The organism is Leifsonia sp. TF02-11 (genome assembly GCF_017565305.1).
GTDB lineage: Bacteria > Actinomycetota > Actinomycetes > Actinomycetales > Microbacteriaceae > Leifsonia.
In genome coordinates this window covers 57672-111714 of record NZ_JAGEKP010000008.1, presented here as the reverse complement: position 1 = coordinate 111714, position 54043 = coordinate 57672, and the positions used below count along the sequence as shown (strand labels likewise).

The following is a 54043-nucleotide window of genomic DNA, read 5'->3' as shown; positions in this document are numbered from 1 at the left end:
GGCGGAGGACGCCCGCGCCCGTTCGGCCGCGCTCGCGGACACCGTACCGAGGCTGCTGGGCGCAGGGCCGCTCACAGTGCACGACCTCGGCAGCGGCACGGGTTCGATGATGCGCTGGCTCGCGCCGCGCCTCCCCGGGCCGCAGACCTGGGTGCTGCACGACTGGAACGCGAACCTCACCGCGCGCGCGTCGGAAGAGCAGCGCCCGCGCGACCGTTCGGGTCGGCCGGTCGCGCTCCGCTCACGCATCGGCGAGCTCGACCGGCTCGACGCCGGAGCGCTGCACGGGGCGTCGCTCGTGACCGCCTCCGCGCTGCTGGACGTGCTGACGGCGGCCGAGGCGCACGCGATCGTCGACGCATGCCTGGTGGCGAGGGCGCCCGTCCTCCTCTCGCTCAGCGTGACGGGCGACGTCGCGCTCACGCCGTGGGATCCGCGCGACATCCGATTCGCGCGCGCGTTCAACGCACACCAGCGCCGGGAGATCGCCGGCCGCCGGCTCCTCGGCCGCTACGGCGCCACCCTGGTCGGCGGGCTGTTCGGGATGGCCGGCTGGCACGTCCGCACAGCGCTCACGACCTGGCGGCTCGACCGGCGGCAGCCGCTCCTGCTGCAGGAGTGGTTCGACGGCTGGACCGGCGCAGCGCTCGAGCAGGACCCCCGACTGCTCCGCGAAGCGGCAGGCTACCGCGAGCTGCGCTGGGCGCAGCGGTCGCGCGGGGAGCTCGCGGCCACCGTCTACCACCTCGATCTCTTGGCGTGGCCGCGATGACTCTGCACGCGGTCGAGAGCCCTCATGCCACCGAGAGCACCACCGGGCCGGCGGTCCGCCTCCGCCGGCTGGTCGCCTCCCGTCGGGCACGCGTCGTCGCACGAACCATCGTGGGCGTCGCCGTGCTCGTCGCGATCGTCGCGCGGGTCGGCGCCGGACCGTTCCTGCACGGCCTCCTCAGTCTCGACGCCTCGGCCGTGGCCGCGTCGCTGGCGCTCTTCGCCGTCGCGACCGCGGCGGCCGCGTGGCGCTGGACGCTCATCGCCCGGCGGCTCGGCGCCTCCCTGCGCTGGAGCACCGCCGTCGCGATGTACTACCGATCCCAGCTGGTCAACACGGTGCTGCCGGGCGGCGTGATCGGCGACGTGCAGCGAGCGGTCGACCACGGCCACGCGTCCTCTCGAGCCGGGGGCGCGGGGGTCGGCGCTGCGGCCCGCGCCGTCGCGATCGAGCGCATCCTGGGTCAGAGCGTCCAGGTCGTGCTCTCGGTCGCCGTTCTCGCGGTGGTCGGCGGCGAGTACGAGGGTGTGCTGCTCCCCACGGCCGGGATCGCACTCGTCGCGGTCGCGGTCGCCTGCGTCGCCGTGGCGCTCGGCAGCAGGAGGGTCCGCGGCCTCCTCCGTCGGGAGGTCGGCGAACTCCGCGCCGGGCTCGGCTCGCTGCGGGTCGGCGTGCAGGCCGTCGTCGCCTCCGTCGTCGTCTTCGGCTGCCACCTCGCGATCTTCGCTATCGCGGCGATCGCCGTCGGAGCGTCCGTGCCGCCCGGCCGCCTGCTCGCTCTCGCGATGGTCGTTCTGCTCGCCGCCTCCCTCCCTGTCAACGTCGGCGGCTGGGGACCGCGCGAGGGCGTCGCCGGCTGGGCGTTCGCGGTCGCCGGGCTCGGGATGGCGACGGGAGTGTCGGCCGCCGCGCTCTACGGAATCCTCGCCTTCGTCGCCGTCCTGCCCGGCGCGATCGTCGCACTTCCGTCTTCCGTCGTCCGGAGGAGACTGCGGTCATGAACGGCCTGCCGTACGTCACCCTCAGCTGCTGCGTCTCCCTCGACGGCTACCTCGACACCGCGCGGCCTCCCAAGCTCGCGCTGTCGAACGACGCGGACTTCGACCGGGTGGACGAAGTGCGCGCCCAGAACGACGTCATCCTGGTCGGCGCGCGGACCGTGCGGCGCGACGATCCGCGCCTCCTGGTCCGCAGCAGCGAACGGCAGGATCGGCGGGAGGCCGCAGGGAGGTCGCGCACACCGTGGAAGGCGACCGTCACCGTGTCGGGCGACCTGGACCCCTCGGCTCGGTTCTTCACCCTGGGCGACACCACGAAGCTCGTCTACACCCCGCGCTGTGCGGCAGACGGCCTCCGTCGGCGGGTCGGCGACCGGGCGACCGTCGTCGGGCTCGACGACGATGTCCGGATGGCCGACCTCCTCGCCGACCTCGGCTCCCGCGGCGTCGAGCGGCTCATGGTGGAGGGCGGCGGAACGACGCTCACCGAGTTCCTCGCCGCCGACCTCGTGGACGAGCTGCAGGTCGCGATCGCACCGTTCTTCGTCGGCGACCCGGCGGCGCCCCGGTTCGTCGGCCCTGCGGACTTCCCCTGGACCAGCGACCGGAGGGCCCGGCTCGCGGAGGCGCGACCGGTCGGGGACGTCGTGTTGCTGCGCTACGCGCTCTCCGAGCGGTTCGGCGAAGCGCGATGATCCGCCGGACGGGTTCCCGACCCCGCAGCAGCCCGACGCGGCGTGCAGGCTCGCGGGTGTGGTCGGCCGTTGTGACGGTGCTCAGCGCCGTGACGGTGTTCGTCGCCGCCGTCGCGCCGGGGGTGATCGACTCGGGCTCGCCGCTCGCTCTCGCCCGCCTGCCGATCGAGTGCCTGCTCGCACTGGTGGCGCTGATCCTGCTGCCGTGGCGGTGGGCGCGCCGCGCCGTGGCGATCCTCGCGGCCGTGCTCCTCGTGGCGGCGGCGATCCTCGCCACGCTCGACCGCGTCTTCCTCACGACCGTGGGGAGGCCGTTCGACGTCGTCGCCGGCTGGTCCGAGCTCGGGGACGGCTACGGCGTCGTGAGCGACTCCGCCGGCTCGCTCGGGGCGCTGGTCCTCCTCGTCCTCGTCGGCCTCCTGGTGGTCGCCGCGGTCGTCGCGATCGCGGCGTCCCTGCTGCACCTGGCCCGGGTGCTCGGCCGACGCCGGCGCGCCAGTCTGATCGGGGCGTCCGCGCTCACCGCCGGCTGGCTGGTGCTCGCGCTGGTGGGCGCGCAGCTCGTCGCGGGCGAGCCGGTCGCCGCGGCGGACTCGGTCGGCGCGGCGGCCTCCACCGTCCACCAGGTGGAGGTCGCCGCCCGCGACCGGGCCGTCTTCGACCGGTCGGCCGCGAGCGACCCGTACTCACGGCTGCCCGCCTCCGACCTCCTCACCGGTCTGAAGGGCAAGGACGTCATGGTGGTGTTCGTCGAGAGCTACGGGCAGGTCGCGGTGCAAGACACCTCGTTCGCTCCGGGGGTGGACGCCGTCCTCCGCCGTGGCGACACGGAGCTGGCCGCACACGGGTACGCGGAGCGCAGCGCCTTCCTGACCTCGTCGACGTTCGGCGGGATCAGCTGGCTCGCACACTCGACGCTGCAGACCGGGCTCTGGATCGACTCGCAGCAGAAGTACGACCAGGTCACGACCACCACGCGCTTCACGCTCAGCGACGCCTTCCGCAAGGCCGGCTGGCAGACGCTCAGCGACGTGCCGTCTGACACCCGGCCGTGGCCGATCGGGAGCTCGTTCTATCACTTCGGAAAGCAGCTGAACGCGCAGAACGTCGGCTACCGCGGCCCCACCTTCAGCTATGCCCGGGTACCCGACCAGTACACCTGGGCCTACCTCCAGAAGCACGAGCTCGGGGTGGCGCACACCCCGCTGATGGCCGAGATCGACCTCGTGTCGTCGCACACCCCGTGGACGCCGTTGCCGCGCCTGGTTCCGTGGGACGCCGTCGGCGACGGCTCCGTCTACGACCCGCAGCCCGCGGAGGGCCTCCCGCCGAGCGTGGTCTGGCAGAGCCCGCAGCACGTGCAGCAGCTGTACGGGCAGTCGATCGAGTACACGATGGGCGCGCTGTTCTCGTTCCTGACCACGTTCGACGACCCCAACCTTGTGCTCGTCGTGCTGGGGGATCACCAGCCGGCCACCGTCGTCAGCGGCATCGGTGCGAACCACCAAGTGCCGATCAGCATCATCTCGAAGGACCGGGCGGTGATCGACCGGATCGGCTCCTGGAACTGGCAGCCGGGGATGCTGCCGTCGCCGAGCGCGCCGGTGTGGAGGATGGACGCCTTCCGCGACCGGTTCCTGGCCGCGTACGGGCCGTGACCGCGGCCAGGCTCTGACGCGCCTACGGGTCTGCGGGGAACGACCCGCGAGCGACGAGCACCACCGCCAGGCCGGCGAGCACGAGCAGCGCGCCGGCGAACGGCAGCCAGCCGAGCCCCGGTCCGGCGAGTACGGCGGCACCCACGGCGGCGCCCGCGCCGATGCCGATGTTCGCCGTGGAGTTGATGAGCGCGCCGATCACCTCCGGTGTCGCCCCGCGCGTGCGGATCGCGGCCGTCTGGAACACCGACGCCACCCCGCCGAAGCCCGCGCCCCACAGCACGGCGGCGGCCAGGACGCCGGCGAGAGCGGGGAAAGCCAGACCCACCCCGACCAGTCCGAGCGTCACTGCGGTGAGCAGGATCAGCACGGTCGCGCGCGGCCGGCGATCGAGGGTGGCGGCGGCGAACCAGGTGCCGACCAGGCCGACCGCGCCCATCCCGAGCAGCACAGGCCCGATGGCCGCGGGCGCGAGGCCCGTCGCCAGCAGCAGCACCGACACGAAGGTGTAGACGGTGAACTGCCCGAGATACACCACGGCGTTGGCGGTCGACACGACGGCCAGCCGGGTGCGGCGCGCACCGACGCCCTCCCCTTTGTGCGCGGATCCGCCTCCCGGAACCGGGGGCAGCAGCACGGCGACGATCACGACGGCGAGCGCACACACCCCGGCGAGCACACCGAACGCGGCACGCCAGCCGAGGGCGGTGCCCAGCGAAGTCGAGACGGGCACGCCCAGCACGAACCCCGCCGAGGCGCCCGCCGTGACCAGCGCCAGCGCTCGACCCGTGAACGCCGTCGTCACGAGCCGGGAGGCGTAGCCGATGCTGACGGAGAAGAAGAGGGCGTGGGCGATCCCGCCGAACGCCCGGCCGGCCGCCAGCAGGGCGAAGTTCGGTGCGACGGCGACGACGGCGTTGCCCACCGTGTACGCGACGAGCGTGGCGACCAGCAGGCCCTTGCGCGAGAACCGCGCCGTCGAGAGTGTCAGCGGGACGGCCAGCACCGCGACCATGAACGCGTACACCGTGACGAGCAGGCCGGCGATCGAGTCGGACACGTGCATGTCATCGCCGATGGCCGGCAACAGACCGACCGGCAGCATCTCGGTCGTCACCGCGAGGAAGGTCGCCAGCGTCAGCGCGACCAGTCCGCCCGCGGCATCGCGAACCGTACCGGGGGTCCAGGCCGACGCAGAACGCATGGTTGCGATGCTAGACGCGATTGAACCCATCCCCGACTTCGTACGTGTTCCCGATGAGGCCTTCACTTGGGAGGCCCGGACCGGAAGCAGGAAACACCATGACCGAAAGCCGACAGGGTCCCCTGTGGCTCCTGCGCATCCTCAGCGCGATCGTGCTCGCCGTCACCGGCGGCATCCACCTGTTCCTCATCTTTGATGGCGTGGGCGGCCTGCTCGGCACGCTGTTCGTCCTGAACGGCATCGCGGGAATCGTGCTGGCGGTCGGGATGCTGGTGCTGCGCGGCACATGGCTGCGCGTTGCAACGATCCTCTCCTTGCTGTTCCTGATCGCAAGCCTGGCGGCGCTGCTCCTCGCCCTCACGGTCGGCCTGTTCGGCATCACAGAGGTGTGGAGCTTCACCCTCGTGCCCGAGACGGTCGTGATCGAGGCGATCGGGATCGTGGTGCTCGCGGTCACGTCGGGGGTTGCGATGCGGCGGGGGGAGCGGGTCAGCTTCGGCGGCGATGGGAGATGAAGTCCGAAAGGCGGAGTCGCCTGTCGTACTGGATGACCCCCCGCTGGAATGCGAAGACGGCGAGTCGGAGGATTATTGTTCCGACGATGAAGAGACCGCCAGCAATGGCGATTCCCGCCCAGGGAGTGAGGGCTCCCGTCGCGTTGAGAATCAACGCGGTCATCGGAGCTGTGAAGGGGAAGTAGCTGAGCACGAGGACGACCGGGCTGCCCGGGTCGAGGAGGATCGTCGTGATGAAGTAGATCGGGGCGATGGTGACGATCACGACTGCACTGAAGAACGGCGCCGCGTCCTTGGCAGATGGCATCGCCGCACCGGTCAACACGAGTAGTGCGGTCAGCGTCAGCAATCCCCCGAGGAGCAGGAGAAGTCCGACAGCGAGTCTGAGCGGATCGAAAGCGATCGCTCCGATGCCGAGCTCGTCGAGGGGGAGAGACGGTGATGCGATCAGGTAAATCGTGACACTCGCGACGATGAAGATGCCGATCTGGACCACGCCCACCAGAGCCAGCGCAAGGATCTTGCCGTGAATGAGCGCCCGGGCGGGCATGGACACCAGAAGCATCTCGCTGACGCGGTTCTCTCGTTCTTCGACGGTCGAGCTCAGCATCTGATTGCCCAGGAGTGCGACGGTGACCAAGAGCAGAAGGGCGAGGAGGCCCGGCAAGATCATCCCCCCGACTCCTCCGGCCGGATTGCCGTCAGTATAGGTCTGCACTGTCGTGCGAAGGTCTGCACGAACGAGAGCGACCGCGCGATCCGAGTCCAATGTGAGGTCGACGCTGGCTGAGAAGAGGCGCTGGGCGAGTTGCGAATAGACCGAGTTGGCCATGAGACCGCGGTCTGCGGCGATGATCGTCACCGCTTCGGTCGTGGGGTCGGACGGATAATCGAGGAAGGCCGCAAGCTGACCAGATCTCACACGGTCAGCCGCGTCCGCGCGCGCTGGCCTGCCTCCGAGTTCTGCCGCAGCCGACTCGGAGACGATGCCAGAGGAGTCGCTGTACTCGAATTCGATCGGCTCCGTCGCCGCAGGCCCATTCGAACCTGCCCACGACATGACGAGGATCACCGCCGCCATGACCGCGGGAAGAAGCAACGCGGCAATCCAGAACTGTGGCCGACGTACGGTGCGTGTGAACTCGAAACGCGCGACGACCCGGACATGGTCAACCCTCATGTGTAGCCGCCCCCCGAGAGATCGTCGATGACGACGCAATCACCGAACTGCGTACGAAAGCTCCGGACTGCGACTCGCATACCACTCCTGAAATTGTGCGTTTTATGTGGCTACAGATACTACTCGGTGTTTACATCGGGACACCCACAGACCGAGGACTACGATGGCCCGACATGGACGACCTCACGCTGACCCGGCCCGGTGCGACCCTCGCCTATGACAGCTCGGGCGACGGGCCGATCGTGGTGCAGGCGCACGGGTTGACCTCGAGCCGTGACGCGGAGCTGGAGCTGCTCGACGTTCGGGCGCTGGCGGACGAGGGGCACCGGCTGGTTCGTTACGACGCGGCGGGGCACGGGCGGTCCCCCGGTTCCGACGACCCGGAGCGCTATCGGTGGACAGTGCTCGCCGACGACCTGATCGCGTTGCTCGACGAGGTCGGCGCTGAGCAACCCGTCGATGCCATCGGTATCTCGATGGGAACGGGAACCATCCTGACGGCGGCTGTGCGGCATCCCGAACGCTTCCGTCGGCTCGTGCTCGGGCTCCCGCCGACGGCGTGGGACACCCGCCCGGCGCAGGCCGCCCTCTACCGGCAGATGGCGGACATCATCGAGACACGCGGGTGGGAGGGTCTGGCGGAGCTGCTGGCCGCCGGACCCGTGACGCTGCCGCCGGTGATGGCCGAGCGGGAGCTGACGCCGCGATTCGAGCTGCGGCCGGAGACTGCACCGACAGTGCTGCGCGGTGCCGCGCTCTCCGACCTCCCGACGCCGGACGAGCTCGTGACGCTCCGGATGCCGGTGCTGCTGCTGCCGTGGGCCGGCGACCCCGGCCACCCGCTGTCGACGGCCGAACGGCTGCACGAGCTGCTGCCCGACTCGGAACTGTTCGTCGCCGAGAACGCCGCCGACGCCGACACCTGGCCGCGGCGGATCGCCGCGTTCCTCCGCTGACGGGCCGATGAGGCCGATGGCCGTCCCCCGCTACGTCCGATTCCGCTCGCCCACTCCGAACGCTCGCGGCGTCCAGGTCGGCGTCTTCGCCCTGGCCAACGGGCTCGAGCACGTCGGCGCGTTCACACCGGAGGAGAGCGAACGGTGGAGGCGCGCCAATGCCTGGTTCGAGGCCGCCTATCCGGAGCCCACGTCGACCGAACCGCGTGTGTACGATCGCACGGCGAACCCGGGGGCGGTGGCCTGGTTCAGACGCACGGCCGTCGAACTGATCGAGATGACGACGCTCTACGCAGAACTGCTGGACGCCCATCGGGTGCCGTGGGAACGGGTCGAGACGGACGACCCGGGGCGCGTGATCTACGAGGACGCCGTCCAGGTGATCGCGGTACCGCACTCCGACCGTGCAGGCGCCGCAGCGTCTCACCGCTGAGGAAGCCGGATCCCGAGATTCCTGCCGTAGGGCTGTAGCCCCAGGCTCTCGGCGAGAGCGACCGAGGCCGCATTGTCCTCGCGGCAGCGCCAGCGGGCGATCCCGGCCTCCCGCAGCGCCGCGTTCAGGGCGACGGACGCCACGACCCGGCCGAGGCCGAGACCGCGGACTTCCGGAGCGACCAGGAGGCCGACATCCGTGTGGCCGCCGACCCACGCGCTCAGTGAGGACACGGCGACGAGAGTCTTTCCGTGCCAGAGCCCGAAGCGGACGATGTCGGGCTCGACGACGCCGGACTCCTCGACCTCCTCCGGGTCGACGCGCTCGACCATCCGCAGCACCTCGGCGTAATCGGGACGGGCCTCCTCGATGGTCGGCGCGACCCTCCCGCTCCCCAGATAGTGGGCGGCTGGGCCGAGAACCGTCGGAGAGGCATCGCCGAGCGCCTCCCGCCAGGCACCGGCGTGCAACGCGACGTCGAAGGAGATCTCCTCGACCTCCGGGCGTCGCCGGCTGGGCGCACGCACACGAACCGTTCCACCGAGACTCAGGACGTAGATCCCTGCTCCCGCGTCGTCGACGTAGGTCGTGTGTAGGCCGGGCCGTCGCAGGTCACGCGTCTCGACGCCGAAGACGCCCGCCCAGTACTCGTCGGCACGATCGGTCGGAGAGGTCACCCGGCCTCAGGAGTCCATCCCGACCGGAGGTTCGCCAACGAACTGGTGGGCCTCGGCGGCGAGTTCCGGCCAGTCCTCGGCGTCGGAGACGGCGATCCAGTCGCCCTTCGGCTCGGCCCGGCCGGCGGCGACGGCCGACGCCACACCCCGGCCGACGAGGTCGACGGCGCGCGCCCGCGGCAGGTCGGCGACGAGGGCGTCGCCGTCGAGGTACGCGAAGAGCCGCCCGCGCACGTGGAGGCCGGTGGCGGTCAGCGAGACGTCCAGGTCGGGATCGTTGAGCAGTTGGGTGGAGAGCAGGTCGAAGGCGACGTCGGGACGGTCGGTCATGGCGATCCTCACAATCGGGTCAGGCTCCTATCGAACCGGAATCGCCGCCGCACCGCTAGGTGCGATCCGTTCGTGGTGACGGCGTGTCGATTTCGGACGGGTCGGCACGTCGTAGGGGTGAACAGCTGCCGACCGGCGGCACCAGGCAAGGAGGACGACGATGACGAAATACGTTCTGCTGTACCAGGGAGGTACGGCACCCCAGAGCCCCGAAGAGGGCGAACAACTGACGAAGGCGTGGGTGGAGTGGTTCGGCAGAGCCGGTGACGCCATCCTCGACCGGGGCAACGCCTTCGGCGCATCGACCGCCGAAGGGGCCGACCTGCCCGCGAGCGGGGTCAACGGCTACTCGGTCGTCGAAGCGGACTCGGCCGCCGCGGTGGACGGGCTGCTTGTCGGGCATCCGCACCTGGCCTCCGGCGGACGGATCGAGATCCACGAGACCATCCAGATGTGAGCCGGCGGCGCGCGAGCCGGCGCGTGCTGTCGCCGCCGGCTCGCCGCGTAGTGTGGCTTCAGCCGAGGAGGTGCCCCATGCGGAAGATCGTGGTCTACGAGTTGCTCTCCCTCGACGGGGTGGCCGAGGATCCCGACGCGTTCATCGTCGACTGGGATGACGCGATGGACGCCGAGCTCGGCGCCGTGATCGCGCCGCAGGACGCCGTGATCCTGGGCCGCCGCAGTTACGACGAGTGGTCGCGGTTCTGGCCGACGAGCACGATCGAGCCGTTCGCGACGTTCATCAACGGGGTCGCGAAGCACGTCGTCACCTCGTCGCCCCTCGACGGGAACTGGGCCAACGCCTCGGCCGTCACGGGCGACCCCGTCGAGTTCGCCCGTCGGCTGAAGGCGGGCGAAGGCGGCGACATCGGCGTGCACGCCAGCATCTCGGTCGCGCGCGCCCTGCTGGCGGGCGGAGTGGTGGACGAGCTGCGTCTCGTGATCGCGCCCCGGATCGCCGGCTCCGGGCGCCGGCTGCTCGACGGCCTCCCGCCGATGCGGCTCACGACCGTCCGCAACCTCACCTCCGCGACCGGCCACCTCCTGGTCGACTACCGCGTCGAGCACTGAGGGGCGGCCGAGAGGATACGAGATCACCAGGCGCGGGAGAGCTGCGCGTGCATCGCGTCGACCATTGTCTCGACCGCGGGGCGCTCGAAGGTCTCTGTCATCAGCCTGAACCTGTTGAGGAGCAGTTCGGAATCCTCGGCTCTGCCGTCGCTGTGTCGCCCGACTTCTTCGACGTCCAGGAGCCCGAACCATTCGAGGGTCTTCCGTGCCTTCGAGAACGGATCGCGGTGGATGCCGTAGTGCTGCAGCCTGACGTCGCCGGGGACGGCGACGTACCGGCCGTCGATCAGGGCACCCTTCGCACACGCGATCATCAGCAGGAGGGCGATCTCGGAATCCTCCAGGACATGCACCCATCCCTGCTCGATGAAGCCGGACGGGAGGCTGAACGTGTCTCGGCCCCGTACCGGCACCCGGTACTCCTCCGACTCACCCACCGCCTCCGTTCCGCACTCGTTGAGGAGGACGAAATCATCGACCCGGTTTCTGCCGAGGTGTCCGCTCCCTCTGTCGACGAGGCCGGCTTCCTCCAGCCTCTCGAGAGCGCTCCAGACGCTGCGGGCGCGCTTGTCGCGTGCGGTCGAATAGCCATCGCGCCCCTTGGTGTCGATCGCCTCCGAGACGATCAGATCGGCCCACCCCGGTTCGCCTGCCGCGCCTTTGACGGTGAATCCCCAACGGTGCAGACGAGCGGGCTGTCCTTCCTTGCGGTTGGCTTGCACGCGCGCGAGCAGCATGAGGTGGAACCGCAGCGCCGCACCGCGACTCGTCCCGAGCCGGGTCGCCGGTGGCCGTTGCTCGCGGGGTGGAGCCTTGCGGTCGGAGGAATCGGCATCGGCGGGCTTCGCTCGGAAGGCGTATCCGTACCGCAGGACGAGTCCACCCGACGGAACCGTTCCGTCCAGTGCGTCGCGCGCGGCACGGACCTGCGCCGCGATTCCGGGTCGGCTGAGCCGAGCTGCGCGAGCCTCGAGCACCTGGCGCTCTTTGGCGGTGGGAGCACGCCCGGAGTTCGCTGCGACGGCCATCCGACCACCCTGTCTCTACGTTCTGAACTGAACGCCTTAACCGGCCAGCTACCTTCCTATCGGTTTCATATCGAGGATCGTATCTGGCCGGTTAAGGCGTCCGATCACTCTACTGGATTACTCCCGGCGGATGTGGATTACTTGTCGACACGAAGCCGCGGATTCGGCGGCTGAACGCAGACAACCCGGAGGTGAACGACCATGGCTGAGCCGGACGACGAGGCGGCGCAGGGCCGACAGCCCGGGATGTGGGCGGCCTTCTCGACCGTGGCCCGCGCAGGAACACGAGAAACCGCCCGGTTCATCGCGATCATCGCCGTGTACGGCGTGATGCTCGCGCTCGTCTCGTTCGCCGTCGGAAGCGCCGGCACGCTGGCCTCGGTCATCGCCGCGATCGCCGGCCGCCGCTAGGCGGCGAGGTGGAACGTGCTCGCGAAGCGCGCCAGGAGGTCGTCGGGCCCGCGGAGCACCTCCACGACACCCGTCTCGATGGCGCGCTCCGGGGCGAGCTCGCCCGAGATGAGCCGGTGGAGGCCGGGGCCGCTCGCGAACGCGAAGTCGACGGGCCCCTCCCCGCGCGTCACCGACAGGGTCTGGCCGTCCACCCGGATGAACAGGCCGCCCTCGCCGAAGCGCGCTCCGTACGCCGTCGAGGGCAACGTGGCGGCGACCTGCGGCTGGAACGCGGTGCGCAGCGAGATCGCCATCGAATCCGCTGTGACGATCTGCTCCTCCCGCGGATCCTCCATCGCCTTGAACCCCCAGGCGCCGAGCGCGAGCACGATCGGTTCGAGCTCCCGGCCGTAGGGCGTCAGCTCGTAGAGGATGATGCGGGAGCGCGGCGCCCGGCGGATGATGCCGGCCGCCTGCAGCTCCTTGAGCCGCGCCGCCAGGATGTTGCTCGGGATGCGGGGCAGTCCCGCGGCGAGCTCTCCGTAGCGGCGCGGCCCGACGAGCAGGTCTCGGACGATGAGCAGGGCCCAGCGCTCCCCCACCAGCTCCAGGCCGCGCGTGATCCCGTCGTATTGACCGTAGTCGCGCGCGACCATCGGCCTCAGGCCTGCTGCTTCATGTAGGCCTCAGGGCCCTGCTGCGCGGCGACCGGGTCCATCCAGCCGAACTCGAGGATGTTGCCGTCGGGGTCGGCCAGCTGGCGCTGGTACATGAAACCGTAGTCGGCGGCCGGGCGCTCCTCGACGCCGCCCGCGGCGACACCGGCGGCGACCGTCTTGTCGACGACCTCGCGGCTGTCGAGCATGATCGAGGTCGACGCCGACACGGTCTTGGAGGGTTCGCCGACCGGGCGGTCGGAGAACGTCGAGAAGAACTCGCGCGTGACGATCATGAAGTAGTTGTGGTCTTCGTCGACGACGACGCAGGCGGCGTTGTGGTCGGTGAAGAGCGGGTTGATGGTGAAGCCGACGGCCGTGTAGAACGCCTTGGCGCGCTCCAGGTCGGTCACCGGCAGGTTGACGAACATCATCGCGGTCATCGTGGTCTCCCTTGTCGTGGATCGCTGTTGATGGGACCCATACTTGCAAAAAACAAGTGGATCGTCAATACCCGGATTCGCGACGATGCCACGCCCTATTCGGTCAGCCGCCGCACGGTCAGCGCCTGCTCGGCGAACCCCACGGCGCCGTCGCGGTCGTGCAGCACCGAGTGGGTGATGCCGAGGCCGGTCGTGCCGAAGACGACCTCCGTGTCGAGCCCGAGCCAGCCCCCGCTCGGCGCCCGGTGCAGGTGGATGGTGAGGTCGACGTTCGGGAACATCCACCGGGTCGGGTGCTCGCGCACGGCGACGCCGTTCGCGGTGTCGACCAGGGTGATCCAGGCGGCGACCGGGTCGACCTCCTCGCCGTCGACGAGGGCGCAGTGCGTCGACAGCCACGCGATCCCCCGTCCGGCCTGCGGCGGCTGCACGGCACGCGAGTCGAGGGAGGCGACGTAGCCGCCGATCCAGTCGTCCGACATCGACCACGGCTCGGCGGTCTCCGGCGACGGCAGCGCGGCGGGCGCACCGCCGGCGACCTCCGCGGTGTCGAAAGCGGAGAGCAGCCAGGCACGGGCCCGCACCGCCGTGCGCCCGTGGATGACGACCGTCGCCTCGACCAGCTCGATGGTGCGGCCCGGCCGGATGGTCTGCACGGCGACCTGCACCTCGTCGAGGGCGAGGAAGCCGAGGATGTCGAAACTGATCCGCGCGAGCTGGAGCGCCGGGCCGCCCGAGCTCGCCGCGAAGCGCAGGATCTCGTGCGTGATCAGCCCGCCCAGCGGGCTGAAGTGCATCTCGTCGTCGGCCCACGCGCCGCCCGCGTGCCGGGTCGGCGCGTACCTCCCGTCGCCGAGGGGGACGAAGTAGGCATCGGGGGTCGTGTCAGCATCCACGACTCCAACCTAGGCGCAGTGAAGCGGAGGGGGAGAGACTGGGGGAATGAACAGAGAGAAGCGGCAGCGGGAGGCGGACGCCGAGGCGCGCGCGCAGGCGGCGGAGGCGATGGAGGCAACGGAGACGGACGACGATTTCGTCGACGCGGACGAGACGCAGGAGTCGGAGGAGGAGCCGAGGTAGGCGGGGCCGCCGACCCACTCACAACCGCGGGTCGACCGGCTCGGACTCCATCGCGAGCACCGCGAAGACCGCCTCGTGCACCCGCCACAGCGGCTCGCGCTCCACGAACCGGTGCAGCGACTCGAGGCCGAGGGCGTACTCGCGCAGCGCCATCGACCGCTTGTGGCCGACGTTGCGGTCGCGCAGCCGCTCCAGGTTCGACTCTTCGGTGTACTCCGGTCCGTAGATGATGCGCAGGTACTCGCGTCCGCGCACCTTGATGCCCGGCTGAGCCAGCCCGCGCTCGTTCCGCACGAGTCCGGCGGCCGGCTTGACGACCATCCCCTCGCCGCCGGCGTCGGTGAGCGCCGACCACCAGGCGACCGCGGCGTCGACCGAGGCGGGCTCGTCCAGGTCGATGGCGATGCGCCGCGTCTCGCGGACCAGCTCCGGGTCGGCCTCCACCAGTCGGTCGGCGAGCGCGAGGTGCCACGCATGCTCGCGCTCGGCGTAGACGGCGCCCTCGCCCGCGAGCACCTGGAACGGCGCGAGCTGCACGCCGTCGATGCCGTCCGTGCGCCGCACATACCGGCCGTACGCTTCGGTGTACAGGGTGGCATCGGCCTCCCGCCGACGGGTTCGGTCGAGGATCGACGCGACGTCGAGTCCGCGCGCGGCCGCCTGCTCCAGCGTCGCCAACGCGGCGGGAAGCGCCGAGGAGGCGGCGGCACCGACGGCGGCGTACTGCTCGCGGATGAGCGCTCCGGCTTTCAGCGACCAGGGCAGGATCTCGCCGTCGAACAGCAGCCAGTCGGTCTCCAGCTCGTCCCACAGCTCGGCGCGGGAGACCGCATCGTGCAGGCGCGACAGAAAGAGGGCCTCGTCGGCGGCGCTGGGGAAGAACCGGCGCCCGGTGCGGGTGTGGACGAGTCCGGGCCAGTCGGGCGCCGCGCCGAAGCGGCCCCCGTCGCGCGTCACGAGTGTGACGGCGCGCGAGCCCATGTGCTTCTCCTCGGCGAGGAGGCTCGTCACTCCGCTCTTCCGGTAGGCGGCGAACGCTTCGTCGGGGTGCTCCAGCAGCCCGGGCCGGGAGGAGGGCGCGGGAGGCGACATCGTCGGCGGCAGGTAGAGCAGCCGGCGGGGATCCACTGCCCACCTGCTCATCGTCTCCAGCGCCCCGAGGGCGAACTCCGGGCGCAGCCGGATCTTTCCCGCGGTGCGCGTCTCCACGATCGGCGTGTCCAGGACGTCGTCGATCCGGAGGACGTCGTCCTCGCGCTCGGCTGACGTGTCGACGGCGAGCGCGAACGGTCGCGCCGGCTCGCTCCAGACCTGCTCGGCCGGCACGGAGACGAGCTCGTTCTCCGGGTACCGCAGCGCGGTCAGCGCGCCGCCGAAGACGCACCCGGTGTCCAGGCACAGGGTGTTGTTCACCCACTCGGCGCGCGGGACCGGCGTGTGCCCGTAGAGGACGGTCGCCGCCCCGCGGTAGTCGCGCGCCCAGTCGAGGCGCACCGGGAGGCCGTACTCGTCCTTCTCTCCGGTGACGTCTCCGTAGAGTGCGAACGCGCGCACCCGGCCCGACGCACGCCCGTGGTACTGCTCGGGGAGACCGGCGTGCGCGACGACGAGCCTGCCGTCGTCGAACACGAAGTGCGCGACCAGCTCGCGGCAGAACCGCTGCACCTCGTCGCGGAACTCCGGCGTCTCCGCCGCCAGCTGCGCGAGCGACACCTCCAGGCCGTGCGCCACCGTGACCTTGTCGCCGTGCAGCGCACGCGCGAGCTTGTCTTCATGGTTGCCGGCGACCGCGACGGCGTGACCGGCGCCGACCATCCCCATCACCAGTCGCAGGACACCAGGGGTGTCGGGCCCGCGGTCCACCAGGTCGCCCAGGAAGAGCGCGCGGCGGCCCTCCGGGTGCACCGCGTCGATCGGCCTGCCCTGGGCGTCGCACAGCAGGTCGTAGCCCAGCCTGCCGAGCAGCGCCTCCAGCTCGGACCGGCAGCCGTGCACGTCGCCGATGACGTCGAACGGCCCGCGGTCGTCGGTGCGGTCGTTGAGCAGGCGGGTGCGGACGATGGTGGCCGCGTCGATCTCGGCCTGGTCGCGGAGGATGTGCACCGTCCGGAAGCCCTCGCGGCGCAGCCCCGCCAGTCCCCTGCGCAGTTGCGTGGACTGCCGGCGGATGACCTCCGCTCCGAAGCCGCGGTCGTCGCGCGCCTCGGTGCGCTCGATGGCGACGCGTTCCGGCACATCGAGGACGATCGCGACGGGCAGCACGTCGTGCTCCTTGGCCAGCGCGACCATCGATTTGCGGGCCGCTGGCTGCACGTTCGTCGCGTCGATGACGGTGAGCAGGCCGTTCCGGAGCCGGATGCCTGCGACGTAGCGCAGGGCGTCGAAGGCGTCGCTCGTGGCGCTCTGGCTGTTCTCGTCGTTGGAGACCAGGCCGCGGAAGGCGTCGCTCGACAGCGTCTCCCACGGGCCGAACTTCTCGCGCGCGAACGTGGACTTGCCCGAGCCGCTGACGCCGACGAGCACGACGAGCGAGGCGGCGGGGACGGCGAGCTCGGTCATGCGGCGACCTCCCTGCGGAACAGTGCGAGCTGGGTCGGCGGCCCCAGCACGGGATCGGGCTCCCCGACCGCGCGGAACTCCACCCGGTAGCCGTAGCGGTCGGCGACCGCGCCCGCCCACGCGGCGAGCTCCGCCCGCGTCCACTCGAAGCGGTGGTCGGGATGGCGGAACGCTCCGGCCGCCAGCGCCGGATACCGGGAGTTGTACTCGGCGTTCGGCGTGGTGAGGACGACGGCCGCCGGCTTCGCCAGACCGAACACCGACCGTGCGACAGCGTCCAGGCGCTCCGGCTCGATGTGCTCGACGACCTCCATCAGCACGATCGCGTCGAGTCCGGCGATGCGGTCGTCCTGATACGTGACGGACGAGGGATGCAGGGTGATGCGCTCGCGCTGGGCGTCGCTGCGCTCAGCGAGGTCGAGCCTCCTGGCCGCGGTCTCGAGGGCGGCCGGCGAGACGTCGGTCCCGATGATCCTGGTGTACCGCGGGTCGACCGCGAGACGGGAGAGGAGGGCGCCGGGACCGCACCCCACATCCGCGACCGAGCGCGCACCGACGTCCTCGAGTGCGGCGAGGACGGCGTCGGCGCGCAGCCGGTTGAGCGGACGCGCGGCTTCCTCGACAGTGCCGACCTCCCCCTCCACGCCCGGCTCGGCGCCTGACCCCGCCGCCGTGTCCTGGTCGAGCTCGGCCAGTCGCTCGGTCGCGGCAGCGACATACTCGCGCTGGTGCACGAGGTACCTCCGCGAGATCAGCTCGCGCTCGGGATGCTGCGGCAGCCAGCCCTCGCCCGCGCGCAGGAGCTTGTCCACCTCGGCATCGGCCACCCAGTAGTGCTTGGCGTCGTCGAGCACCGGGAGGAGGACGTAGAGCTGTCGCAGCGCCTCGCCGAGTCGCAGCGAACCGTGCAGGGTGATCGACGCGTACGGCGACGGTCCCCACTCGGGGAACCGCTCGTCGAGGAGCCCCGTCGACTCCTCCAGCTGCCAGCCGAGCGGCTCGAAGAGGCGGCGAGGGAGGTCGGCACCACCGCGCAACGGCACGGCGTGGAGCCCGATCCGCAGATCGAGCGGCGAGGCCGCGAGCTCCGGCCGCGCGTCGCTGCGGCCGGTCATCGCGGTCCGGAAGACCGAGCCGAGGGCGACCGCGAGCATCGACCCGGATGCGTACGGCCGATCGTTGACGTAGTGCCCGAGCGTCGCCGCGTCCCCGCGGAACCGCGTGCTGCGAACCAGCCCGATCGGGTCCACCTCCAGCAGCAGGGCGGCCGTGCAGCTGTGCTCGTCGAGCTCCGGATAGAACACGTGCGCCTGCCCGACGGCGAGGTCGAAGTCATGGACGCGGTCGGGGTGCTTGTGCAGGAGGTACCCGAGGTCGGCCGGGTCGGCACCGCGGTAGGACACGGTCAACAGCATGCGGAGTCCCCCTCCCCTCGTCGTCCGGAACGCGCCGTCCGGCCCCTCGTCGTCCGGCCCCTCGTCGTCCGGACACCGGCGAGCTGGACTGACTCGACGATCGGACGGCGGGAGCAGCCTAGCCCACCTTCGCCTCCACCACTCGACGGACCCCACCACGCGCGATACCCGTCCCGAACGCTCCCTTTACGAGACCCGAACATTCGGGAGCGACGCTGAGGGAGGCCGGAACGACTCCGGCACCCACCTCAGAACGGGAGAATCATGCCAGCACGCATCACCGGCCTCGTCGTCGCCGCTGCCGCCGGAATCACCGGACTCGCCCTGATCGGCACGCCCGCCTTCGCGGACACCACGTCGACGCCGACACCGAACCCGAGCGCGAAGGCGCACGCGCCCCGAACACTCGCGGAGATCCAGGCGGCCGGCGCGAAGGCGACCGGCGACCGCGAGACGAAGCTCAGTGCCGCGATCACGAAGGTGACCGCCGACACATCGCTCACCTCCGGCGACCGCTCCACCATCCTCGGCACGCTCAACGCCGACCTCGCAGCGATGAAGGCGTCGGCCTCCGCCATCGCCGGCGACACCACCACGACGCAGGCCGAGGCCGACCTGAAAGCGGTCTACTCGAAGTACCGCGTCTATGCCGTCGCCCTCCCCCAGGCCAGGCTCGCCTCCGAGGCCGACCGCTTGACCGGGACCACCCTCCCGAAGCTTACGAAGGAGCAGTCGACGCTGGCAGGCCTGCTCTCCGGCACCGACAAGGCGAAGTCGACCGCCGCGCTGCAGGCCGACCTGAGCGACCTGAGCACGCAGATCGCGACGGCCTCCCACGACGCGACCGGGCAGGCGTCGGCGGCCCTCGCGGTCACGCCCGCCGCCTACGATTCGAACCACTCCGCCCTGTCGTCCGTGAAGTCGTCGCTGCAGTCGGCGCGGGCGGCCGCCAAGAAGGCAGAGGCGGACGCGAAGGCGATCCGGCAGGCGTTGAAGTAGCGGGGCGGGGTCGCGGCGGACCCCGGCCTGGAGACGGCGGCAGCGGGGCACTAGGGGACGCCCGCTGCCGCCGCCGCGGAACACGGTAAGGTCGCCGAACTCAGCAAGGGCTAAGAATCCGGGGCGGAGCCGGCCGGGACCAGATACCGGCACGGAACCGACACCTTCCAGCCGATCGTCTCGCGGAGGTTCACGAACGCGAGCTCGTCATCGCGCCGGCACTGCACTCCGGCCGCGGCGAGCTGAGGGGTCCATGCGGGACCGTCCGACCGCCGCGTCCACTGCGGGCCGGCCTGCGCGAGCACCAGGACGAGCGAGAGCGCAGCGACGGCTCCCGCCGTCCACCGGAGCGCGGGGTGCTCCCGCCGCCGCGCCAGCGCGATCGACACCGCGACGAGCGGCACGAGCGCGAGCAGCATCGACGGGATCACACCGTACCGGGTCAGCCACGCGTCGCGCAGCCGGCCGGGAGCGAGCGCCGCGTAGTCGTAGAAGCCGTTGGGGTTCGCCTCCACGCCCGCGGCGAAGATCAGCGCGGCTCCGCTCAGCGCCGCCACGACGAGCAGCCGCTGCGCGCGCGATCCCCGCACGCCCGCGTACACCGCTGCGACCAGGAGGACGGCCAGCACGGTCAGGCCCACCAGCGGCCCGCTCGCGGCGAGCACGGCACCGAGCTGCGCCTGGGGCACGGCCAGCGGCATGACCGCGTTGATCAGGAACCCGTACCCCAACGACAGCGGGTCGACACCGGGGTTCGTGTTGTGGGCGCGCGGCCACCCGAGCGTCACCGCGACCTGGACGAGGATGCCAGCGACGAGCCCCGCCCTGGCGACCCAGACGAGCCGGTCGCGCCGGTGGAGCAGGAGGAGCGGCGTCAGGAACACCGCCTGGATCTCCGTCATCGCGCCGAAGAACCCCACGATCGACAGCGCGACCGCTGTGCGCAGACGGCGAGGTCGCGACAGCACGATCCAGAACAGCGCCCAGAGGAACAGCGAATGGAGGTTCGCCAGGTTCCCCAGCACTTCACGCGGCGCGAGCGGGGCGAGGACGGTGAGGGCCGCGACCGCGACCCTGGCCGGCAGCCACGGCACGAGGTCGCGCGCGCAGACGAACACGACGACGGCAAGCCCTCCAGCGATCGCGCACGCCGCGGCGGTCGTCGCCAGCGCCCACGAGCCCACCGGAAGCAGCACGACCAGCGCGGCGACCAGGCGGGGAACGGTGTGCAGGTAGCCCGCGTACGGCTGAACGATCACGGCCGGCCCGCCGATGGCCGCGGCGGAGACGAACGTCCTGCCGTCCTCCGCCCAGAAGGTGTCGCGGGCGATCTCCGGCAGCCGCAGCCACGCGATCACGGCGCAGCCCGAGCCGAGCAGCAGGAGCAGCAGACCCGGATGTCGGGCCAGCGTCTCCGGGAGGAGGTGCCGCCGGGAGCCACGGACGACCGGTGTCGCGGTGACCTCGCTCGACTCCATTCCCGGCCTTTCTCTCCCCTCCATTCAAGCTCGCACGCACTGAACGTCTGCTATGGGTATCCGATCCATCCGCCGGGGCTGCGCGCCTTCGTCGATGGAGGTTCACAGGAAGGTGTCCACGTGGCCCGCCGGCTGCGGCGTCGTAGAGTCGGGTGGTGGCCACCACCGAATCCTCGTCCCGTCCTGTCGTCCTCGTCACCGGAGCCTCGCGCGGCATCGGTCGCGCCATCGCAGAAGAGCTCGGCCGCACCCACCATGTTCTGGTCGGCGGCCGCGATGCCGAGGCGGTCGCCGACGTCGTCGCGGCCCTGCCCTCCGCCGAGCCGTTCGTCGGCGACCTGACCGGCGAGAAGCTCCCTCCGCTGCCCGACCGCCTCGACGCCGTCGTGTTGTCCGCCGGTGTGGAGGACGGCGGCACGATCGCCGACACCGACGACGCCACCTGGCGCCGCGTCTTCGAGGTGAACGTCTTCTCGATCGCCGCGCTGCTGCGCAAGGCGCTTCCCGCCCTGCGGTCGGCGGAGGGGCTCGTGGTCGCCATCAACAGCGGGTCCGGGCTGACCAGCGGAGCGGGAGGCGGCGTCTACTCCGGCTCGAAGTTCGCGCTGCGCGCGCTCACCGACGCACTGCGCGAGGAGGAGCGGCCGAACGGCGTCCGCGTCACCAGCATCCACCCGGGCCGGGTCGACACCGACATGCAGCGGGCGCTCGTCGCGCGGGAGGGCCACGACTACGACGCGGCGTACACGATCAGCCCCGAGATGGTCGCGGCGACCGTGCGGGTCGCCGTGGACCTCCCTCCCACCGGCACCGTCGAGTCGCTCACCGTGCGCCCGATGCGGCGCCGCTGAGGGCGTCGAGCGACGGGATATTCGTCACGAATGTCGACATTCGTGGCACGAATGTCGGGATTCGTGACGAATCTGCGAGCTGCGGGCTACCGCAGCATCCCCCGCTCCCGCGCCGCGTTCACGGCCGCGGTGCGCGAGGCCACCCCGAGCTTGGTGAACACGTGCACCAGGTGCGACTTCACGGTCGCGTCGGCGATGTGCAGGCGGCGGGCGATCTCGGCGTTTCCCGCTCCCTGCGCCACCAGCTCGAGCACTTCGAGCTCACGGGACGACAGGGTGATCTGCGGCGAGCGCATCCGGGCCATCAGGCGGCTCGCGATCACGGGCGCGAGCGCGCTCTCGCCGGCGGCGGCGGCCCGCACGGCGGCGACGAGCTCGTCCGGCGGCGCGTCTTTGAGCAGGTAGCCGCTCGCGCCGGCCTCGATGGCCGAGAGGATGTCGGTGTCGGTGTCGTAGTTGGTGAGCACCAGCACGTGCGGCGGCGACGTCAGCGCGCGGATGCGGCGGGTGGCCTCAACGCCGCGCGGGCCGTCGGCGAACTGGAGGTCCATCAGCACCAGGTCGGGGGTGGACGCATCCGCGAGCGACACCGCCTCGTCCGCGGTGGACGCCTCGCCGACGACCTCGAGGTCGTCCTCGCCGTCGAGGAGGGCGCGGATGCCGGCCCGGACCACCGGGTGGTCGTCGGCGATGACGATGCGGATCACGTCGCGTCCTTCCTGAGGGTGACCGTCACGGAGGTTCCCTGGCCCGGCGCGCTCTCGACCGAGAGGTCGCCGCCGAGCTGGGCCACCCGCTCGGCGATGGCACGCAGGCCGAACGAGTCGTTGCCGCCGGCGCCGGCGCCGACGGTGGCCGGGTCGAATCCCACGCCGTCGTCGGCGATCCGCAGCACCGTCTCGTCGCCGCCCGAACGCAGCAGGATGCGCGCGTGCGTCGCCCCGGAGTGCGTCCGCACGTTCGCCATCGCGCCCTGCGCGATCCGCAGGAACGCCGTCTGCACGTCCATCGGCAGGTCGATCGCCGCGGGCGTCTCGACGTCCACCCGCAACGACCCGGGAACGGCCTGCGCGGCTCCGAGACGCTGGAGGGCCTCCCCGAGTCCGCCGTCGAGCGACGGCGGCGTCAGCTCGCGGATGATGTGCCTGGTCTCGGCGAGACTGTCGGCCGCCGTCGTCCTCGCCAGGCGGATCTGCTCGATCCCAGGTCCGTCCGGTGCGGCCCGCTCGGCGGCGTGCAAAAGCATCTGGATGCTCGAGAGGCCCTGCGCGACGGTGTCGTGGATGTCGCGGGCGAGGCGACCGCGCTCCGCCAGCGCGCCCTGCTCCCGCTCGGTCGCGGCGAGCCGGTCGCGCGTCGCCATCAGCTCGGTGAGCAGCGCCTCCCGCTCCACGGCCTCCCGGGCCAGCGCCCGATAGCCGAGGCCGAGCAAGATGGCCACCCCCGCGCCGATCAGCGGGCCGATCACGACCCCGGCCGAGAAGCCCTGGTGGAGGCTCAGCGCCACGATCGCCACCGCGGTCAGCGCCACGACGGCGACGGAGCCGACCCAGCGCGGCAGCAGGTGCAGGCACAGGAAGAACAGCGGGAAGGCGAGGTAGGCCGCCTCGGGGACCACGATGACCAGCCCCACCCAGACCAGGCCCAGCGCGCTGATCCAGACGATGCCCGCACGCCCCCTGCTCTGCGGCGGGACCACCCGGATCAGCGGACTCGTGAGGTATACGAGCGCGAACAGCACGGCGAGGACCAGCCCGGCGACCGCTGCCTGAGGGGCCAGCGCGGGCAGCCTGACCAGAACGAGCACGAGCAGGCCCGCGATGAGGACGTGCAGCCCGACTCGCAGTCCGACGAAGACCGGGGTGAGAGCGCTGTGGGACATGACGCCCCCAGCCTACGGACCGGCAGCGCCCGCGGCATCAATGGAAAGTCGGAGACGAGGTTGAACCGTGCTGACGATGTGACCGCAGCGCGCCGCGACGAGGCTGGAAGAACGAAAGGCGGAACCGTTCCGCCCTCGGAAAGGACTCCTCGTGTTCGTCGCCTGGCGAGACCTGCGCCACGCTCGCGGCCGGTTCCTCCTCATCGGGACCGTCGTCGCGCTCATCACCGTCCTGGTCGGTTTCCTGGCCGGCCTGACCGGCGGCCTCGCCGCCCAGAACATCTCCGCCGTCCTCGGACTCCCCGGCGACCACCTCGTGCTCGAGAAACCGGCCGATGGGACCGCGAGCTTCAGCGAGTCGTCGCTGTCCCCCGAGACGGTCGAGCACTGGCGGAAGGCCGAGAGGGTCGACACCGTCGTCCCCGTCGGGATCGCGCAGACCCGCGCGCAGTCGGGCTCGACCTCCTCCGGGGTCGCGCTGTTCGGCCTCCCCGACACCGGCGCGCCGACGGCGACCGACCTCACCGCCCTCGCGCCGAGCACCGACGACACCGTCGGCCTCTCCGCCGGCGCCGCGAAGGAACTGCACGCGGCCACCGGCGACACGGTCACGATCCTGGGCACCGATTACCGTGTGGCCTCCGTCGGCGGCGACGCCTGGTACAGCCACACCCCGGTGGTCGCGCTGACCCCCGCCGCCTGGGCGCAGGCCGACAGGCGGATGGGCGGCAACGGCCAGGCCACCGTGCTCGCCGTGACCGGCAGCCCGAACTGGGACGCCGTCGCGTCGGCGACGGGCACGACCGCCCAGCCGACCCTGCTGAGCCTGACCGCGCTGGAGGCCTTCAAGAGCGAGATCGGCTCCCTCGGCCTCATGGTCGCGATGCTGTTCGGGATCTCCGCCCTCGTCGTCGGCGCCTTCTTCACCGTCTGGACGATGCAGCGCTCCGCCGACATCGCTGTGCTGAAAGCCCTGGGCGCCACCCAGCGCTCGCTCGTGCTGGACGCCCTCGGCCAGGCGCTCGTCGTGCTCGTGGGCGGCATCGGCATCGGGATGCTCGCCGTCCTGGGCCTCGGCGCCCTCGCCGGAAACGCCCTGCCGTTCCTCGTGGCGCCGATCACGACCCTCGTCCCCGCGGCGGCCATGACCGTCCTCGGGCTCGCGGGCGCCGCCGTCGCCCTCCGCACCGTCACCCATGCCGACCCTCTCACCGCACTCGGGAGCAACCGATGATCACCCTCGACGACGTCACCCTGACCTTTCCCGACGGCGCCGGCCGCATCACCGCGGTCGACAGCGTCACCCTGCACGGCCGGCCCGGTGTGGTCACCGGCATCACCGGGCCGTCCGGCTCCGGCAAGTCGAGCATCCTCGCCCTCGCCGCGACCCTGATCCGCCCCGACAGCGGGCAGGTGCTGATCGACGGGGAGGACGCGAGCGGACTGTCCGCAGAGCAGGCCACCCGGCTGCGCCGCGAGAAGATCGGCATCGTCTTCCAGCAGTCCAACCTGCTGCCGTCGCTGACCGCGCGCGAGCAGCTGCAGGTCATGGGCGAGCTCGGCGGGAGCCACAAGAAGGCGGCCAGGACCGCGGTCCGCGGCCGGGTGGACGAGCTGCTCGACGCGGTGGGGCTCGCCGAGCACGCCGACAAGCGGCCGGCCCAGCTCTCCGGAGGCCAGCGCCAGCGGGTCGCGATCGCCCGGGCGCTCGTGCGGCAGCCCTCCGTGCTGCTGGTCGACGAGCCCACCAGCGCGCTCGACCAGGAGCGCGGTGCGGCGATCATGGACCTCATCGCGCGACTCACCCACGCCCAGGAGACCGCCACCCTGCTCGTCACCCACGACCTCGTCCACTCGCCGACCCTCGACGAGATCGTCACCGTCGTGGACGGCCGGATCGCGAGCGGCAGTCGCGTCGGGCTGTAGGCGCGAGGGGTGTGGGCGCGCCGGGCCTGTGGGTCAGGCGCCCGCCGCCGGTTCGCCCTCCACGCTCTTCAGCGCCTCCTCGACGGCCTTCTTGACGCGCGCGTCCTCGCGCTCGGCGCTCGCCCGCCGGCGACGACGGAGCACCAGCACGGTCGCGACGACCGCGGCCGCGACCACGAGCAGGAGCACCAGCAGCGACCACGGCACGGCCAGGGCGCCGGCCTCGGCCGCGACGCCGTCGACGCCCGGCGTCGATCCGGTGACGGCGGGCAGCTTCGGGCTCAGCACGGCCGTCGCCGTCAGCCAGAAGGCGGGGACGACGCCGCGGACCGGCACGGACACGCTCCACGACTCGCCCGGCAGCAGCTCGGGGACAGCGGTGACCTTCCCCGCATCCACGGGGAACCAGTCGAACGGGCCGCTGAGCGCCACCGTCTGGCCGGCCGACAGCCGCACGTTCCCGGTGTTGTGCACGGTGTAGGTGACGGTGGCGTCCCCCGCGCCGAAGGGGTTGGCGGTCCCGATGTAGTCCACGCGCATCTTCTCGACCGCGACAGCGGGGGCAAGCTTGCCGTCCACGCGGAGGTGCATCCGGATCCCCAGGCGGCGATCGACGCTGATGCCGTTCTCCTGGGCGGCCTGCGGCAGGGAGGTCAGGATGCCGCCCGCGTAGTCGCCGGGTGTCGCGTCCTTCGGGACGGTGACGGTGAAAGGCACCTCCACCGTGCCGCCGGGGGCGATGGTCACCGTGTGGTCGCGCAGCGCCGTCCACGCGCCGACGGCCTCCGCCTTCGCCTCCCGCTTCGCCACGTCGAGCTGACCGCTGCTCGTGGTGAAGCCGTCCGCCGCGTAGACGTCGAGCGTGATCGCCGTGGCCGCGTGGTTGCCCACGACGATCGCGTCGGTGATCGTGCCGCCCGGCGCGATCCGGTAGCCGAAGTTCTGACGGTCGGCGCCGTTCTGGTTGGCGGCGGTGCGCACGCCCCAGGTGACGTCGCCATCGCCCGCGGCGAGCGCAGGGGACGCGGAGCCGCCGACGGCGACGACCGCGGCGACGAGGAGGGCAGCGAGGAGCCCGGCGGCTCTGCGGGCGAGCGGGGCGGCGGAGGGGAGGGTCGCGGTGCGCATCGTTCTTCCTGGTGAGTTCGTGGGGTCCGGGCGGGCGGCGGGCGCCCGCCCGGACCGGTGGTGCGGTCGGCTAGCTGAGCGCGGTGAGCGTCAGGGTCGCCGTGTAGGTGCCGTTGGCGACGTCGACGGGGATGTCGAGCTCGAGGGCGGCGCCGAGCTTGGCTGAGCCCTTCGAGTGACCGCCGTCGGCGTGACCGAGCGTGGACGACGTCGAGAGACCGTTGCCGCCCGAGAACCCGGACTGCACGCGGTCACCGGCCTTGGCGTCGCCGCCGGCCTGGGTGACCGCCGGCGTCCAGCCGAGGTACTTGCCGGAGAACTTCTTGTCGCCGGCGGCGAAGTCGCTCACCTGAGCCGAGATCGACCACTGCGGTCCGGCGGCGCGGGTGTCTGTGACGCGGATCGGGTTGATCGAGCCGACGGCGGCGTAGTGGTCGCCGGCCTCCACGGCCTTGCCGAGGTCGACGAGACCGTTGGTGCCGTCGACGTTCCAGACGAACTCGCCGGGGGCGGCCTCCGGGACGGTGACCTGCAGCTGCTGCGCGTCGGTGTCCGGCTTCGCCTCGCGGGTCAGGGTGACCTGGTCGACGATGCTGTTGACGGGCTTGTCCGAGCCGTTGGCCTGGCTGCGGAGCGTCTTGACCGTGATGGCGTTCGAGGTGATGTCGATCGCGCTGTAGTTGCGGACCTTCTCCTGGTTCTGGACCGAGAGCCACCAGAAGCCCTTGTTCTGCAGGTCGTAGTACTTCGAGCCGGACGCCGAGTTGGCCGTCACGTAGAGCACCCCGCCCGGGCCGGCGACCACCGAGTCGGCTCCGGCCGCCTCGGCCGCGTTCGCCTTCTCACCGTTGCGGATGAGGTAGCTGCGGGCGTAGCTGTGGTCGTGACCCTGCAGCACCAGGTCGATGCCGAGGTCGGAGATGGCCGTCGGAAGCACGTTGCGGCGGTCGAGGATGTCGCTGTCCGTGGCGTGCGGACCGGACGAGTAGATCGAGTGGTGGAAGGCGAGGACCTTCCACTTCGCCTTCGAGCCCTGCTCTGCGACGATCTTCTTCATCCACGCGATGTGCGAGGCGTCGCGGCTGTTCGAGTTGATGTCGAGGAACAGCACGTCCTTGTAGATGAACCAGTAGTCGCCGCCCGAGCCGGAGCCGGTGTTCGCGCCTGCGGTGCGGTCGACGTTCGGCGTGTTGAAGTGCTGCTCGTACGCCTTCGACCCGACGTCGTGGTTGCCGTTGGTGGCGACGAACGGGATCTGGCGCAGCTTGTCGGACTGCAGGAACGCCTCGTACTGAGTCTCGTTGGCCGCGGTCTCGACCTGGTCTCCCGCCGAGAACAGCATCTCGGTGTCGGGGTAGGCCGTGGTGGCGACGTTGAGGGTGTCGACCCAGCCGGCCGCGTCGTTCGGCACGTTGCCGGACGAACCGATCTGCGGGTCGCCGAAGAACAGGAAGTTGAAGTCCCCCGTGAACTTCTGGGTGCGGAACGAGTAGGTCGCCGACCAGTCGCCCTCGGTGCCGACGCGGTACACGTAGGCCGTGTTCTCCTTGAGGCCGGTGACCGTCGCGAAACGGTTGAACTCGCCGCTGGTGGTCGGGCCTCCCGTGGCGGGGATGCTCTTGGAGACCTGCGGGAACGCGCCCCCGACGACGTCGGACGCGTAGGCGACCTGGACGACCTGCGGCACGTCGGCCGCGGAGTACCAGGAGAAGTTGCGCTGCGACTGGTCGGAGCCGACGTGCAGCACGATGTCGGTCTGGTTGGCGGAGGCCGCGAAAGCGGCCGGGGCGGCGAGGGCGCCGCCTCCGAGCATCACTCCGATGCACACCGCTGCTGCGGCGAGGCGTGTTGTGGTGCGGCGTGTTGTGCTTCGGCGATGGCGGGACGCGCTGGCGCGCCGGAGGTCGTCACTCGACATGGAGGTCCGATGCCTTTCTGGTGATCTGGTGAGGTGTCCGCGGAGCGCGGCTGGATCCACGCTCTCGGGCGAGTGTGAATCCTGAGTGAACTCTCAGAGTTCTAGCGATGGACTCGGCGGGAAAGTCACCCCCATTCGAGGCCCAGTATTCTGCCGACGAACCAGTACAGGGCGATGACGGTGACCGCCGCGGCCACCGCGATCCCGACCCAGAGCGCGGCGCGCGGGGTGCGCTTGCGCAGCAGCAGGAGCAGCGGGAAGACCACGGCGATGATCCCGAGCTGCACGGCCTCGATACCGACATTGAAGACCAGGAGCGACCACAGCAGCGTCCACGACCACGGCTCGTCGATGCCGAGCGCGCTCGCGAAGCCGAGACCGTGGATGAGGCCGAAGAGGAAGACCACCGCGAGGCGCAGCCAGTCCGCACGCCCGAGACCGAGCGGCCCCGCCGGCGTGGGGACGAGCTCGGGTGCGAGCTCAGCGGACGGCAGCAGGATGCGTCGCCGCACGGTCCACAGGTACCAGGCCGCCACGACCGCGATCGAGAGGGCGATGACCGGCTCGACGACGGCAGCAGGTACGGTGACGAGCCCGAGCGCGGCCAGCAGGAAGGTGATCGAGTGCGCCACCGTGAACGTCGTCGCGGCGAGCACCACGTCGCGGAGGCGGCGCGACCCGACGATCAGCGCGAGCAGGAACAGGATGTGGTCGATGCCGCTCAGCAGGTGCTCGGCGCCGAGCAGGAAGAACTCCCCGAACCGCTCCCCCGCGGTCTGCTCGGTGGTGAACGACAGGTGCTGCGCGTCGAGAGCCGCGCTGCCGTCCTTGCCGTCGATCGCATAGGTGACGATCGTCTTGGTGTCCTTGACGTAGCCCTCGCCGTCGGGGAACAGCCCGCTCCGCAGCTCGTGACCGGAACCTCCCGCGCAGGTGTGGTCGAGCACGAGGGTGGCGTAGGGCACACCGTCGCGCTCGTGCACGGTGATGTCGCCGACCCGGGTCGGGCGGCAGGCGGCGCCGCCGGTGCTCACGGTGAAGCGGTCGGTGACGTAGGAGGTGACGGAGTCGGCGTGGTCGTTCATCGCTGTCGCCTCCTCGCCGGTCTGGAAGAGCTCCGTCCCCTGGTCGAAGAGCGCCCGGTCCTTCTCGCTCTCCGCCGCCGAGACGACGAGCAGGTCGTACTCGAGGTCGAGGGAGGTGCGGACCACGCCGTCGGCTCGTCCGGTCACGTCGACGTACGCCACGGACGAGAAGCCGTGAGCCCCCGCCGTTGCGGCGGGAAGGAGCACGGCGACGGCCGCGAGCGCGGCGGCGGCGAGACCCACGATGCGGGGTCTGCGGCCCGTTCGGCGGCGCGCTCGGCGGTCGATCTGGAGGTCGGGCTGTCGGCGAGGGAGGGTCTGGATCACGGCCACAACGTTTCGGAGCCGGGTGAACGGTTCGGGGCCGGGACGGGAACGCGGGGGAACGCGGGCCTCCCGGACGACCCCCGGCCGTCACGAGTGTTTCCCTCCCGTTCACCGGCGCACGGGTCCGCCGTCATCGTCCGGCTCGCCCTCTCGGGGAGCGTGGGGGCGTGCCCCGCCTCCGACCCCTGACGCCGATCGCCGGCGCGCTGTGCGTTTCCGTCGCCGTCGTCCTCTCCGGCTGCGCAGCCATCGCGCCCCAGCCCGTGACAACGGGTACGCCCGGCGTGCACCCCCTCGGGAGCGGCTTTCTCGGCGGTGTCACCACGCCGACACCGGAGGCGACCATCGAGCCGGAACGGGGATCGTGGGACGGCGTCGAGCCTCCCGCCGGCTACACCGTGGTCGTCGTCAGCGCGGCCGACGACCGCGCGACCTCGACGCTGGTCTCCGGCGTCACCCGCTGGGCGCAGCAGCGCGGCGTGACGATCACCGCGCTCACTGCTCGTGGCGACGACGAGGTCGAGGACCAGCTGCTCCGCGCGATCGAGGCGTCACCGGACCTGGTGATCGGCGCCGGCCCCGACGTGGTCGACGTGTTCTCGCTGACCACCGCGCAGCACCTGCACCAGCAGTTCCTCGTCGTCGGCGCGGAACTCCCGGAGCCGACCGCGAACGTCACGTCGGTGATCTGGGCCGGGGCCAGCTTCCGCGGCACCGGCATCAGCGAGGACGGCGACGTCGACCCCTCAGCCGTAACCGCACGCCGCGCGTCCGACGCGATCTCGGCGGGCGTCGCGAGCGTGCTGCACGGGTTGACGGGGATCGTGCTGCACCTGAAGTGACCCGCGCTCCCGCGCGGGCCGTCAGGCCGTGGCGGCCGCCCACTCCCCCGCGAGCAGCGACCACACCTGCTTGTCGTGGAACACGCCGGCGACCGGCCACGCCTCCCTGAGCACGCCGTCGAGCGACATCCCGAGACGCCGGGCGACGGCGGAGCTGCGTTCGTTGTCGCTGCGGCACCTCCACTCGGCGCGGTGCATGCCGCGCTCGTCGAACGCGTACGCGAGCAGCTCCCGCACGGCGGAGGTGATGTGGCCGCGACCCTCCGCACCCGGCTCGAGCCAGCAGCCGACCTCGAACGAACCCGTCGCCGGCGAGAAGTCGACGAACATCGCGCCCCCGACCAGCACCTCGCCGACCCAGATCCCGTAGATGCCCGCGCCCTCGCGCGCCGCACGTTCGGCGTAGCGGCCCAGCGTCGCCCGCGCGCCGTCGACGTCGGTGGTGACGAACGACGGCCCCACCCACGGCCGGATGTGCTCGCGCGCCCGATCGAGGTGCGCGGCGAACTCCTCGGCCCGCCACGGCTCGAGGGGGCGGAGGGTGGCACCGGTGGCCAGAGTGGTCGCGAACATGGGCTCACCCTACCGGCGCCGCGTCAGGTCTCCCACGGCACGGGCGTCACGGTGCCTTCGGCCCAATCGCGGCGCAGTATCGCGTACGACACCGCGTCCAGCGGAGGCTGCCCGGCGACAGGCCAGCCCTCGCGATAGTGCGCCTCCTTGACGTAGCCGGCGGCCTCGAACACGCGCCGCATCGCGGCGTTGTCGATGCGGGTGTTGCCCTCGATCCGGTTCAGCTCGGGATGCGCGCGGAAGACCGTCGCGGTGGCGAGCCGAAGGGCTGCCCCGCCGAGGCCGCGCCCGCGATGGGCTTCCGCGATCCGCAGATCGATCAGCGGGGTGCCGTCGGTGATCTCCTCGAAGACGATGAGCCCCACGCGGCCGCCCTGGAACGACGCATCCTCGATCCAGTAGGCCTCATTCGCCGGCCCGCTGAAGTCGCCCCGCTCGACGCGCCGTGAGACGTCGTCGCGGGTGGGGTGCACCGAGCTGTGGAACGGGAACCGGTTGCTCGACAGGAACGCGATGAGCTCGGCGGCGTCCGCCTCCGGGTCGACGCGCGAGAGGGTGATGGTCATGCGCTGCCCCCTCCCGGGCGAGAGCGGCGCCGCTGCCAGGTGGCCCTCACCGCCGGCGCGCGAGCTTCCGTGCGACCACGATGCGCAACGCCGTGTCCGGCACCTTGCGCCAGCGTCGGTCCCGCCGGCCGCGGAGGTCGCTCTCCGCCTCCTCCACGACGGTTGCGCCGGGCATCGCCGCCCTCCGACGGAGCGGACTCAGGTCCACGAGCTCGGCAGCACGATTCGCCTTGTGACCGCGGCGGCGGTTGCGCGGAATGGATGTGCGTGCGCCGTGCGGCGCTTCGCCGTACTCGTTCCGCCGCTCGCGCTCGTAGTCCAGCGACTTCTTCTGCTGCGGCGACTGCCTCGTGTGAGCCATGACCCCTCCTCTCCGATGCCGAACAGAGCAGGATATGAGTCCACGCGATGGATGCGCAAGGGGATGCGGCTGCCGGACCTCACCTCAGCGCGCGGAGATCGAACCTCCACGCGTTCACCCGGATCGGTACGCCCTTCGGGTACTCGAAATCCTCGACGCCCGTGTCGACGAACCCTGCGGAGCGCGCGAGCGCGTTCGATGGGGCGTTGTCGGTTCGCGGGAACGCGAACACCGTGTCGCGATCGCCGCGCATCGCGGCGTGCTCGAGCAGCAGCCGCACAGCGCGTCCGGCGTAGCCGCGCCGCTGGTACGGAACGAAGACGAACCAGCCGCACTCGTACACCGGCCTCCCACCGTGTTCGGTCTCCCAATACGCCGCCGTGCCCACGGGCTCGTCCGCCGCGTCAGCCCACACCGTGAACGGCGACACCGTGCCGTCGGCCTGGCCACGCAGCAGGCGCTCGTGGCGCCGGCGCACGGTGTCCTCGTCCAGAGGTCCGCCCAGGAGCGCGGTCATCTCCGGCGCGTTGTTGCGCAGCTCGACGGCCAGGTCGTCGTCTGTCCATGGTCGGAGCCGGATGTCGTCCATGCGGCGACCATACGCGCGAGGGCCGACACAGCCGACGGCGATCCCGACGAAACGCACGTAATACTCCTCGCTCTCCCCGCCGACCCTCGCTATGTTCAAATCGGAGTCACTTCCGGTTCCCCCTGAATACCCAGCAAAGGATCAGCATGTCTGAAGCAGCACCGCCCGCCACCGTGTCGGCCGCGCCCGTCGCGCCCGCCTCTCCCGCGGTGGCCGCCCGTCTCGCCGCCGAGGTTGCCGGGACGTTCATCCTGGTCTTCGGCGTCATCGGCACGGCGCTCTTCGCGGCCGGGTTCGACGGCGGCACCGCAGGGCTGAACGTCGGCTTCCTCGGCGTCGCGCTCGCCCTCGGCCTGAGCGTGCTGGTGTCCGCCTACGCCTTCGGACCGGTCTCGGGCGGCCACTTCAACCCGGCCGTGACCATCGGGCTGGCGATCGCCGGCCGGTTCGCCTGGAAGGACGTCGCCGGCTACATCGTCGCGCAGATCGTCGGCGGCATCATCGCCTCGTCCCTCCTCGTCGCGATCGCGGCGGGCGGCCCGGACGGGTTCCTCGCCAACGCGCAGAAGGGCGGCTTCGCGTCGACCGGCTGGGGCGAGCTCTCCCCCGGCGGCTTCGGCCTGGTCTCCTCGCTGGTGGTCGAGATCATCGCGACCGCGGTCTTCGTCTGGGTCATCCTCGGCGTCACGAGCAGCCGCGCGGCGGACGGCTTCGCCCCGCTCGCCATCGGCCTCACGCTGACCCTGATCGCCCTGGTCGCCATCCCGATCTCGAACGGCTCGTTCAACCCGGCCCGCTCGATCGCGACCGCGATCTACGGCGGCCCGACGGCGCTCGCCCAGCTCTGGCTGTCGATCGTCGCCCCGATCGTGGGCGCGGCGATCGCCGGCATCACCTTCAAGCCGCTGTTCGACAAGGTGCGCCGCGCGAGCTGATCGACGCGTGACGACAGGAGGCCGGTCCCGGATGGCGGGGCCGGCCTCCCGACGTGCCGGCCTCTTGTCGTGCCGGCCTACCCCGCCGGCCTGCTGAACAGGTTCACCAGGTTCCCGTCCGGGTCGCGGAACAGCGTCGACCGGTTGCCCCAGGGCATCGTCGTCGGCGCCAGCACGACATCACCGAGCTGTGCCTCCAGGCGCGCGAACTCGGCGTCGACGTCCGCGACGACGAACTCGAGGATGACCGACGCGTTGCTGCCGGGCCGGGGAGCGTCCCCGCCGAGCATCGCCACGGTGGCAATGCTGCCGATGGCGAGGGCACCGGCCTGCGTGCGGAACTCGGCGAACACCGGCGCGGGCCGGATGGCCGGAACGTTCAGGACGAGCTCGTAGAAGGCGACCAGCCCCTCGAGGTCGTCGGTGATGATGCGGACGGATGCGAAGTCCATGGGTGATCCTCTCTGCCGAGGCCGTTCGACCCCGTCCCTCCAGACTCCGGCGGCAGGGCGACACCGTCCTGTCGGTGTTTCGGCGGCTCGCGCCGGTCAGGCCCGCTCATCGTCGAGCCGGAGACTGCGGACCTCCCCGTAGGCGATGTCGAGCTCCGCGATGCCGAGCGCGCGACGCGGCGGGCGCTCAGCGGTGGCCTCCACCGAGGCGATCCGGTCGCCGCGGAAGGCACGGACCCCGTCACGCAGCCGGCACCACGCGATCAGGTACCAGTCGCGCCCCTTGCCCACGTACCCCAGCGGCTCCACCTCGCGCTCCGTCTCGGCGCCCGCGCGGTCGCGGTAGGCGATCCGCAGTACCCGCCCCGAGCGCAGCGCGCCGTCGAGGCCGGCGACGACCTCCGGCGCCCGGCCGTCGTCGAGGAGGTGGATACGGGCCGCCAGCTCCGCCGTCTCCCGGAGGTTCCGCTCGTCCATCACGGCGACCACTTTGCGCAGCGCGGCGGCGGCGGAGGTCGCGAACGGGCTCGACGCCAGCATCCCGAGCGCCGTGGTGACGGCGAGCGCCTCGTCGACGGTGAACCCGAGCGGGGCCAAGGTGTGCGCGCGGTCGATCGTGTACCCGCCCGTCCTGCCGGGCTCCGCCCAGATCGGCACGCCGGCCTGCTGCAGGGCGGACAGGTCCCGCTCGATCGTCCGCGAGCTGACCTCGAAGCGCTCGGCGAGCCAGCGCGCGCTGCGCGGCCGCGGGGCGACGGCGCGGAGCTCCTCGACCAGGGCGTAGAGGCGATCCGTGCGGTTCACGCCTCGACTCTAGACGGCACCCCGGCCCCCGCCTGCGTCGTTCAGCCCAGCGACACCGCCGTCCACGACACCGGCGGCAGCTCGATGCTCAGAAGCCCGTCGGCGATCGACACCGCGGCCGCACGCGGCGCGACCCGCTCGGGGTCCTCGAGGGTGTTCTTCGCGGTCACGTCGTCGTCGGCGAGGGTGTGCGACTCGAGGACGCCCACCTCGCCGAGGGCGCTGATGTCGGCGGTCACCGTGACGGAGTCGGTGGTGCTCCTGTTCACCAGGAACAGGGCCGTCCGCCCGGACTCCGCGTCGCTCGTGGCGACCGCGTCGACCAGTGGCACCTCACCGTAGACGGCGGTGGAGTGGGTCGGGCTCTCGATCGGGATCCGGAGCGCCTCGCCGCGCGCGAGCCGCGAGGTGATCGAGAACGGGAAGAACGTCGTCTGCCGCCAGGCGGGGCCGCCCGGCTCTGTCATGATCGGCGCGATCACGTTCACCAGCTGCGCCAGCGACGCACTGGTCACCCGGTCGGCGTGCTTGAGCAGCGAGATCAGGAGGCTGCCGAACACCACGGCGTCGGCGACCGAGTAGACGTCCTCCAGGAGGCGCGGGGCGACCGGCCAGTTGTCGATGCCCGTGATCTTCTCGACGCCCTGCCAGCGGTCGAGGTACCAGACGTTCCACTCGTCGAACGACAGCTCGATCGTCTTGTCGCTCCCGAGGACCGCCTTCACATGGTCCGCCGTCGCGACCACCGACTCGATGAAGTGGTCCATGTCGGTGGAGGACGCCAGGAAGCTGTCCAGGTCGCCGTCGCGCTCCTGGTAGTAGGCGTGCAGCGAGATGTAGTCGACGTCGTCGTACGTGTGGGTGAGCACGACCCGCTCCCACTCGCCGAAGGTGGGCATCGCGGCACCGGACGAGCCGCAGACCACCAGCTCGATCGACGGGTCGAGCTGGCGCATCCCCTTCGCGGTCTGCGATGCGAGCTTGCCGTAGTCGTCGGCCGAGCGGTGGCCCAGCTGCCACGTGCCGTCCATCTCGTTGCCGAGGCACCACATCCGCACGTCGAAGGGCTCCGTGCGGCCGTTCGCGATGCGGAGGTCGCTGAGGGTGCTCCCGCCCGGCACGTTGGCGTACTCGAGCAGGTCGATCGCTTCGAGCGTGCCGCGCGTCCCGAGGTTGACGGCCATCATCAGATCGCTGCCGACCTTGTCGAGCCAGGAGGCGAACTCGTGGAGACCGACCTCGTTGGTCTCGGTCGAGTGCCAGGCCAGGTCGAGGCGGCGCGGGCGGTCTGCGCGCGGGCCGACGCTGTCCTCCCAGCGGAACCCGGAGACGAAGTTGCCTCCCGGGTAGCGGATGGTGGACACCCCCAGCTCCTTCACGAGCTCGATGACGTCGCGGCGGAAGCCTTCCTCGTCGGCCTCCGGGTGGCCGGGCTCATAGATGCCGTCGTAGACGTGGCGGCCGAGGTGCTCGACGAAGCCGCCGAAGAGGCGACGCCGAACAGCGCCGATCGCGGTACGCGGGTCGATGGTGAGGTGTGCGCTGGTCATGGGGCTTCCGTTGCTCTCCAACGTTGTAGGTAAACGTTGTAGAGAATAACGGGCGGTTCAGATCCCGTCAAGGCCGACACCGGTTCAGGCGGGGGTTCGTGCGGCGCCCGCCGTCGCGGACTCCCGCTCGACGATGCGGTAGTCGGCGAGCATCAACCGGGGCGGCCCCGCGGTCTCCGGCGCGGTGATCCGCTCCAGCAGGCGCCCCACCGCCGCGCGTGCGATCCAGGCGCGCCCGGGATCGACGCTCGTCAGCGACGGGACGGAGTACTCGGCCTCGTCGACGTCGTCGAAGCCGATCACGGCAACGTCGTCCGGCACCCGGAGGCCGGCCTCGTCGAGAGCGCGCATCGCCCCGAACGCGAGGGCGTCGTTGAACGCGAACACCGCGTCGAACGCGACGCCGGACCCGATGAGGACCCGCACACTGGCTGCACCGTTGAACCGGTGCCAGGGATCGGCGTAGGTGACGAGCTCGGGGACCGCCGGGATCCCCGCCTCCTCGAGCGCCTCACGGTGGCCGCGCAGCCGGAGCCCCGCGGAGCCGACGACCTCGTCGCGGTGGGCGCCCACGACCGCGATGCGACGCCGGCCGGACGCCAGCAGGTACGCGGTCGCCGCCTTGGCGGCTTCAACGTTCCGCATGGTCACGTGGTCCACGTTCTCGTCGAAGACCCGCTCGCCCAGCAGCACGAGCGGGTACGGCACGTCGAGTCGCGAGGCGTCCTCCTGCCCCATGCCGCGGACGCTGAAGATCAGGCCGTCGGTGAGCTTGCGCCGCGGGCTCTGCAACAGCTCCAGCTCCCGCTCCCGCTCACCCCCGGTCTGCTCGACGAGCACCGCGAACCCGGCACTCTCGGCCTCCGCGATCACGGCGGCGGCCAGCTCCGCGAAGTAGTTCAACGCCAGATCGGGCACCGCGAGCGCGATGGCGCCTGTGCGGCCCGACCGCAGGCTGCGGGCGGTCAGGTTGGGCGTGTATCCGAGCTCGGCGATCGCCTCCTCGACGCGGGAGCGGGTCGCGGGGCGGATGTGCGGGTAGTCGTTGATGACATTGGAGACCGTCTTGATCGAGACCCCGGCTCGCCGGGCCACGTCGTGCAGCGTCACCGCCATCGATCCCCCTCTGCGGGCCGGGAAGCCCCCTGGTGCCGGGAAGCTTTACAACGTTATACCACCGGTGATCCGCGCGATTTCCACGCCGTCGGTACGGACTACCCCCGCGGCCGCTCGGGGGGCAGGAAGGTGACCGCCGTCGCCGCGTCCGCCGCTGCGCCGCCGTAGTCGATCGTCGCATCCAACTCGGCGGGCATGGGCATCCGGATCGCCGTGCGGACGATCCTCAGCGCCCCGCGGGCGAAGAACATGTCGACGTCCTGCTCGCTCGCGTCGGTGAGCCGGCTCACCCGTTCAACCAGGCGCGTCATGCGGTCTCGGCATGTGCGCTCGATCTCGTCGTCCGCGCATGCCGCCGCCCACGCCTGGAGCTGGAACTGGAGCACGGACTCGTCGGCGAGGAGGTGCGCGTACGCCGCACCCAGCGCAGCCAGCGTCAGCGTGCCGCCGGTCGCCCCCGCCTCGTCCTCCAGCTCGTCGATGGTCGCGTCGATGAGGTCGTAACAGAGTTCGACGCACTCCACGAACAGCGCATGCTTCGAGTCGAACAGCTGGAAGAGGTACGGCTGCGAGACGCCGAGCCGCTGGGCGACCTGGGTCATGGAGGTCCCGACGTACCCCGATTCGGCGAAGACGCTGAGCGCAGCACGGGTGGCCAGCGGCCGCCGGTCGGCAGCAGACATTCGCTCTCGGGCCATGGAGACAAATCTAGCGGAGTCGCTTACTTAGTTAGCAGCCACTAAGTAGCACCGATCCACGCCCCTCTGCACGTTTGTTCGCACGAAGATCGCCCGGATTCCGCGGGACACCGTCGCCGATCCGCACACTTGTGCAGCCGTTCACGCCGAGAAGCGCTCCGGATCCTCGCTAGCATCTGGCTATGTCGAGCGATTCGGAGCTCGACAGCACCCTGGTGATCGACCGTGACGTGGCCGTTCGATCGACCGAGGGCCGGACCGTGCGCGGGGACTCGTGCATCCGCGCGCTCCATTCCGAGGCCTCCACGGCCGATCCACGTCGGCTCGGTCTCGGATAGGGGAGACAGCTGCCGATATCAGCTGTCTCCCCGACCTTCGGCCCCTGGGATCGGCACGGGCGCAGCCGCCCGCGTGCCTGCAGTCCGCCCGACACGGCCGAAAGGACCCGTATGCGCCCCCTCCCGAGCTCTCGCCTGCCCGACAGGGCGACCGTGCTGCGACTGGACATCGACGCGCTCACCAGCCGGCCGCAGCGGAAGACGTCCACGAGCATGGTCGGCCTCCTCGTCGGGGCCGCCGGCTCCGGCGTCGTCTCCCGCATCATCCTGGACGGGCCCGTCGCACCGGACTACGTGGTCCTCCGCTACGGCGAGGGCCGCGACAGCGAACGCGTCTGGGCGCGCAGCCGCCAGCTCTTCAACACCGTCGAGTACCACCTCACCGACGACACCACCGCGGGCTTCCCCGCGCACACGCGCGACGTCCGCTGACCGGTCGACCGCCCACCCACACAGAAAGAAGAAGCAGTGACGCTCACACCACCCCCGACACCCACCCCGGCCACCGCCCGCCCCGCACTGTTGCGCCGCGACGGGGTCTGGGTCCTCATCGCGCTGGCGCTCTGCCTCCTCTCCGCGGTCGGCGCCTTCTTCGTGCAGACGAACGGCGCCACGGTCGCGGTGAAGGATCTCCGATGGGAGACCGCGTCCGGCATCGAGATGAGCGCCCTGCTCTACAAACCCGACTCGGCCACCGTCACGGCGAAGGCGCCAGCGGTCGTCGTCAGCCACGGCTGGTGGAACAACCGCGAGATGCAGGACGCGAACTACGTCGAGCTCGCCAAGCGCGGCTACGTCGTGGTCTCGATCGACATGTACGGCCACGGCGACTCCGGTCCGCTTCCGCTCGGCAAGGAGGCCGACGCCGGGACGGGCATGTACGACGCCGTCAAGCTTGTCGCTCAACTGCCCTATGTCGACCACAGCCGCATCGGCGTCACCGGCCACTCGAACGGCGCCAGGGCGGCCAACTTCTCACTGATGATCGACAACACCGCGAAGTCCCCGCTGATCGCCGCGGCGCTCCTCGTCGACAACGAGGGCTTCTACACCGATCTGACGAATCCGAAGAAGTACGTCAACAACTACGGCTCGCGCGACGTCGGGATCGTAGCGGACCAGTACGACGAGTTCTTCTTCCGCAGCTACGACGCCACCGGAAAGGAGCTGACCCCGCCGCGCGAATTCATCCACACGCCCAACGCCCAGTCGTTCCTGGAGTTCGGCAAGACGCCCTCCGGTCCCGCGCGCACCGCCGCGACCTACTACACCTCGAACGTCGACGGGCGCGACGCCTTCCGGGTGATCTACACCCCCGCTCAGACGCACCCGTGGGGTCCCTTCTCGAAGCAGACCACCGAGTACACGATCGACTTCTTCCAGCGGGCGCTCGGCGCGCCGAACCCCATCGCGGCCGGGTCGCAGACCTGGCAGTGGAAGGAGCTCTTCAACGCCGTCGGCCTGGTCGGCTTCGGGATCTTCCTGGTCGCGTTCGCCAAGCTCCTCCTCGCCACGCGCCCCTTCGCGGCCCTGCGCGCGACCGGGCCGCTCGAGCTCAGGGCGAACTCCCGACGGGGACTGTTCTGGTTCTGGGGCGCGCTCGTCGTCTCGGCGCTGTTCTCGGCCTGGAGCTACATCGCCCTCAGCCAGTGGACCGCGATCCAGGGCGTCGTCTTCAACGCGGTCCCGACGTGGATCCCCCAGGGAGCGCCGTTCTTCATCGGACTGTGGTCGGCGATCAACGGCGTCTTCGCCATCGTCGTGATGACCGTCTCGTATCTGCTGTTCGGCCGCAAGAACGGGCAGGACCTCCGCGCCGTCGGGATCCTCCCGGGCTGGCGGCGGTTCTTCCACGGCATCGGGCTGGGGCTCGTCGTGGTGATCGCGGCGTTCTCGATCGTCTTCGTCGTCGACTACTTCTTCACGACCGACTTCCGTCTCTGGGTGCTCGCGGTCAAGGCGTTCACTCCCGACAAGATCGGGATCGCACTGCTCTACCTGCCGCTGTTCCTGATCTACTTCTTCGCGAACTCGGTGGCGATCAACGGCTTCAACCGCTTCACCATCCGCGAGAAGGAGTGGGTCAACACCGCGCTGCTCGCGGTGTTCAACGCGCTCGCCCCGGCGATCCTCGTCATCGCCCAGTACTGGACCTTCTTCGCGACCGGTGACCTGATCCCCGGCTTCGGCGGAATCTTCAGCATCTGGCTCTTCCCGGTCATCGTGATCCTCGCGGCCGCCGCGGTGATCACCAGGAAGATCTACCGGGCGACCAACAACCCCTACATCGGCGGCTTCATCATGGCGGCGACCGTCACCATGATCTCCGTCAGCAACACCCTGACGGTGGCCAGCTAGACCGCGGAACACACCACAGCAGAAGCGGCGCCGGATGACAGCATCCGGCGCCGCTTTCGTGCGTGAATCGGCCGGCGCGCACCCGAGGCGTAGACTGCCGTCCGTGGATCAGTTCGTCTCAGCCCCGCGATCGGGGCGTCTGGAGGTCGTCGGCGTCGTCATCGCCGGCGCGAGATAGTCCTGTCTCCCCTCTCATGATCCCGCGCTCCGCGCATCCTTTCGGGCCGTTCGTCGTGCCCGCGCGCCCGGCGCACCCTCCAGACAGACAGGACATCCATCCATGCTTCCCCTCAGCGAATCGCAGCTCCGCTCCTCCTTCGTGAACGCCTCCCAGCGCGAGCGCAAGGAGCTCACCCTCCCCGCCCTCGACGCCGTCCGCTGGGACGACCTCGACTACCTCGGCTGGCGAGACCGCAAGAACCCGAACCTCGGCTACGTCGTCGTGGAGGTCGACGGCGAGCCCGTCGGCGTCCTCCTGCGCACGGCGGAAGGCGGCGTGCGCACCCGGCCGCAGTGCTCGTGGTGCGAAGACGTCCACCTCCCCAACGAGGTCGTCTTCTTCATCGCCAAGCGCGCCGGCGCGGCGGGCCGCAAGGGCGACACGCTCGGCACACTCGTCTGCGCGGAGTTCCAGTGCTCGGCCAACGTGCGCAAGCGGCCACCGGTCGCCTACGTCGGGTTCGACGTGGAGGCCGCCCGCCAGCAGCGGATCGAGGCGCTGCGCGAGCACGTGACCACGTTCGTGCGCAGGGTGACGGCCGAGTGACGCTCCACGGCCTCCCCGTCTGTTCGGGGAGGCCGTGGCGCCGGCGCCGAGGGATGCGGGCGAGCGGGCCCTAATGCGGAGGGAAGAACCGCTGAAGGTCGTAGTTGGCCACCCGCGCAGCAAGCGTCCTCGGCGAATTCCCCGCCGCGTTCCTGTGATCGGGATCCGCCCCTCGCTCGAGCAGCGCTTCGATGATCCTCCCGTCGCCTCGTGAGTTGAACGTGGCACTCCAGAGCGGTGTGTTCCCCCACGCGTTCTCGATCTCGAGATCGGCACCCGCGTCGAGCAGCGCCGTGAGCGCCTCCAGATTCCGCGAAGATGCGGCTAGAAAGAGCGCGGTGTTGCCGCTCTCGTCCTGCGCGTCGACGTCCGCCCCAGCCCGGAGTGCTTCAGCGACCTCCTGAGCACCACCGCCGCCGGCCACGACGTCATGGAGCGCGGTCGTTAGGTGCGCGCCTTCAGTCACTACTCTCCAACGGACGTTGCCGCAGTCGCGCGGTGACGACCGAACCGTAGTGAGCCGAGAAGATCTCCAACACACTCATGTCCTAGCAGGTCTTCGCGGTGATGACACGTTCCAGGTTCGACCGCGCGAATGCCTGAGCCTCGCGGACCGCGGCCCCTCAGCGCGCAGCCCCGCGCAGGGTCCCCTCGGTCCGGTCGACGGCCGGGTCGCGCACGGCGCACACGATGTGGCGGTCGCCCGTCTTCCAGGACTCCTCCGCGGGGAAGTAGAGGTTCAGGTTCAGCTTCGAGGCCTCGCGCGCGATTCCGAGGAATTCGGCCATCGGGCCGGAACACTGCACGGTCGCCAGTCTGCTGACCTCCTGCTCGCCAGGATACGCCGCAGGCACGCCCTCCCCGGTGAGCTCGCCGACGTAGAAGACCTCTGCGCGATGGGGTTCGTCGCACGGCACGATGATCGGGGTCTTGCCGTGGTCGATCACCGCGTCCTGGCGGATGTCCTCATCGAGGCACGCGCCGACGCCGGGTGACTGCGCCGTGGCGGCCGCCGGGCTCGCGCCGCCGCCGATCAGACCGACCGCCGCGACGGCGACGACCGCTCCCGTCGCCACGAACGGCCAGGCCAGGAGCAGCAGCCGCTGCCCGACCCGGAGCTGGGTGAGATGGCGCGCGAGGGTCGGGATCGTGCCGATGGCACCGAAGAGCAGGCCGATCCCGATGTTCCAGAAGAGCGCCTGGCGCATCGACGGCGAGGTGAGGAATCCGTCGCCGAACGACCTCCAGAACCCGGGGTCGGCGAGCACGGCGACACCCGCGTCGGAGCCGCTGTAGCCCCGCACAGCGGCAGCGGTGTGCCCGACGATCACGCCGACGATGACCGTGCCGACCACCACGATCGAGACCGCGACCCCGCCGCGGGCCGACACCGGCCCTCCCGAGCCGTAGCGGAAGAGCAGACAGGCCAGGACCGCGACGCCGAGCGGAATGAGGGAAGTCATCCAGCCGAGTTGCGCGAGCAGCAGCCAGGCGCCGACGCCCAGCGGGACGACGAGGAGCGACAGCGCGACACCGCGCCCGAAGGTGCCGCCCTTCGCTGGCGCCCTTCGCGTCCTCTCGTCCCACCCGTCCGGTCGCCAGTCGCGTGGTCCGCTCATGGAGTCAGGACTATGTGCGCCCGGTGAACCTCCGGTGTCCCGCGGCTGCACGGGCTGCCAACCGGGGCGAGACGTCGGCGCGGCCGGATTCAGGCCGTTGCGGTCGTCTGCATCTCCCACAGCCTCTGCAGGGCGTCGGACAGCGACGCGAACAGCCCGAGCTGCCGGTCCGCCCAGTCCCAGAGCAGGAATCCCTGCGTCGTGCGCCACACCTGACCGACGACAAGCAGAGAGCGCTGCAGCTGGATGTCCCAGCGGCCCTCCCCGACATCGATCACATCGAATGCTTCCGCGTATGTCATGGTTCACCTCCGCGTGTTGAAGGGGAACGTAGCCCGGCAAGGTTGCGTGCAGGCGACGGGCATGTGGCCAGCGGAGGACATCCGGGCCGACACGCCCGGGATCGGCGGCTAACGGAGGAGATCGGCCCGTGGTGGGGCGCGATCTCCTCCGGTGCCGACGGGCGTCAGCGGACGGCGGACGCCGTTCGGGTGAGGATGCGCTCGAGCAGCTGCGGGGCGAGCGGCTCCGCGACCTCCAGGACGACACGGACGGTCGCACCCTCCCTGTCGACGGGGCCGAGACGCTGGCCGCGCAGGTCGCAGACGGTCTGGCCGCGGCCGGGACCGTCAGTGGTGTCGACCTCGACCGGCACGGCGGGCGCCACGGTGGCGACGGCGCCGCCGACCGCGAGGGCGGCGGCCAGCGGGTCGTGCAGCGCGGAACTGCGCCGGCCGTAGACGTCGACGTAGAAGTCGAAGTAGTGGTCCAGCATGCCGCCCACCGCCACCGCCAGCGGATCGCCGGAGGCGACCAGGGCGTCCCTGTGCTCCTCCTCGAAGGTCTGCTCCATCGTGGCGTCGAGCGGCACGAGCACGACAGGCCAGCCGGCGGCGACGTGCAGGGCCGCGGCCTCCGGGTCGTTGCCGATGTTGGCCTCGGCGACGGGAGTGATGTTGCCGGGGACCAGGGCCGCGCCGCCCATCGTCGTCACGGCCGCGATGCGCGAGGGCAGGGACGGGTCGCGCTGCAGGGCGATCCCGAGGTTGGTCAGCGGGCCGACGGTCAGCACCTCGAGCTCGCCCGCATACTCGTGGGAGAGGCGGATGAGCATGTCGGCGGCATCCTCGGCCACCGGGCGCGCGTCCGTCGCCGGGAGGTCGATGCCGCCCAGGCCGTTCTCTCCGTGCACGTGCGGCGCTCCCCCGTGGAACGGGTGCGCGAGGTGGTCGTGCGCGCCGACCGCGACCGGGATGTCGGTGCGCCCGGCCAGCGCCAGCAGGCCGATGGTGTTGTCTGCGGCTGTTGCCGAGCTCACGTTGCCGCTGACGGTGCCGATCCCGACGAGGTCGACCTCCGGCGAGGCGAGCAGGTAGGCGAGGGCGACCGAGTCGTCGATGCCGGTGTCGCAGTCGAAGTAGAGGGGGCGGGCCATGGTTTTTCCTTTCCTGGAGGGCGCGTCAGGAGCGGCGCGGGACGATGAGGAGGCTCGCCAGCAGGGCGAGCACGGTGATGCAGACCGAGATCCACAGGGCGACGGAGTACCCGCCAGCCGTGCCGGCCGCCGCGAACGGGGCGACGATCCCGATGCCGAGGCTGGCGCCGATGCCGAAGGCCGCGCCGTTCAGCCCGGGGAGGGCGGCGGGAGCGTCGGCCGGCGACTGCACGACGCCGAGACCGTTGATCGTGGTCAGGACGAGTCCGTTGTAGGTCACACCGAGCAGGGCGATCATAGCGAACACCGTCCACAGGTTCTGCGGCAGCAGGGCGATGACGATGAGAGCAGCGATGCAGAGCACCATGCCGACGCGCAGCACGGGGATCCAGCCGCGGCGGCCGGCGAGCCATCCCGACAGCGGTGCGGACACGACGCCGATCAGCGCGGGCGGGGCGAGGAAGAGCAGCGCACCCGTCGCGGCGTCGAGCCCGAAGCCGTGCTTCGCGTCCTGGCTGAGCAGGACCACGGTGAAGTTGATGACGGCGAAGACGCCGGACAGCGTCAACACGGTGGTCGCCAGCACCGGCCACACCTGCCGCGAGCGCAGGTGCTCGATGGCGATGAGCGGCGTCAGGCGGCGCTTCTCGACGACCCAGAACGCGATGACGAACACGATGCTGCCGGCGAGGTACGCGAGGGTCACGGGCGCCAGCCAGCCGGCGGAGGAGCCGTTGGAGACGAAGTAGGTGATGGTGATAAGTGCCAGGGAGAGCGCGGCGGCGCCCCACCAGTCCATCCGGCCGGCGGAGACCGGACGCGCGGTCTTCGGCACCACCAGTTGCACGCAGAGCAGGGCGAGCAGTCCGACGAGGAAGATCACGACGAAGATCGAGCGGTAGCCGAACGTGTCGGCGAGGAGGCCGCCGAGGTAGCCGTCGACACCGCCGACGCCCCCGTTGACCGCGGTGATGACGCCCAGGGTCGTCCCGAACACCTTGGCGGTCATCGACTCGCTGAGGATGACGTACGACAGCTGGAAGGCGGCGCTCGACGCACCCTGCAGCACGCGGCCGACGAGCAGCCAGGTGAGGTTCGGCGCGAACAGGCAGACCAGCGTTCCGACGGACAGCAGCACCAGGACGATCAGGAGGGCGCGCTTGCGCCCGATGAAGTCGCTCCACCGTGAGAGCACGACGCCTCCGACAGCTCCGGCGAGGAAGAACGGCGACGAGACCTGCGACACTGCTCCGACGTTCTCGCCGAGCGAGCGGGCGATGTCGGGCAGGGCCGGCGTGATCATGCTCGCGTTGAGCTGGTACGAGAGCACGCCGAGGATGAGGGTCGCGACGAGGCCGACGGCGCGGCCTCCTCGCAGGGTCGTGGTGACGGCGGCGTTCGCGCTGTCGACGGCGGGGGTGTTCACGGGGAGACTCCTTCGTCTTCGGGATCGGGTGCGTCTTCGGATCGGTGGTCCGATCGGGATCGGGCTGATTGCGGTACGATGTTATACCTCTTCGGTACGACATGTGTACTCAGCCTTTCCGTGGTTGAATTGGTCGACCCTCCGACGACCGACAAGGAGCCCGCCGATGCCCTCCGCCGACGACTTCTTCGCACGGCCGATCACCACCTCCGTCGGCCAGCCGTTGCGCGTCGCGGTCTACTCGCGCATCGCCGAGGGCATCCGCGACGAGGTGTTCCCGTTGGGTTCCGCGCTTCCGCGCGAGACCGAGCTCGGCGCCGCGCTCGGCGTCAGCCGGACGGTGGTGCGCGAGGCGCTGATGCTGCTCGAGGAGGACGGCCTGATCGTCACCCGCCGCGGCGTCGGCCGGTTCGTGGCGGAGGACATCCCGCGCGTCGGGCTCGAGGAGCTGCGCCCGTTCGAGCAGGCCCTCGCCGGCCAGGACGGCGTAGTCACCGTGCGACCCATCGAGTTCGTGATGCAGTCGTCCACGGACTTCACGTCCGCCCACCTGGCTCTCGACGCCGAGGCGAACACCTGGTTCCGCGAGAGCATCCTGGAGCGCGACGGCGAGCCCGTCGCGATCGTGCAGGAGCACCTGCCAGCGGGCCGCTACCTCTCCGACATCAGCCCGGCGCTCTCCGCGAGCCTGCAAGACGCCGCGACGGACCAGGCCACGCTGCTCGCCGCCCTGACGCAGCGGTGCGGGCCGGTGTTCGGCGGGGGCGTCTGCCAGATCACCGCCGGCGTCGTCGGCGCGACGCGCGGCAAGCTCCTCGACCTCGACCCCGGCGATCCCGTACTGATCCTCACCCAGGTGGCCGCCGTCGACGGCACGCCCGCCTACCTCGCCAAGTGCATCGTCTCGGCCCGCGTCGGCCAGCTCTCGATCGTGCAGGCGTCGTCGCTCTGACGCCTTCCGTCACGTCGTCCGCGCCGGGCGATCCCCTGGCGTCCTCGCACGACGAGGAGGGCGGGGAAGCCGCGTCCGCTCCCCCGCCCTCCGCACGTCGCGACGGTCAGGCCCCGACCGGGGCCTCCGCGAGCTGACCCTCCCGCTCCCGCAGCTCCTCAAGCTCGCTCGCCAGCTGCGATGCCGCACGCCAGGCGAGCGCCACCGTGGTGAGCGTCGGGTTCGCCGCCGTCGCGGTCGGGATGACCCCGTTGCCCCCGACATAGAGGTTGTCGACGCCCCACACCCGCAGCAGCGGATCGCACACCGAGTCGCCGTCGTCGGCGACACCCATCCGCACCGTGCCCTGGTAGTGCAGCGACGAACCTCCCGCAGCGAGCTCCGGCTGCTCCAGAGGGGTGCCGATCCGGGCGGCACTGCGCAGCGAGTTCTGGCGCATCTGCTCGATCGTCGCCAGGTCCTTCTCGGTGCGCGAGTAGTGGATGGTCATCTTCGGCATGCCGTAGAAGTCCGTCTCCGTCTCGCTGAACTCCACGGCGTCGCCGAACTGGATGTCCTTCGCCGCATACCAGGCGAGCACGCCGAGGCGCGCGGTCGCCGCCTCGTCCATCCCGGGCAGCTTGTACGCGGAGCCGGCCAGCGAGATCACGCCGCCCTGCATCGGCCGCGCGTCGGAGAACGGGACGATGACCGACCCGATCGAGCCGGCGTCGACGGCGTACGCGGCCGGGTCGAACTCGTCGCTCAGGGTGAGCATCGTGGCCATCTGGTAGTGCTCGTTGAGGTGGTGCCCGAGCGCGCGCGGGCGCACGCCGGACGCGAACAGCACCTGCGGCGTACGCAGCCCGTCGGCGCAGACCACCACGAAGCGGGCGCGGACCGTGCTGCGCGCCCCGGTGGGGCGGTCCTCCAGCTCGGCGCCGACGGCGACGCCGTCCTCGACCAGCACACGGCGCACCAGCGTCTCGGAGCGGAGCTCGAAACCGGGGACCGTCGCCTCCAGGTCGCCCAGGATCACGCCGGTTCCCGAGAAGCGCAGGCTCGCACCGTCCCAGTGTGTCGCCGTCGGCATGTACGTCGTCGGAGTGAGGCCGGGTCCGTCGAACTCGTCGGCGATCGCGTCGCGCAGCGCCCGGAGCAGTCCGCTGCCCCCGTTCGGCGGGGTGTGCACGCCGAGGAGGCCTTCCGCGTGGCTGAGGGCCGCATCCAGCTCCTCGGCAGGGAGAAAGGGGATGCGCTCGGACTGGTGCGGACGCGGGCACGAGGTGCCCCAGTGGATGCCCATCCCGCCGACGCCGCTCGACATGCTGGCCGCGGGCAGGCCGACGTCGCCGTCGGCCAGTACGGGCCGCGGGTCGACGAAGAACAGTCCTGGCAGGATGGTCTGCCGGAACTCCAGGCTCGGATCGATACCGGGGGCGATGTCGGACAGCGCCGCCGCCCGTTCGACGCCCGCGTCGGGGCCTTGGGTGAGCAGCTGGACGGCGAGGCGGTCCTCCTCCGTCATGTTCTGGGTGTGGTCGCCGCGCACGCCGGGCACGGCGGGGCCGACCTCGACCATCAGGATGCGCGCGTCGGGGAGGGCGTCGCCGATCGTGCGCGCGTACGTGGAGCCGGCCGGGCCGGAGCCGACGATCAGGACGTCGACGGTCTCGATCGCCTCGGCGGTGCTCATCGGGCGACCTCCTCGACCGCGGACGCCGCCACCTCGAGGACGCGGGCGCTCTTGGCCCACGGGTCGCCTCCCGTGCCCTCGTACTCGACGGTCAGCGGGCCGTCGTAGCCCACTGCGGTGAGGATGCCGAGCGCGCGCGCCAAGTCCACCGGTCCCACCGCTCCGTCCGCGCCGACCGTGTGGACCTTCACGTGCACGAGCTCCGCGCGCGGAGCGAGCGCCTCGATGCCGGCGTAGAGGGAGGTCAGGTCGACGGAGGCGAAGAGCTGTTCGGGATCGACCCGCTCGCCGTCCTGGCCTCCGAAGAACAGCGCCATGGCCGGCATCAACAGCGCGTCGAAGTTGCCGAGATCCAGCAACAGCCCGAGGTGGTCCCGACCGACCGCGTCGAGCAGCCGCGTCATCCACACGGGGTCGCTGCTCGGGCCGCCGTGGTTCTCCACGAGCAGTCGCGCACCGCGGTCGCTCGCGTACGCACCGAGTTCGCGCAGAGCCTCGACGAGGTAGTCGGGGAGGTCGTCGCCGTGGTGCTGGGCCAGCGGTGAACCCGGGTTCACCCGCACGAAGCGCGATCCCATGGCCGCGAAGCGGTCGATCCAGCGCTGCAACTCGGCGATGTCGGCGCCGCGCTTGGCGGGGTCGGGCTCGAGGAGGTCGCCCGCGTCGATCGCGACGTTGAGCAGCGTCACGCCGGTGTCCCGAAGGGCCGCCGCGAACCGGTCCAGCTCGGGATCGTCCAGGCCGGCGAACTGGAACGCGACGGTCTCGATCGCGTCGACGCCGAACGCGCTTTTCGCCCGGGCGGGGAACTCCGACAGGTCGAGATCCTTGGTGAACGGGAACGAGATGTGCACGTCACGGCCGGACGACGGGTCGACGAAGGTGAAGTCGACGGGTCCGAGCTGCTCGCGCACGCTGTAGCTGGAGACGGACAGGGTGTTCATTCGATGGTGCTCCTCGGCGGTGCTGATGGATGGGTACTGATGGACGGACGGGTGTTGGTGGATCGACGGGTGTTGGTGGATCGACGGGGTCGGCGGATGGTTCGGCCGTCAGGTCAGACGGCGGTGGGTTCCACGGCGGCAGGTGCGCGCACCTCGCCGCGCGTGATGACCGCCCAGCGCGGGTCGCCCTCCCGGCCGAGCTCCGGCAGGCGCAGGACGAACGCGGCGCCGACGACGCCGAGCACGGCAAGCACGAGGTAGAGCGCGGTGTAGCCGCCGAGGCCGAGCAGGAAGGGGGCGATGAACGGCACGAACGACTGCGGAAGCGTGTTGGCCATGTTGATGATCGCGAAGTCCTTGCCGGCGTTCTCACTGCTCGGCAGCACGCGGACGCACATCGCGCTGTCGATCGAGAAGAAGAGGCCGGTGCCGACACCGATCGCAGCCGTGGCGAGGAAGACGAAGCCGATGCTCGGCGCGAACGCCATGGCCGCCAGTCCGGCCGCCGCGAGCAGTCCGGCCGCGACCACGAACGGCTTCTGGCGGCGCAGGCGGTCTGAGACAAGTCCGGCGATCACGCTCGTGACCGCGAGGAGCGCGACCGAGAGCAGCGACAGCCCGAGCACGATGCCGGCGACGTCGGCCTCCGCCACTCCGAACCGCTGGATGAGGAAGAACGCGTTGTAGGTGCCGCTCGCGTAGGCGCAGGTGATGAGGAAGCGGACGGCCCACGCCCAGCCGAACGCCGGGTGCCGCCAGGGGTTCAGCCAGAACGACTTCGCCAGCTCGACGACGTTCAGCCCGGACTGTCCGGGCTCCCGCGTGTGCTGCGGGTCGCGCAGCAGCAGCACGGCGACGATCGCGAGGACGAGCGAGATCACCGCCACGGCGGCCCACTGCGCCACCGGCGCCGCGATGGCACTCACGGCCGTGAGCCCGATCAGCGGGCCGGCCGCCGCGGCGAAGCCGACGAAACCGGAGACGGTCCCCCGACGCAGCGGCGGCACCTGGTCGGCGAGGAGCGCGCTGGTGGCCGCCTGCTGGAAGTTGAACAGCGTCTGCGTCAGGCACCAGACGAGGGCGACCTGCCACACCTCCGTCGTGAACGCGAGGGCGAAGACGGCGAGGGAGCCGGAGACGCCGCCGGTGAGGATCCACGTGCGCCTGCGGCCGAACCGGGCTGCGGTGCGGTCGCTGATGCGGCCGGCGAGCGGGTTGGCGACGAGGGCGAACAGCGCGCCGAAGCCCGTCACGATCCCGAACGCCGCGGCGGCACCCGGCCCGGCGATCCTCGTCAGGTGCAGCGTGAGCAGCAGTTGCAGGGGCGTGAGCAGGGCGATCAGAGCGCCCATGTTCGAGGTGAGGATCACCCCGACGAGACGCGGAAGCGGCGTTGCCGCGCGGCCGGGGGTTTCGAAGGCGACGTCGATGTCGTCCGATCGGGACATTCCACACTCCTCTGTGTGTACGGGCTTTGGGGTGTTCGGGCGCTTGGGGTGTTCGGGCTCCGAAGGTGTTCGGACCGGTGTGACCGTGACTCCAAAATCGGAGTGGCTCTCATTCTGTAGTCACACTCGATTCGTGTCAACTACGAAATCGGGGAGTATCCTGAGTCCCATGGGATTGAGGGAGACCAAGGCCGCCCGGACGCGGGACCAGATCCTCGACGTCGCCGCGGAGCTCTTCCTCGCCCAGGGCTACGACGAGACGACGATGGAGCAGATCGCCGAACGCGCCGAGATCGCGCCGTCGACGCTGTACCGCTACTTCCCCAGCAAAGACCTGCTCATCCTCGGCCGACTCACGGAGACCCTGCAGCTCGGCGCCGTGCTGCGTGCCCGCCCGGACGACGAGCCCATCCCGCAGGTGCTCGCCGCGACTCTGAAGGCGGCTCTGGACTCCGTCCACGACGAGCCGCGCTTCTCGGCCCTCCGGCACATCATCGACATCTCCCCCGTGCCGCGCGCGCGGCTCTGGGACGTCTTCATGCAGTCGCGGGCCGAACTGGAGGCTGAGCTCGGCCGCCGGATGGGCCTGCCAGAGGACGACCTGCACGTGCAGCTGACGGCGCGGACCGCCATCACGATCTTCGAGATCGTCGCGGAGCGCTGGTGGGCCGGCGACCATTCGACGCCACGCACGGCCGTGCTGGACGAGGTCCTCGCCGCCGTCGACGCGGCAGGGATCGTGCTGCCGGCCGCACAGCGGCGGCTGGCGCGGGCGTAGCGGCCCGCCCCGCTACTCGGAGCCGCGATACCGGACGAGGTGGTCGCTGTAGCCGCCGTCCACCACGTCGACCATCATCGCCTCAGCGCCGCCGCCGCCCGATCGAGTCGCGGCGTCGGCACGCCCTGACGCCGGGCCTCTGCCAGCATGTCCTCCACCACGCGACGCGGCTCCTCTGCTCGCGGGTCGGTGTGCGCCGCCAGGCTCACGTTGGCGAGCGGGACTCGCGCCGTCACCAGCGACAGAACGTGCCCCGCGAGCCCGGCCGGCGCGTGGAACAGGGCGGTGCTGCTCCGGTGTCGCCGGAGGTCGACCCCGCGCGCCTCCAGCACGGGCAGTAGCTCCCGGCTCGTCAGCAGGGCCTCGCGAAAGCTCGCCGGCCGGCCGAGGAGGTGGGAGAGCGAGCCGAGCTGGACGCCCTGCGAGTGCACGCCCGCGTCTGCGGCGAAGTGGATCAGCAGCCACCCCCGCAGGTCGGGCTGCTCGGAGACCGTCAGCCCGGCGTCGGCGAACAGCTGCCGAACCTGCGACTCACGGCTCGTCGGCTCACCGTCGAGCGTGCCGAACAGAACCCTGCGCATCACCGCTGCGTGCAGGACCCCGTCGCCGTCGAAGCCTCCCCCGGCCTGCGGGAACCCCCACGCGAGCCGGTCCAGCGGCAGCGGCGCGACGGCGTCGGCCGGCTCGTCCCACACATTGCCGAAGACCAGCACCGTCGCCGCGCCGATGCGCGGCGCGAGGAACTCCGCCGCCGCGGACAGGTGGTGGTGGCCGACGCTGACCACGATCACGTCGAAGTCGTGGTCCGCGTCGAGGTGCTCGATCAGGCTCGTCGACCAGGTCTGCCTGATCCGCTCGCCCCACGGGCGCCTGCGCGCATCGAGGAGGTCGAGCTCCACCCGGTCGCCGTACTCGGCTGCCCTGCCGGGACGCACCAGGAAGCGCACCTCGTGACCCGCCTGCTCGAGGGCCCAGCCGTAGATCGTGGCGATGACACCGCGACCGAACATCAAGACCCGCACGCTGCACCTCACGTCGCCTATACTCCGAAGTGGAGATCATCTCCACCTAGACCATATGGAGATCATCTCCATTTGTCAACGAAGGGACCGACGTGACCGCCTCCCGGCCGATTCGAGCGGATGCCGCCCGCAACCGCGACGCGATCATCGCCGCCGCCCGCGCCGCGTTCGACCGCGGCGAGTTCGACCGCCGCTTCGACGACTTCGCCCCCCTCGCGGGAGTGGGGACGGGGACGCTGTACCGGCACTTCCCCACGCGCGAGGCCCTGGCCGAGGCGGTCTACCGCGGGGAGGTCGCCGCCCTGCGCGACCGCGCACGGCACGCGCTCGACACCGAGCCGCCCGCGCAGGCCCTGGCGACCTTCCTGACCGGCTACGTTCACCTCTTGGCGACCGAGGCCGGGCTGGCTGCCACGCTCGCCACCCTCCTGCGGCACCGGCCGGAGGTGCAGGCGGAGGGCGCGCTCGCCCTCGAAGCGGCCGTGGCCGAGCTGGTCGCGGCCGCGGTGAACGACGGCGGTGTCCCTGCCGAGCTGACGGCCGGCGCCGTACTGATGGCGCTGCACGGGATCAGCGCGTCGGTCGGGCGGCCCGGGTGGGAGGCCGACGCGGAGGCGTTGGTCGCGGTGCTGAGCCGGTCAGCCGACTAGCGCTTGTTGCCGCACTGTCTGGTTGTGCCTTCCTTCGATGGGCCTCCCTGTCCCATTGTGGGATTGCTGGCTTGCGTGATGTCACGATTGCAGCATGCTGTCGACATCGACCACGTCTGAAACGCCTCCGGGATTTCGGTTCCACCCCAACGCGTACGACTTGGGGGCCTTCGAGAGTGCCGCCGGGACATGTGAGGCCTGCGGGAAGGGCCGAACGTTGCGATACACAGGCTCGTTCTACTCGGTCGATGAGGTCGACTACATCTGCCCGTGGTGCGTGGCTGATGGAACAGCGGCGCGTGTGTTCGACGGCGAGTTCTCGGACTACACAGGAATTGACGGCGTCTCCCCTGATCCTCGGGTTCCCGCTGATGTCGACCTCGATGAAGCGATGGAAGTGAGCACACGCACGCCGTCTTACAGTTCGTGGCAGCAGGAGCAGTGGAGGTCGCACTGCGGTCGGCCGTGTGCGTTCATCGGAGACATCGG

59 protein-coding genes (2 of these 59 only partly in view) are annotated in these 54043 nt (G+C 71.0%); 25 read left to right on the top strand and 34 right to left on the bottom strand.

The genetic code is table 11. From position 1 onward, the window contains the following. From JNB50_RS12730 to JNB50_RS12715, 4 genes are all read left to right on the top strand, one after another. Positions 1–772: the 3' portion of an SAM-dependent methyltransferase gene (locus tag JNB50_RS12730; RefSeq protein WP_208040512.1), read on the top strand. 47 nt of this gene lie to the left of the window's left edge; the window shows 772 of its 819 coding nt (coding positions 48–819); its start codon lies beyond the left edge, outside the window; it ends in the stop codon at positions 770–772. Further along, the gene (locus JNB50_RS12725) at positions 769–1773 is read left to right on the top strand and encodes a lysylphosphatidylglycerol synthase domain-containing protein (RefSeq protein WP_208040511.1); all 1005 of its coding nucleotides are present in this window, start codon (positions 769–771) and stop codon (positions 1771–1773) included. The genes JNB50_RS12730 and JNB50_RS12725 overlap by 4 nt, the downstream gene beginning before the upstream one ends. After that, a complete protein-coding gene (locus tag JNB50_RS12720) occupies positions 1770–2465 on the top strand; it encodes a dihydrofolate reductase family protein (protein WP_208040510.1) in 696 nt (231 codons plus the stop codon). Before JNB50_RS12725 ends, JNB50_RS12720 begins: the two co-directional genes overlap by 4 nt. A gap of 71 nt (positions 2466–2536) precedes the next feature. After that, positions 2537–4123: a CDP-alcohol phosphatidyltransferase gene (locus JNB50_RS12715; RefSeq protein WP_208040509.1), complete on the top strand. Its 1587-nt coding sequence runs from the start codon at positions 2537–2539 to the stop codon at positions 4121–4123. A 22-nt stretch (positions 4124–4145) separates the two neighbouring features. On the opposite strand, the gene JNB50_RS12710 is transcribed toward JNB50_RS12715, so the two are convergent. Continuing rightward, positions 4146–5327 carry an MFS transporter gene (locus JNB50_RS12710; protein ID WP_208040508.1) on the bottom strand — a complete coding sequence of 394 codons (1182 nt, stop codon included), beginning with the start codon at positions 5325–5327 and terminating at the stop codon, positions 4146–4148. Between the two features lie 98 nt (positions 5328–5425). Here JNB50_RS12710 and JNB50_RS12705 point away from each other — a divergent pair, with 98 nt between their 5' ends. Next, entirely contained in the window at positions 5426–5842 is a 417-nt protein-coding gene (locus tag JNB50_RS12705; protein ID WP_208040507.1) for a hypothetical protein, read from the top strand. On the opposite strand, the gene JNB50_RS12700 is transcribed toward JNB50_RS12705, so the two are convergent. Continuing rightward, a complete protein-coding gene (locus JNB50_RS12700; protein WP_243768451.1) occupies positions 5817–7022 on the bottom strand; it encodes an ABC transporter permease in 1206 nt (401 codons plus the stop codon). The genes JNB50_RS12705 and JNB50_RS12700 overlap by 26 nt on opposite strands. A 173-nt stretch (positions 7023–7195) precedes the next feature. On the opposite strand from JNB50_RS12700, the gene JNB50_RS12695 reads away from it, so the two are divergent. Together JNB50_RS12695 and JNB50_RS12690 are read left to right on the top strand one after the other, a co-directional pair. Next, the gene (locus tag JNB50_RS12695; protein WP_208040505.1) at positions 7196–7978 is read left to right on the top strand and encodes an alpha/beta fold hydrolase; all 783 of its coding nucleotides are present in this window, start codon (positions 7196–7198) and stop codon (positions 7976–7978) included. 16 nt (positions 7979–7994) lie between these two features. Next, positions 7995–8411, top strand: coding sequence for a hypothetical protein (locus JNB50_RS12690; RefSeq protein WP_208040504.1), 417 nt, complete (start codon positions 7995–7997; stop codon positions 8409–8411). Here JNB50_RS12690 and JNB50_RS25780 read toward each other — a convergent pair. Then, positions 8402–9088, bottom strand: a complete 687-nt coding sequence (locus JNB50_RS25780; RefSeq protein WP_208040503.1) for a GNAT family N-acetyltransferase — start codon at positions 9086–9088, stop codon at positions 8402–8404. The two genes, JNB50_RS12690 and JNB50_RS25780, sit on opposite strands and share 10 nt — an antisense overlap. Before the next feature lie 6 nt (positions 9089–9094). Continuing rightward, the gene (locus JNB50_RS12680) at positions 9095–9418 is read right to left on the bottom strand and encodes a hypothetical protein (protein ID WP_208040502.1); all 324 of its coding nucleotides are present in this window, start codon (positions 9416–9418) and stop codon (positions 9095–9097) included. 160 nt (positions 9419–9578) lie between these two features. On the opposite strand from JNB50_RS12680, the gene JNB50_RS12675 reads away from it, so the two are divergent. Further along, positions 9579–9875 (top strand): hypothetical protein, encoded by a 297-nt coding sequence (locus tag JNB50_RS12675; RefSeq protein WP_208040501.1) that lies wholly within the window; start codon positions 9579–9581, stop codon positions 9873–9875. A 77-nt stretch (positions 9876–9952) separates the two neighbouring features. Continuing rightward, positions 9953–10489: a dihydrofolate reductase family protein gene (locus JNB50_RS12670; protein WP_208040500.1), complete on the top strand. Its 537-nt coding sequence runs from the start codon at positions 9953–9955 to the stop codon at positions 10487–10489. Positions 10490–10512: 23 nt separating this feature from the next. On the opposite strand, the gene JNB50_RS12665 is transcribed toward JNB50_RS12670, so the two are convergent. Then, on the bottom strand, positions 10513–11517 hold the full coding sequence (locus JNB50_RS12665; RefSeq protein ID WP_208040499.1) for a hypothetical protein: 1005 nt from the start codon (positions 11515–11517) through the stop codon (positions 10513–10515). Between the two features lie 201 nt (positions 11518–11718). Here JNB50_RS12665 and JNB50_RS12660 point away from each other — a divergent pair, with 201 nt between their 5' ends. After that, positions 11719–11928, top strand: coding sequence for a hypothetical protein (locus JNB50_RS12660; protein ID WP_208040498.1), 210 nt, complete (start codon positions 11719–11721; stop codon positions 11926–11928). Here JNB50_RS12660 and JNB50_RS12655 read toward each other — a convergent pair. From JNB50_RS12655 to JNB50_RS12645, 3 genes are all read right to left on the bottom strand, one after another. Further along, positions 11925–12566 carry a helix-turn-helix domain-containing protein gene (locus tag JNB50_RS12655; RefSeq protein ID WP_208040497.1) on the bottom strand — a complete coding sequence of 214 codons (642 nt, stop codon included), beginning with the start codon at positions 12564–12566 and terminating at the stop codon, positions 11925–11927. The genes JNB50_RS12660 and JNB50_RS12655 overlap by 4 nt on opposite strands. 5 nt (positions 12567–12571) lie before the next feature. Next, positions 12572–13009 (bottom strand): VOC family protein, encoded by a 438-nt coding sequence (locus JNB50_RS12650; RefSeq protein WP_208040496.1) that lies wholly within the window; start codon positions 13007–13009, stop codon positions 12572–12574. Positions 13010–13104: 95 nt separating this feature from the next. After that, positions 13105–13905, bottom strand: coding sequence for a thioesterase family protein (locus tag JNB50_RS12645; protein ID WP_307794709.1), 801 nt, complete (start codon positions 13903–13905; stop codon positions 13105–13107). 46 nt (positions 13906–13951) lie between these two features. Here JNB50_RS12645 and JNB50_RS12640 point away from each other — a divergent pair, with 46 nt between their 5' ends. Then, positions 13952–14089: a hypothetical protein gene (locus JNB50_RS12640; RefSeq protein ID WP_208040495.1), complete on the top strand. Its 138-nt coding sequence runs from the start codon at positions 13952–13954 to the stop codon at positions 14087–14089. An 18-nt stretch (positions 14090–14107) separates the two neighbouring features. On the opposite strand, the gene JNB50_RS12635 is transcribed toward JNB50_RS12640, so the two are convergent. Together JNB50_RS12635 and JNB50_RS12630 are read right to left on the bottom strand one after the other, a co-directional pair. Continuing rightward, positions 14108–16648, bottom strand: coding sequence for a polynucleotide kinase-phosphatase (locus tag JNB50_RS12635; RefSeq protein WP_208040494.1), 2541 nt, complete (start codon positions 16646–16648; stop codon positions 14108–14110). Further along, a complete protein-coding gene (locus tag JNB50_RS12630) occupies positions 16645–18063 on the bottom strand; it encodes a 3' terminal RNA ribose 2'-O-methyltransferase Hen1 (protein ID WP_208040493.1) in 1419 nt (472 codons plus the stop codon). The genes JNB50_RS12635 and JNB50_RS12630 overlap by 4 nt, the downstream gene beginning before the upstream one ends. 264 nt (positions 18064–18327) lie before the next feature. Here JNB50_RS12630 and JNB50_RS12625 point away from each other — a divergent pair, with 264 nt between their 5' ends. Further along, positions 18328–19062, top strand: coding sequence for a hypothetical protein (locus tag JNB50_RS12625; RefSeq protein ID WP_208040492.1), 735 nt, complete (start codon positions 18328–18330; stop codon positions 19060–19062). Between the two features lie 110 nt (positions 19063–19172). Here JNB50_RS12625 and JNB50_RS12620 read toward each other — a convergent pair whose 3' ends face one another. Beyond that, entirely contained in the window at positions 19173–20540 is a 1368-nt protein-coding gene (locus JNB50_RS12620) for a hypothetical protein (protein WP_208040491.1), read from the bottom strand. A 152-nt stretch (positions 20541–20692) separates the two neighbouring features. On the opposite strand from JNB50_RS12620, the gene JNB50_RS12615 reads away from it, so the two are divergent. Beyond that, positions 20693–21391 carry an SDR family oxidoreductase gene (locus JNB50_RS12615; RefSeq protein WP_374222264.1) on the top strand — a complete coding sequence of 233 codons (699 nt, stop codon included), beginning with the start codon at positions 20693–20695 and terminating at the stop codon, positions 21389–21391. An 86-nt stretch (positions 21392–21477) separates the two neighbouring features. On the opposite strand, the gene JNB50_RS12610 is transcribed toward JNB50_RS12615, so the two are convergent. After that, positions 21478–22098: a response regulator transcription factor gene (locus JNB50_RS12610; RefSeq protein WP_208040489.1), complete on the bottom strand. Its 621-nt coding sequence runs from the start codon at positions 22096–22098 to the stop codon at positions 21478–21480. Beyond that, positions 22095–23273, bottom strand: coding sequence for a sensor histidine kinase (locus JNB50_RS12605; RefSeq protein ID WP_208040488.1), 1179 nt, complete (start codon positions 23271–23273; stop codon positions 22095–22097). The genes JNB50_RS12610 and JNB50_RS12605 overlap by 4 nt, the downstream gene beginning before the upstream one ends. Before the next feature lie 151 nt (positions 23274–23424). Here JNB50_RS12605 and JNB50_RS12600 point away from each other — a divergent pair, with 151 nt between their 5' ends. Continuing rightward, on the top strand, positions 23425–24507 hold the full coding sequence (locus JNB50_RS12600; protein WP_208040487.1) for an ABC transporter permease: 1083 nt from the start codon (positions 23425–23427) through the stop codon (positions 24505–24507). Next, positions 24504–25199, top strand: coding sequence for an ABC transporter ATP-binding protein (locus JNB50_RS12595; protein WP_208040486.1), 696 nt, complete (start codon positions 24504–24506; stop codon positions 25197–25199). Before JNB50_RS12600 ends, JNB50_RS12595 begins: the two co-directional genes overlap by 4 nt. A gap of 33 nt (positions 25200–25232) precedes the next feature. Here the strand turns inward: JNB50_RS12595 and JNB50_RS12590 are convergent, their stop codons facing one another. The 3 genes from JNB50_RS12590 to JNB50_RS12580 all read right to left on the bottom strand — a co-directional run bounded on the left by JNB50_RS12590 (position 25233) and on the right by JNB50_RS12580 (position 29657). After that, positions 25233–26327, bottom strand: coding sequence for a WxL protein peptidoglycan domain-containing protein (locus tag JNB50_RS12590; protein WP_208040485.1), 1095 nt, complete (start codon positions 26325–26327; stop codon positions 25233–25235). A 70-nt stretch (positions 26328–26397) separates the two neighbouring features. Next, complete coding sequence (locus JNB50_RS12585) at positions 26398–28245, bottom strand: FN3 domain-containing metallophosphoesterase family protein (RefSeq protein WP_208040484.1); 1848 nt, start codon at positions 28243–28245, stop codon at positions 26398–26400. 125 nt (positions 28246–28370) lie between these two features. After that, positions 28371–29657: a HupE/UreJ family protein gene (locus JNB50_RS12580; protein WP_307794708.1), complete on the bottom strand. Its 1287-nt coding sequence runs from the start codon at positions 29655–29657 to the stop codon at positions 28371–28373. Between the two features lie 167 nt (positions 29658–29824). Between JNB50_RS12580 and JNB50_RS12575 the strand changes: the two genes are divergently transcribed. Further along, positions 29825–30499: a BMP family ABC transporter substrate-binding protein gene (locus tag JNB50_RS12575; RefSeq protein ID WP_208040483.1), complete on the top strand. Its 675-nt coding sequence runs from the start codon at positions 29825–29827 to the stop codon at positions 30497–30499. 21 nt (positions 30500–30520) lie between these two features. Here the strand turns inward: JNB50_RS12575 and JNB50_RS12570 are convergent, their stop codons facing one another. The 4 genes from JNB50_RS12570 to JNB50_RS12555 all read right to left on the bottom strand — a co-directional run bounded on the left by JNB50_RS12570 (position 30521) and on the right by JNB50_RS12555 (position 32588). After that, positions 30521–31072, bottom strand: coding sequence for a GNAT family N-acetyltransferase (locus JNB50_RS12570; RefSeq protein ID WP_208040482.1), 552 nt, complete (start codon positions 31070–31072; stop codon positions 30521–30523). A gap of 23 nt (positions 31073–31095) precedes the next feature. Next, entirely contained in the window at positions 31096–31638 is a 543-nt protein-coding gene (locus tag JNB50_RS12565) for a GNAT family N-acetyltransferase (protein WP_208040481.1), read from the bottom strand. Between the two features lie 46 nt (positions 31639–31684). Continuing rightward, positions 31685–31999, bottom strand: coding sequence for a hypothetical protein (locus JNB50_RS12560; RefSeq protein ID WP_208040480.1), 315 nt, complete (start codon positions 31997–31999; stop codon positions 31685–31687). Between the two features lie 79 nt (positions 32000–32078). Next, positions 32079–32588 carry a GNAT family N-acetyltransferase gene (locus tag JNB50_RS12555; protein ID WP_208040479.1) on the bottom strand — a complete coding sequence of 170 codons (510 nt, stop codon included), beginning with the start codon at positions 32586–32588 and terminating at the stop codon, positions 32079–32081. Between the two features lie 146 nt (positions 32589–32734). On the opposite strand from JNB50_RS12555, the gene aqpZ reads away from it, so the two are divergent. Continuing rightward, positions 32735–33523 carry an aquaporin Z gene (gene aqpZ, locus JNB50_RS12550; protein WP_208040478.1) on the top strand — a complete coding sequence of 263 codons (789 nt, stop codon included), beginning with the start codon at positions 32735–32737 and terminating at the stop codon, positions 33521–33523. 77 nt (positions 33524–33600) lie between these two features. Here the strand turns inward: aqpZ and JNB50_RS12545 are convergent, their stop codons facing one another. The 5 genes from JNB50_RS12545 to JNB50_RS12525 all read right to left on the bottom strand — a co-directional run bounded on the left by JNB50_RS12545 (position 33601) and on the right by JNB50_RS12525 (position 38143). Beyond that, on the bottom strand, positions 33601–33975 hold the full coding sequence (locus tag JNB50_RS12545; RefSeq protein ID WP_208040477.1) for a VOC family protein: 375 nt from the start codon (positions 33973–33975) through the stop codon (positions 33601–33603). 96 nt (positions 33976–34071) lie between these two features. Further along, positions 34072–34779, bottom strand: a complete 708-nt coding sequence (locus JNB50_RS12540; RefSeq protein WP_208040476.1) for a YafY family protein — start codon at positions 34777–34779, stop codon at positions 34072–34074. Between the two features lie 41 nt (positions 34780–34820). Beyond that, entirely contained in the window at positions 34821–36329 is a 1509-nt protein-coding gene (locus tag JNB50_RS12535) for an alpha-N-arabinofuranosidase (protein WP_208040475.1), read from the bottom strand. Positions 36330–36413: 84 nt separating this feature from the next. Then, complete coding sequence (locus JNB50_RS12530) at positions 36414–37445, bottom strand: LacI family DNA-binding transcriptional regulator (protein ID WP_208040474.1); 1032 nt, start codon at positions 37443–37445, stop codon at positions 36414–36416. A gap of 98 nt (positions 37446–37543) precedes the next feature. Beyond that, entirely contained in the window at positions 37544–38143 is a 600-nt protein-coding gene (locus JNB50_RS12525; RefSeq protein WP_208040473.1) for a TetR/AcrR family transcriptional regulator, read from the bottom strand. A gap of 182 nt (positions 38144–38325) precedes the next feature. Between JNB50_RS12525 and JNB50_RS12520 the strand changes: the two genes are divergently transcribed. The 4 genes from JNB50_RS12520 (at position 38326) to JNB50_RS12505 (ending at position 41605) form a co-directional block, all read left to right on the top strand. Then, a complete protein-coding gene (locus JNB50_RS12520) occupies positions 38326–38481 on the top strand; it encodes a hypothetical protein (RefSeq protein WP_208040472.1) in 156 nt (51 codons plus the stop codon). Positions 38482–38592: 111 nt separating this feature from the next. Then, positions 38593–38913: a hypothetical protein gene (locus tag JNB50_RS12515; protein WP_208040471.1), complete on the top strand. Its 321-nt coding sequence runs from the start codon at positions 38593–38595 to the stop codon at positions 38911–38913. Positions 38914–38949: 36 nt separating this feature from the next. Further along, positions 38950–40839 carry a CocE/NonD family hydrolase gene (locus JNB50_RS12510; protein WP_307794706.1) on the top strand — a complete coding sequence of 630 codons (1890 nt, stop codon included), beginning with the start codon at positions 38950–38952 and terminating at the stop codon, positions 40837–40839. A 280-nt stretch (positions 40840–41119) separates the two neighbouring features. After that, the gene (locus JNB50_RS12505; RefSeq protein WP_208040470.1) at positions 41120–41605 is read left to right on the top strand and encodes an FBP domain-containing protein; all 486 of its coding nucleotides are present in this window, start codon (positions 41120–41122) and stop codon (positions 41603–41605) included. A gap of 70 nt (positions 41606–41675) precedes the next feature. On the opposite strand, the gene JNB50_RS12500 is transcribed toward JNB50_RS12505, so the two are convergent. The 5 genes from JNB50_RS12500 to JNB50_RS12480 form a co-directional block, all read right to left on the bottom strand. Next, a complete protein-coding gene (locus JNB50_RS12500; RefSeq protein WP_208040469.1) occupies positions 41676–42071 on the bottom strand; it encodes an ankyrin repeat domain-containing protein in 396 nt (131 codons plus the stop codon). A 157-nt stretch (positions 42072–42228) separates the two neighbouring features. Further along, positions 42229–43224: a septum formation family protein gene (locus JNB50_RS12495; protein ID WP_208040468.1), complete on the bottom strand. Its 996-nt coding sequence runs from the start codon at positions 43222–43224 to the stop codon at positions 42229–42231. An 89-nt stretch (positions 43225–43313) separates the two neighbouring features. After that, on the bottom strand, positions 43314–43526 hold the full coding sequence (locus tag JNB50_RS12490) for a hypothetical protein (RefSeq protein ID WP_208040467.1): 213 nt from the start codon (positions 43524–43526) through the stop codon (positions 43314–43316). 164 nt (positions 43527–43690) lie between these two features. After that, a complete protein-coding gene (locus JNB50_RS12485; protein WP_208040466.1) occupies positions 43691–44659 on the bottom strand; it encodes a nucleoside hydrolase in 969 nt (322 codons plus the stop codon). A 25-nt stretch (positions 44660–44684) separates the two neighbouring features. Continuing rightward, a complete protein-coding gene (locus JNB50_RS12480) occupies positions 44685–46085 on the bottom strand; it encodes an MFS transporter (protein WP_307794705.1) in 1401 nt (466 codons plus the stop codon). Between the two features lie 166 nt (positions 46086–46251). Here JNB50_RS12480 and JNB50_RS12475 point away from each other — a divergent pair, with 166 nt between their 5' ends. Next, entirely contained in the window at positions 46252–47037 is a 786-nt protein-coding gene (locus tag JNB50_RS12475; protein ID WP_208040465.1) for a GntR family transcriptional regulator, read from the top strand. Between the two features lie 106 nt (positions 47038–47143). Here the strand turns inward: JNB50_RS12475 and JNB50_RS12470 are convergent, their stop codons facing one another. The 3 genes from JNB50_RS12470 to JNB50_RS12460 all read right to left on the bottom strand — a co-directional run bounded on the left by JNB50_RS12470 (position 47144) and on the right by JNB50_RS12460 (position 51104). Then, positions 47144–48712 carry a GMC oxidoreductase gene (locus JNB50_RS12470; protein ID WP_208040464.1) on the bottom strand — a complete coding sequence of 523 codons (1569 nt, stop codon included), beginning with the start codon at positions 48710–48712 and terminating at the stop codon, positions 47144–47146. Then, on the bottom strand, positions 48709–49656 hold the full coding sequence (locus JNB50_RS12465) for a sugar phosphate isomerase/epimerase (RefSeq protein WP_208040463.1): 948 nt from the start codon (positions 49654–49656) through the stop codon (positions 48709–48711). The genes JNB50_RS12470 and JNB50_RS12465 overlap by 4 nt, the downstream gene beginning before the upstream one ends. Before the next feature lie 113 nt (positions 49657–49769). Next, complete coding sequence (locus tag JNB50_RS12460; RefSeq protein WP_208040462.1) at positions 49770–51104, bottom strand: MFS transporter; 1335 nt, start codon at positions 51102–51104, stop codon at positions 49770–49772. Positions 51105–51273: 169 nt separating this feature from the next. Between JNB50_RS12460 and JNB50_RS12455 the strand changes: the two genes are divergently transcribed. Continuing rightward, positions 51274–51882: a TetR/AcrR family transcriptional regulator gene (locus JNB50_RS12455; protein ID WP_208040461.1), complete on the top strand. Its 609-nt coding sequence runs from the start codon at positions 51274–51276 to the stop codon at positions 51880–51882. Between the two features lie 74 nt (positions 51883–51956). Here the strand turns inward: JNB50_RS12455 and JNB50_RS12450 are convergent, their stop codons facing one another. Then, a complete protein-coding gene (locus tag JNB50_RS12450) occupies positions 51957–52904 on the bottom strand; it encodes a ketopantoate reductase family protein (RefSeq protein ID WP_208040460.1) in 948 nt (315 codons plus the stop codon). A gap of 92 nt (positions 52905–52996) precedes the next feature. Here JNB50_RS12450 and JNB50_RS12445 point away from each other — a divergent pair, with 92 nt between their 5' ends. Together JNB50_RS12445 and JNB50_RS12440 are read left to right on the top strand one after the other, a co-directional pair. Further along, on the top strand, positions 52997–53554 hold the full coding sequence (locus tag JNB50_RS12445) for a TetR/AcrR family transcriptional regulator (protein WP_208040459.1): 558 nt from the start codon (positions 52997–52999) through the stop codon (positions 53552–53554). Positions 53555–53648: 94 nt separating this feature from the next. Beyond that, on the top strand, positions 53649–54043 hold the 5' portion of the coding sequence (locus tag JNB50_RS12440) for a CbrC family protein (protein ID WP_208040458.1). It continues 178 nt past the right edge of the window; 395 of the gene's 573 nt are visible here — the first part of the coding sequence; its start codon is at positions 53649–53651; its stop codon lies off the right edge, out of view.

Excerpts from the sequence above, each read along its gene's own strand:
- JNB50_RS12560 (WP_208040480.1), bottom strand. The coding sequence starts at position 31,999 with ATGGCTCACACGAGGCAGTCGCCGCAGCAGAAGAAGTCGCTGGACTAC.
- JNB50_RS12660 (WP_208040498.1), top strand. The coding sequence starts at position 11,719 with ATGGCTGAGCCGGACGACGAGGCGGCGCAGGGCCGACAGCCCGGGATG.
- JNB50_RS12695 (WP_208040505.1), top strand. The coding sequence starts at position 7,196 with ATGGACGACCTCACGCTGACCCGGCCCGGTGCGACCCTCGCCTATGAC.
- JNB50_RS12700 (WP_243768451.1), bottom strand. The coding sequence starts at position 7,022 with ATGAGGGTTGACCATGTCCGGGTCGTCGCGCGTTTCGAGTTCACACGC.
- JNB50_RS12680 (WP_208040502.1), bottom strand. The coding sequence starts at position 9,418 with ATGACCGACCGTCCCGACGTCGCCTTCGACCTGCTCTCCACCCAACTG.
- JNB50_RS12620 (WP_208040491.1), bottom strand. The coding sequence starts at position 20,540 with ATGGAGTCGAGCGAGGTCACCGCGACACCGGTCGTCCGTGGCTCCCGG.
- JNB50_RS12585 (WP_208040484.1), bottom strand. The coding sequence starts at position 28,245 with ATGTCGAGTGACGACCTCCGGCGCGCCAGCGCGTCCCGCCATCGCCGA.
- JNB50_RS12515 (WP_208040471.1), top strand. The coding sequence starts at position 38,593 with ATGCGCCCCCTCCCGAGCTCTCGCCTGCCCGACAGGGCGACCGTGCTG.
- JNB50_RS12655 (WP_208040497.1), bottom strand. The coding sequence starts at position 12,566 with ATGGTCGCGCGCGACTACGGTCAATACGACGGGATCACGCGCGGCCTG.
- JNB50_RS12555 (WP_208040479.1), bottom strand. The coding sequence starts at position 32,588 with ATGGACGACATCCGGCTCCGACCATGGACAGACGACGACCTGGCCGTC.
- JNB50_RS12595 (WP_208040486.1), top strand. The coding sequence starts at position 24,504 with ATGATCACCCTCGACGACGTCACCCTGACCTTTCCCGACGGCGCCGGC.
- JNB50_RS12635 (WP_208040494.1), bottom strand. The coding sequence starts at position 16,648 with ATGACCGAGCTCGCCGTCCCCGCCGCCTCGCTCGTCGTGCTCGTCGGC.
- JNB50_RS12470 (WP_208040464.1), bottom strand. The coding sequence starts at position 48,712 with ATGAGCACCGCCGAGGCGATCGAGACCGTCGACGTCCTGATCGTCGGC.
- JNB50_RS12710 (WP_208040508.1), bottom strand. The coding sequence starts at position 5,327 with ATGCGTTCTGCGTCGGCCTGGACCCCCGGTACGGTTCGCGATGCCGCG.
- JNB50_RS12725 (WP_208040511.1), top strand. The coding sequence starts at position 769 with ATGACTCTGCACGCGGTCGAGAGCCCTCATGCCACCGAGAGCACCACC.
- JNB50_RS12665 (WP_208040499.1), bottom strand. The coding sequence starts at position 11,517 with ATGGCCGTCGCAGCGAACTCCGGGCGTGCTCCCACCGCCAAAGAGCGC.
- JNB50_RS12605 (WP_208040488.1), bottom strand. The coding sequence starts at position 23,273 with ATGTCCCACAGCGCTCTCACCCCGGTCTTCGTCGGACTGCGAGTCGGG.
- JNB50_RS12630 (WP_208040493.1), bottom strand. The coding sequence starts at position 18,063 with ATGCTGTTGACCGTGTCCTACCGCGGTGCCGACCCGGCCGACCTCGGG.
- JNB50_RS12490 (WP_208040467.1), bottom strand. The coding sequence starts at position 43,526 with ATGACATACGCGGAAGCATTCGATGTGATCGATGTCGGGGAGGGCCGC.
- JNB50_RS12590 (WP_208040485.1), bottom strand. The coding sequence starts at position 26,327 with ATGCGCACCGCGACCCTCCCCTCCGCCGCCCCGCTCGCCCGCAGAGCC.
- JNB50_RS12505 (WP_208040470.1), top strand. The coding sequence starts at position 41,120 with ATGCTTCCCCTCAGCGAATCGCAGCTCCGCTCCTCCTTCGTGAACGCC.
- JNB50_RS12625 (WP_208040492.1), top strand. The coding sequence starts at position 18,328 with ATGCCAGCACGCATCACCGGCCTCGTCGTCGCCGCTGCCGCCGGAATC.
- JNB50_RS12705 (WP_208040507.1), top strand. The coding sequence starts at position 5,426 with ATGACCGAAAGCCGACAGGGTCCCCTGTGGCTCCTGCGCATCCTCAGC.
- JNB50_RS12495 (WP_208040468.1), bottom strand. The coding sequence starts at position 43,224 with ATGAGCGGACCACGCGACTGGCGACCGGACGGGTGGGACGAGAGGACG.
- JNB50_RS12640 (WP_208040495.1), top strand. The coding sequence starts at position 13,952 with ATGAACAGAGAGAAGCGGCAGCGGGAGGCGGACGCCGAGGCGCGCGCG.
- JNB50_RS12475 (WP_208040465.1), top strand. The coding sequence starts at position 46,252 with ATGCCCTCCGCCGACGACTTCTTCGCACGGCCGATCACCACCTCCGTC.
- JNB50_RS12520 (WP_208040472.1), top strand. The coding sequence starts at position 38,326 with ATGTCGAGCGATTCGGAGCTCGACAGCACCCTGGTGATCGACCGTGAC.
- JNB50_RS12720 (WP_208040510.1), top strand. The coding sequence starts at position 1,770 with ATGAACGGCCTGCCGTACGTCACCCTCAGCTGCTGCGTCTCCCTCGAC.
- JNB50_RS12465 (WP_208040463.1), bottom strand. The coding sequence starts at position 49,656 with ATGAACACCCTGTCCGTCTCCAGCTACAGCGTGCGCGAGCAGCTCGGA.
- JNB50_RS12565 (WP_208040481.1), bottom strand. The coding sequence starts at position 31,638 with ATGACCATCACCCTCTCGCGCGTCGACCCGGAGGCGGACGCCGCCGAG.
- JNB50_RS12455 (WP_208040461.1), top strand. The coding sequence starts at position 51,274 with ATGGGATTGAGGGAGACCAAGGCCGCCCGGACGCGGGACCAGATCCTC.
- JNB50_RS12670 (WP_208040500.1), top strand. The coding sequence starts at position 9,953 with ATGCGGAAGATCGTGGTCTACGAGTTGCTCTCCCTCGACGGGGTGGCC.
- JNB50_RS12530 (WP_208040474.1), bottom strand. The coding sequence starts at position 37,445 with ATGGCGGTGACGCTGCACGACGTGGCCCGGCGAGCCGGGGTCTCGATC.
- JNB50_RS12650 (WP_208040496.1), bottom strand. The coding sequence starts at position 13,009 with ATGACCGCGATGATGTTCGTCAACCTGCCGGTGACCGACCTGGAGCGC.
- JNB50_RS12545 (WP_208040477.1), bottom strand. The coding sequence starts at position 33,975 with ATGGACTTCGCATCCGTCCGCATCATCACCGACGACCTCGAGGGGCTG.
- JNB50_RS12690 (WP_208040504.1), top strand. The coding sequence starts at position 7,995 with ATGGCCGTCCCCCGCTACGTCCGATTCCGCTCGCCCACTCCGAACGCT.
- JNB50_RS12675 (WP_208040501.1), top strand. The coding sequence starts at position 9,579 with ATGACGAAATACGTTCTGCTGTACCAGGGAGGTACGGCACCCCAGAGC.
- JNB50_RS12460 (WP_208040462.1), bottom strand. The coding sequence starts at position 51,104 with ATGTCCCGATCGGACGACATCGACGTCGCCTTCGAAACCCCCGGCCGC.
- JNB50_RS12525 (WP_208040473.1), bottom strand. The coding sequence starts at position 38,143 with ATGGCCCGAGAGCGAATGTCTGCTGCCGACCGGCGGCCGCTGGCCACC.
- JNB50_RS12485 (WP_208040466.1), bottom strand. The coding sequence starts at position 44,659 with ATGGCCCGCCCCCTCTACTTCGACTGCGACACCGGCATCGACGACTCG.
- JNB50_RS12535 (WP_208040475.1), bottom strand. The coding sequence starts at position 36,329 with ATGACCAGCGCACACCTCACCATCGACCCGCGTACCGCGATCGGCGCT.
- JNB50_RS12570 (WP_208040482.1), bottom strand. The coding sequence starts at position 31,072 with ATGTTCGCGACCACTCTGGCCACCGGTGCCACCCTCCGCCCCCTCGAG.
- aqpZ (WP_208040478.1), top strand. The coding sequence starts at position 32,735 with ATGTCTGAAGCAGCACCGCCCGCCACCGTGTCGGCCGCGCCCGTCGCG.